At 69.6% G+C, this 56,232-nt stretch carries 53 protein-coding genes and 3 pseudogenes (2 of these 56 cut by a window edge); 28 read left to right on the forward strand and 28 right to left on the reverse strand.

What is annotated here, in order from left to right:
* A protein-coding gene (locus tag L2X99_RS14565; protein ID WP_236135312.1) for a beta-galactosidase crosses the window boundary here: on the forward strand, positions 1-3,052 show its 3' portion. The gene continues 797 nt to the left of window position 1, outside the view; the window shows 3,052 of its 3,849 coding nt (coding positions 798-3,849); the start codon falls outside the window, past its left edge; it ends in the stop codon at positions 3,050-3,052.
* A 44-nt stretch (positions 3,053-3,096) separates the two neighbouring features.
* On the opposite strand, the gene L2X99_RS14570 is transcribed toward L2X99_RS14565, so the two are convergent.
* Entirely contained in the window at positions 3,097-3,861 is a 765-nt protein-coding gene (locus tag L2X99_RS14570; protein ID WP_236126119.1) for an SDR family oxidoreductase, read from the reverse strand.
* Positions 3,862-3,961: 100 nt separating this feature from the next.
* Between L2X99_RS14570 and L2X99_RS14575 the strand changes: the two genes are divergently transcribed.
* Positions 3,962-4,828 carry a helix-turn-helix transcriptional regulator gene (locus tag L2X99_RS14575; protein ID WP_236126118.1) on the forward strand — a complete coding sequence of 289 codons (867 nt, stop codon included), beginning with the start codon at positions 3,962-3,964 and terminating at the stop codon, positions 4,826-4,828.
* A gap of 3 nt (positions 4,829-4,831) precedes the next feature.
* Here the strand turns inward: L2X99_RS14575 and L2X99_RS14580 are convergent, their stop codons facing one another.
* The 3 genes from L2X99_RS14580 to L2X99_RS14590 are packed head-to-tail and all read right to left on the reverse strand — an operon-like array spanning position 4,832 to position 6,540.
* Positions 4,832-5,491: a histidine phosphatase family protein gene (locus L2X99_RS14580; RefSeq protein WP_329608038.1), complete on the reverse strand. Its 660-nt coding sequence runs from the start codon at positions 5,489-5,491 to the stop codon at positions 4,832-4,834.
* A gap of 25 nt (positions 5,492-5,516) precedes the next feature.
* Positions 5,517-6,290, reverse strand: a complete 774-nt coding sequence (locus L2X99_RS14585; RefSeq protein WP_236126117.1) for an alpha/beta fold hydrolase — start codon at positions 6,288-6,290, stop codon at positions 5,517-5,519.
* Positions 6,291-6,345: 55 nt separating this feature from the next.
* A complete protein-coding gene (locus L2X99_RS14590; protein WP_236126116.1) occupies positions 6,346-6,540 on the reverse strand; it encodes a DUF6767 domain-containing protein in 195 nt (64 codons plus the stop codon).
* Positions 6,541-6,614: 74 nt separating this feature from the next.
* On the opposite strand from L2X99_RS14590, the gene L2X99_RS14595 reads away from it, so the two are divergent.
* Positions 6,615-6,806 carry a hypothetical protein gene (locus L2X99_RS14595; RefSeq protein WP_236126115.1) on the forward strand — a complete coding sequence of 64 codons (192 nt, stop codon included), beginning with the start codon at positions 6,615-6,617 and terminating at the stop codon, positions 6,804-6,806.
* A 2-nt stretch (positions 6,807-6,808) separates the two neighbouring features.
* On the opposite strand, the gene L2X99_RS14600 is transcribed toward L2X99_RS14595, so the two are convergent.
* Positions 6,809-7,705 (reverse strand): J domain-containing protein, encoded by an 897-nt coding sequence (locus L2X99_RS14600; protein WP_236126114.1) that lies wholly within the window; start codon positions 7,703-7,705, stop codon positions 6,809-6,811.
* A 60-nt stretch (positions 7,706-7,765) separates the two neighbouring features.
* Between L2X99_RS14600 and L2X99_RS14605 the strand changes: the two genes are divergently transcribed.
* Entirely contained in the window at positions 7,766-7,945 is a 180-nt protein-coding gene (locus tag L2X99_RS14605) for a hypothetical protein (RefSeq protein WP_236126113.1), read from the forward strand.
* 105 nt (positions 7,946-8,050) lie between these two features.
* Positions 8,051-9,142 carry a DUF998 domain-containing protein gene (locus L2X99_RS14610; RefSeq protein WP_236126112.1) on the forward strand — a complete coding sequence of 364 codons (1,092 nt, stop codon included), beginning with the start codon at positions 8,051-8,053 and terminating at the stop codon, positions 9,140-9,142.
* 12 nt (positions 9,143-9,154) lie between these two features.
* Here L2X99_RS14610 and L2X99_RS14615 read toward each other — a convergent pair whose 3' ends face one another.
* A complete protein-coding gene (locus L2X99_RS14615) occupies positions 9,155-9,409 on the reverse strand; it encodes a hypothetical protein (protein ID WP_236135313.1) in 255 nt (84 codons plus the stop codon).
* Positions 9,348-10,448: a baeRF2 domain-containing protein gene (locus tag L2X99_RS14620; protein ID WP_236135314.1), complete on the reverse strand. Its 1,101-nt coding sequence runs from the start codon at positions 10,446-10,448 to the stop codon at positions 9,348-9,350. The genes L2X99_RS14615 and L2X99_RS14620 overlap by 62 nt, the downstream gene beginning before the upstream one ends.
* A gap of 221 nt (positions 10,449-10,669) precedes the next feature.
* On the opposite strand from L2X99_RS14620, the gene L2X99_RS14625 reads away from it, so the two are divergent.
* The 3 genes from L2X99_RS14625 to L2X99_RS14635 all read left to right on the forward strand — a co-directional run bounded on the left by L2X99_RS14625 (position 10,670) and on the right by L2X99_RS14635 (position 13,424).
* Positions 10,670-12,148 carry an MATE family efflux transporter gene (locus tag L2X99_RS14625; protein ID WP_236126109.1) on the forward strand — a complete coding sequence of 493 codons (1,479 nt, stop codon included), beginning with the start codon at positions 10,670-10,672 and terminating at the stop codon, positions 12,146-12,148.
* A 172-nt stretch (positions 12,149-12,320) separates the two neighbouring features.
* On the forward strand, positions 12,321-12,671 hold the full coding sequence (locus L2X99_RS14630; RefSeq protein ID WP_236126108.1) for a hypothetical protein: 351 nt from the start codon (positions 12,321-12,323) through the stop codon (positions 12,669-12,671).
* A gap of 171 nt (positions 12,672-12,842) precedes the next feature.
* Positions 12,843-13,424, forward strand: coding sequence for a Dps family protein (locus L2X99_RS14635; RefSeq protein ID WP_236126107.1), 582 nt, complete (start codon positions 12,843-12,845; stop codon positions 13,422-13,424).
* Positions 13,425-13,449: 25 nt separating this feature from the next.
* Here the strand turns inward: L2X99_RS14635 and L2X99_RS14640 are convergent.
* A pseudogene (locus tag L2X99_RS14640) lies at positions 13,450-15,161 on the reverse strand (AMP-binding protein).
* Between the two features lie 238 nt (positions 15,162-15,399).
* Here L2X99_RS14640 and L2X99_RS14645 point away from each other — a divergent pair.
* The 4 genes from L2X99_RS14645 to L2X99_RS14660 all read left to right on the forward strand — a co-directional run bounded on the left by L2X99_RS14645 (position 15,400) and on the right by L2X99_RS14660 (position 18,908).
* Positions 15,400-16,275 carry a hypothetical protein gene (locus tag L2X99_RS14645; protein ID WP_236135315.1) on the forward strand — a complete coding sequence of 292 codons (876 nt, stop codon included), beginning with the start codon at positions 15,400-15,402 and terminating at the stop codon, positions 16,273-16,275.
* A 407-nt stretch (positions 16,276-16,682) separates the two neighbouring features.
* The gene (locus L2X99_RS14650) at positions 16,683-17,543 is read left to right on the forward strand and encodes a hypothetical protein (protein ID WP_236135933.1); all 861 of its coding nucleotides are present in this window, start codon (positions 16,683-16,685) and stop codon (positions 17,541-17,543) included.
* Positions 17,544-17,703: 160 nt separating this feature from the next.
* The gene (locus L2X99_RS14655; protein WP_236126105.1) at positions 17,704-18,324 is read left to right on the forward strand and encodes a ClpP family protease; all 621 of its coding nucleotides are present in this window, start codon (positions 17,704-17,706) and stop codon (positions 18,322-18,324) included.
* Positions 18,321-18,908, forward strand: a complete 588-nt coding sequence (locus L2X99_RS14660; RefSeq protein WP_236126104.1) for a ClpP family protease — start codon at positions 18,321-18,323, stop codon at positions 18,906-18,908. The genes L2X99_RS14655 and L2X99_RS14660 overlap by 4 nt, the downstream gene beginning before the upstream one ends.
* 177 nt (positions 18,909-19,085) lie before the next feature.
* Here L2X99_RS14660 and L2X99_RS14665 read toward each other — a convergent pair whose 3' ends face one another.
* The 4 genes from L2X99_RS14665 to L2X99_RS14680 all read right to left on the reverse strand — a co-directional run bounded on the left by L2X99_RS14665 (position 19,086) and on the right by L2X99_RS14680 (position 21,209).
* Positions 19,086-19,412: a helix-turn-helix domain-containing protein gene (locus L2X99_RS14665; RefSeq protein ID WP_236135316.1), complete on the reverse strand. Its 327-nt coding sequence runs from the start codon at positions 19,410-19,412 to the stop codon at positions 19,086-19,088.
* 90 nt (positions 19,413-19,502) lie between these two features.
* On the reverse strand, positions 19,503-19,865 hold the full coding sequence (locus tag L2X99_RS14670) for an ACT domain-containing protein (protein WP_236126103.1): 363 nt from the start codon (positions 19,863-19,865) through the stop codon (positions 19,503-19,505).
* Between the two features lie 26 nt (positions 19,866-19,891).
* On the reverse strand, positions 19,892-20,896 hold the full coding sequence (locus tag L2X99_RS14675) for an HAAS signaling domain-containing protein (protein ID WP_236135317.1): 1,005 nt from the start codon (positions 20,894-20,896) through the stop codon (positions 19,892-19,894).
* Positions 20,871-21,209, reverse strand: coding sequence for a PadR family transcriptional regulator (locus L2X99_RS14680; protein WP_236126100.1), 339 nt, complete (start codon positions 21,207-21,209; stop codon positions 20,871-20,873). Before L2X99_RS14680 ends, L2X99_RS14675 begins: the two co-directional genes overlap by 26 nt.
* Before the next feature lie 124 nt (positions 21,210-21,333).
* Here L2X99_RS14680 and L2X99_RS14685 point away from each other — a divergent pair, with 124 nt between their 5' ends.
* Together L2X99_RS14685 and L2X99_RS14690 are read left to right on the forward strand one after the other, a co-directional pair.
* On the forward strand, positions 21,334-21,963 hold the full coding sequence (locus tag L2X99_RS14685; RefSeq protein WP_236126099.1) for an acyl-CoA synthetase: 630 nt from the start codon (positions 21,334-21,336) through the stop codon (positions 21,961-21,963).
* A complete protein-coding gene (locus L2X99_RS14690) occupies positions 21,960-22,397 on the forward strand; it encodes a hypothetical protein (protein ID WP_236126098.1) in 438 nt (145 codons plus the stop codon). Before L2X99_RS14685 ends, L2X99_RS14690 begins: the two co-directional genes overlap by 4 nt.
* Positions 22,398-22,476: 79 nt before the next feature.
* Here the strand turns inward: L2X99_RS14690 and L2X99_RS14695 are convergent, their stop codons facing one another.
* From L2X99_RS14695 to L2X99_RS14720, 7 genes are all read right to left on the reverse strand, one after another.
* Positions 22,477-23,529 (reverse strand): PQQ-dependent sugar dehydrogenase, encoded by a 1,053-nt coding sequence (locus L2X99_RS14695; RefSeq protein ID WP_236135318.1) that lies wholly within the window; start codon positions 23,527-23,529, stop codon positions 22,477-22,479.
* A 95-nt stretch (positions 23,530-23,624) separates the two neighbouring features.
* Positions 23,625-23,891: an alpha-N-acetylglucosaminidase C-terminal domain-containing protein gene (locus L2X99_RS17980; RefSeq protein ID WP_268928524.1), complete on the reverse strand. Its 267-nt coding sequence runs from the start codon at positions 23,889-23,891 to the stop codon at positions 23,625-23,627.
* Positions 23,834-25,777: an alpha-N-acetylglucosaminidase gene (locus tag L2X99_RS14700; protein WP_268928525.1), complete on the reverse strand. Its 1,944-nt coding sequence runs from the start codon at positions 25,775-25,777 to the stop codon at positions 23,834-23,836. The genes L2X99_RS17980 and L2X99_RS14700 overlap by 58 nt, the downstream gene beginning before the upstream one ends.
* Positions 25,774-27,159 carry a Gfo/Idh/MocA family protein gene (locus L2X99_RS14705; RefSeq protein WP_236135319.1) on the reverse strand — a complete coding sequence of 462 codons (1,386 nt, stop codon included), beginning with the start codon at positions 27,157-27,159 and terminating at the stop codon, positions 25,774-25,776. Before L2X99_RS14705 ends, L2X99_RS14700 begins: the two co-directional genes overlap by 4 nt.
* A complete protein-coding gene (locus L2X99_RS14710; protein WP_236135320.1) occupies positions 27,156-28,025 on the reverse strand; it encodes a carbohydrate ABC transporter permease in 870 nt (289 codons plus the stop codon). The genes L2X99_RS14705 and L2X99_RS14710 overlap by 4 nt, the downstream gene beginning before the upstream one ends.
* A complete protein-coding gene (locus L2X99_RS14715; RefSeq protein WP_236126093.1) occupies positions 28,022-28,981 on the reverse strand; it encodes a carbohydrate ABC transporter permease in 960 nt (319 codons plus the stop codon). Before L2X99_RS14715 ends, L2X99_RS14710 begins: the two co-directional genes overlap by 4 nt.
* Positions 28,978-30,363: an ABC transporter substrate-binding protein gene (locus L2X99_RS14720; protein WP_236126092.1), complete on the reverse strand. Its 1,386-nt coding sequence runs from the start codon at positions 30,361-30,363 to the stop codon at positions 28,978-28,980. The genes L2X99_RS14715 and L2X99_RS14720 overlap by 4 nt, the downstream gene beginning before the upstream one ends.
* 175 nt (positions 30,364-30,538) lie before the next feature.
* On the opposite strand from L2X99_RS14720, the gene L2X99_RS14725 reads away from it, so the two are divergent.
* Complete coding sequence (locus L2X99_RS14725; RefSeq protein ID WP_236135321.1) at positions 30,539-31,519, forward strand: Lrp/AsnC family transcriptional regulator; 981 nt, start codon at positions 30,539-30,541, stop codon at positions 31,517-31,519.
* Positions 31,520-31,540: 21 nt separating this feature from the next.
* On the opposite strand, the gene L2X99_RS14730 is transcribed toward L2X99_RS14725, so the two are convergent.
* Entirely contained in the window at positions 31,541-33,757 is a 2,217-nt protein-coding gene (locus L2X99_RS14730; protein WP_236135322.1) for an outer membrane protein assembly factor BamB family protein, read from the reverse strand.
* 285 nt (positions 33,758-34,042) lie between these two features.
* On the opposite strand from L2X99_RS14730, the gene L2X99_RS14735 reads away from it, so the two are divergent.
* Together L2X99_RS14735 and L2X99_RS14740 are read left to right on the forward strand one after the other, a co-directional pair.
* The gene (locus tag L2X99_RS14735; protein WP_236126088.1) at positions 34,043-35,380 is read left to right on the forward strand and encodes an alkaline phosphatase family protein; all 1,338 of its coding nucleotides are present in this window, start codon (positions 34,043-34,045) and stop codon (positions 35,378-35,380) included.
* 137 nt (positions 35,381-35,517) lie between these two features.
* A complete protein-coding gene (locus L2X99_RS14740) occupies positions 35,518-36,879 on the forward strand; it encodes an MFS transporter (RefSeq protein WP_236135323.1) in 1,362 nt (453 codons plus the stop codon).
* Between the two features lie 140 nt (positions 36,880-37,019).
* Here the strand turns inward: L2X99_RS14740 and L2X99_RS14745 are convergent, their stop codons facing one another.
* The 3 genes from L2X99_RS14745 to L2X99_RS14755 are packed head-to-tail and all read right to left on the reverse strand — an operon-like array spanning position 37,020 to position 39,212.
* Positions 37,020-37,313, reverse strand: coding sequence for a DivIVA domain-containing protein (locus L2X99_RS14745; protein WP_236126086.1), 294 nt, complete (start codon positions 37,311-37,313; stop codon positions 37,020-37,022).
* On the reverse strand, positions 37,310-38,686 hold the full coding sequence (gene purB / locus L2X99_RS14750) for an adenylosuccinate lyase (protein WP_236126814.1): 1,377 nt from the start codon (positions 38,684-38,686) through the stop codon (positions 37,310-37,312). Before purB ends, L2X99_RS14745 begins: the two co-directional genes overlap by 4 nt.
* Positions 38,687-38,702: 16 nt before the next feature.
* Positions 38,703-39,212: a low molecular weight protein-tyrosine-phosphatase gene (locus L2X99_RS14755; RefSeq protein WP_236126085.1), complete on the reverse strand. Its 510-nt coding sequence runs from the start codon at positions 39,210-39,212 to the stop codon at positions 38,703-38,705.
* Positions 39,213-39,344: 132 nt separating this feature from the next.
* Between L2X99_RS14755 and L2X99_RS14760 the strand changes: the two genes are divergently transcribed.
* Positions 39,345-39,605, forward strand: a complete 261-nt coding sequence (locus L2X99_RS14760; RefSeq protein WP_236126084.1) for a hypothetical protein — start codon at positions 39,345-39,347, stop codon at positions 39,603-39,605.
* Positions 39,606-39,664: 59 nt separating this feature from the next.
* The gene (locus L2X99_RS14765; protein WP_236135324.1) at positions 39,665-41,041 is read left to right on the forward strand and encodes an ESX-1 secretion-associated protein; all 1,377 of its coding nucleotides are present in this window, start codon (positions 39,665-39,667) and stop codon (positions 41,039-41,041) included.
* A gap of 4 nt (positions 41,042-41,045) precedes the next feature.
* On the opposite strand, the gene L2X99_RS14770 is transcribed toward L2X99_RS14765, so the two are convergent.
* The gene (locus L2X99_RS14770) at positions 41,046-41,450 is read right to left on the reverse strand and encodes a phage holin family protein (protein ID WP_236126082.1); all 405 of its coding nucleotides are present in this window, start codon (positions 41,448-41,450) and stop codon (positions 41,046-41,048) included.
* A 512-nt stretch (positions 41,451-41,962) separates the two neighbouring features.
* Here L2X99_RS14770 and L2X99_RS14775 point away from each other — a divergent pair.
* A complete protein-coding gene (locus L2X99_RS14775) occupies positions 41,963-42,733 on the forward strand; it encodes a MalY/PatB family protein (protein ID WP_236135325.1) in 771 nt (256 codons plus the stop codon).
* A gap of 174 nt (positions 42,734-42,907) precedes the next feature.
* Here the strand turns inward: L2X99_RS14775 and L2X99_RS14780 are convergent, their stop codons facing one another.
* The 3 genes from L2X99_RS14780 to L2X99_RS14790 form a co-directional block, all read right to left on the reverse strand.
* Positions 42,908-44,299 carry an IS1380 family transposase gene (locus L2X99_RS14780; RefSeq protein ID WP_236135326.1) on the reverse strand — a complete coding sequence of 464 codons (1,392 nt, stop codon included), beginning with the start codon at positions 44,297-44,299 and terminating at the stop codon, positions 42,908-42,910.
* A gap of 194 nt (positions 44,300-44,493) precedes the next feature.
* Positions 44,494-44,868 (reverse strand): type II toxin-antitoxin system death-on-curing family toxin, encoded by a 375-nt coding sequence (locus tag L2X99_RS14785; protein ID WP_236126080.1) that lies wholly within the window; start codon positions 44,866-44,868, stop codon positions 44,494-44,496.
* Positions 44,865-45,095, reverse strand: coding sequence for a CopG family ribbon-helix-helix protein (locus L2X99_RS14790; protein WP_236126079.1), 231 nt, complete (start codon positions 45,093-45,095; stop codon positions 44,865-44,867). The genes L2X99_RS14785 and L2X99_RS14790 overlap by 4 nt, the downstream gene beginning before the upstream one ends.
* 25 nt (positions 45,096-45,120) lie before the next feature.
* On the opposite strand from L2X99_RS14790, the gene L2X99_RS14795 reads away from it, so the two are divergent.
* From L2X99_RS14795 to L2X99_RS14810, 4 genes and pseudogenes are all read left to right on the forward strand, one after another.
* The gene (locus tag L2X99_RS14795; protein ID WP_236135327.1) at positions 45,121-46,188 is read left to right on the forward strand and encodes a histidinol-phosphate transaminase; all 1,068 of its coding nucleotides are present in this window, start codon (positions 45,121-45,123) and stop codon (positions 46,186-46,188) included.
* A 262-nt stretch (positions 46,189-46,450) separates the two neighbouring features.
* Positions 46,451-47,555 (forward strand): annotated as a pseudogene (locus L2X99_RS14800) (thiamine pyrophosphate-dependent enzyme).
* 11 nt (positions 47,556-47,566) lie between these two features.
* Positions 47,567-48,532 carry an alpha-ketoacid dehydrogenase subunit beta gene (locus L2X99_RS14805; protein WP_236126813.1) on the forward strand — a complete coding sequence of 322 codons (966 nt, stop codon included), beginning with the start codon at positions 47,567-47,569 and terminating at the stop codon, positions 48,530-48,532.
* 111 nt (positions 48,533-48,643) lie between these two features.
* Entirely contained in the window at positions 48,644-49,993 is a 1,350-nt protein-coding gene (locus L2X99_RS14810) for a dihydrolipoamide acetyltransferase family protein (RefSeq protein ID WP_236126078.1), read from the forward strand.
* Between the two features lie 507 nt (positions 49,994-50,500).
* On the opposite strand, the gene L2X99_RS14815 is transcribed toward L2X99_RS14810, so the two are convergent.
* Entirely contained in the window at positions 50,501-51,706 is a 1,206-nt protein-coding gene (locus L2X99_RS14815; RefSeq protein ID WP_236135328.1) for an ROK family protein, read from the reverse strand.
* Positions 51,707-51,824: 118 nt separating this feature from the next.
* Here L2X99_RS14815 and L2X99_RS14820 point away from each other — a divergent pair, with 118 nt between their 5' ends.
* The 4 genes and pseudogenes from L2X99_RS14820 to L2X99_RS14835 form a co-directional block, all read left to right on the forward strand.
* Positions 51,825-53,108: an ABC transporter substrate-binding protein gene (locus tag L2X99_RS14820; RefSeq protein WP_236126075.1), complete on the forward strand. Its 1,284-nt coding sequence runs from the start codon at positions 51,825-51,827 to the stop codon at positions 53,106-53,108.
* Positions 53,105-54,017 (forward strand): annotated as a pseudogene (locus tag L2X99_RS17985) (carbohydrate ABC transporter permease). The gene L2X99_RS14820 and the pseudogene L2X99_RS17985 overlap by 4 nt, the downstream one beginning before the upstream one ends.
* A complete protein-coding gene (locus L2X99_RS14830; RefSeq protein ID WP_442923452.1) occupies positions 54,017-54,925 on the forward strand; it encodes a carbohydrate ABC transporter permease in 909 nt (302 codons plus the stop codon). Before L2X99_RS17985 ends, L2X99_RS14830 begins: the two are co-directional and overlap by 1 nt.
* Before the next feature lie 64 nt (positions 54,926-54,989).
* A protein-coding gene (locus tag L2X99_RS14835) for a glycoside hydrolase family 13 protein (RefSeq protein WP_236126073.1) crosses the window boundary here: on the forward strand, positions 54,990-56,232 show its 5' portion. The gene runs 431 nt beyond the window's last position; 1,243 of the gene's 1,674 nt are visible here — the first part of the coding sequence; the start codon lies at positions 54,990-54,992; its stop codon lies off the right edge, out of view.

Below are 56,232 nucleotides of genomic sequence, written 5' to 3' on the forward strand. Positions count from 1 at the left end.
CTTCTACGCGTACGACAACTACCCGCTGGGCTTCAACTGCGGCGCCCAGCGCAATCGCATCGGCGAATCCGAGACCGCGTTCCGCGCGATCGCACCCGACACCCCGCAGTTCATCACCGAGTCGCAGGGTGGTGCCTTCACCCCGTGGGGTGCGGCGTTCGACACCGAGCAGTGCTACTCGTACACCGACGAGGGCTTCACCCGGCAGTGGGGCGCGCGCAACGTCGGCAACGGCGTCACCGCGTACAACTCGTACATGGCTTTCGGTGGCACCAACTGGGGCTGGACCGGATCGCCGTCGTCGGGGTTCACGAGCTACGACTACGGGGCGGCGCTGAACGAGGACCGCACGATCACGCCGAAGTTCGCGGCGCAGAAAGAGGTCGGCGCGTATCTGCAGGCGGTACCCGACCTGGCATCCATGCGGCCGCTGGCCGCGCCGAGCGCGACGGTCGAGAGCGGCAGCGCCGTGCAGGCGTACCAGCGCATCGCGACGGATCAGGATGCGGCATCCGCCACCGACGACGGCAGCACGCGTTTCCTCGGCTTCCGGCTCGCCGACTCGAACGACACCACCACCACCCGGTTCACGTTCCCGCTGATCCTCGGTGCTGCCGGCGACGACAGCGGATCCGGCGTCGTCAGCACTGACGACCGTGACGCCGGCATCGCCTACACAGGTTCGTGGAAGCAGGTGGCCGACGGCGGTGCGCACGACGGCACGCTGACCACCTCGACGGCGGCGGGCGCGAAGGCCTCGTTCACGTTCAGTGGCACCTCGGTGCAGCTGGTGACCTCCACGGGAACCGACCACGGCACCGCACGCGTCACCATCGACGGCGTCGACAAGGGCACCTTCAGCTCGCACGTCGACACCGACCAGAACAAGCCGGTGCAGCAGGTCTCGTTCGAGGCGACCGATCTCGCCCCCGGCGTGCACACCATCGTCGTCGAGAACCTCGGCACGCCCATCGATGGCGGCACCGGCACCGTCGTCGCGATCGATGCCTTCCAGGTGCCCGACGACTCCAAGGTGCAGTGGAACGACGACGTCGACGACCTCGTGTTCACCGGATCGTGGGAGCACGCGACCGGGAAGAACTGGACCTCCGGAGACATCGGCGGTGACGAGACCTTCTCATCGAAGGCCGGCGACGCGTACGAGTTCACCTTCACCGGCGCGGGCTTCGAACTGATCGGGCCGCACTCCGAGAACCACGGACCGGCAGACGTGTACATCGACGGTGAGAAGGCCGGGCGGACTTCCGAGCAGGTCACTTCGTCGGCGCAGCCGCAGAAGGTGCTGTTCTCGCAGCGCGACCTCGCCTACGGCGAGCACACCGTGAAGGTGGTGGTCACCGGCGAGCGGTTCGAGGGCTCGAGCGGGTCGTTCCACTCGCTCGACGCGGTGAACATCTACCGCGATGCCGACAGCGGCAGCGTCATCCCGGACGGCCGGATCGGCTGGGAGCGCGTCCCGCAGAAGGCGGGCACCTCGCTCACGCTGCACGGGCGGGACGCGCTCATGCTCACCGCCGACACCCGCATCGGCGACCACGCGCTGTACTACACCACCAGCCAACTGTTCGGCGCCCCACTGCAGCGCCGCGGTGGCGTGGTGCAGTATGCCATCGGCTACGCCGGCGACGATGGCGAGACCGTGCTGCACTACGACTCCGAGCCGAAGGTCACGCTGCCGCCGGGCGTCGAGCGAACCTGGAACGCCGAGCGAGGCGAGCTGCGGCTGAACTACGTGCACGGAGCTCCCGCCGACATCGTCGTCGACGACGGCGAGCAGCCCCTGACACTGCGCATCATGGATCGTGAGCATGCAGCAGATGTGTGGTTCATCGACGGCGGCAGCAAGGGGACGGTCGTCGTCGAGGGTGCCTACCTTCCGAGGGACGTCCGGTTCCACGGCGCGGTCGCGACGCTGACGGGCTCGATGGCAGAATCCGGCAGCCTGCGCATCGATGTGCCGGACGGCATCAAGCAGGTGCGCTGGAACTCCACGAAGGCGAAGGCCTCCCACGGCATCGCCACGCTGCGGGCGCCCGGGCCGAAGGCGGTCACCGTCCCGAAGCTGACCTGGGTCACGGCATCCGACGACGCCGAGGCCGAACCGCGCTTCGACGATTCGCGCTGGACGGTCGCGGACGACACCGCCGGGACGCGCTGGCAGGGGCCGGGTGCGAACCAGAAGGTCGTGCTCGACTCGAACCACTACGGGTTCTACGAGGGGTCGGTCTGGTACCGCGCGCACTACACCGCAGCGCAGGACGGCGGAACCCTGAGACTCCAGGGCAACGGCGGCAGCGGGCAGCCGGGCCACGGCAAGGCACCCGCGTTCATGCAGGTCTGGGTGAACGGGGTCTACGCCGGTTCGCCGCGCGCAGCGGGCGGGTGGCAGGATGTCGCGGTGCCCGACGGCGCGGTGAAGGCGGGTGACGACGTCGTGGTCTCGGTGCTCGTCAATAACCTCGGTCAGAACCTGGACTGGTCCGACGACGGACTGTCCCGGCAGAACCGCGGACTGTACGACGCGGTGCTCACCGACGGCGGTAGCGGCGTGACCTGGCGGATCGAGGGTGCGACGGCCGCCGACGCCGATCCGGTGCGCACGATCTACAACAACGGCGGACTGTCCGGCGAGCGGAAGGGGTGGCATCTGCCGAACTTCAACGACCGGAAGTGGAAGCGCGCCTCGTCACTGGTGGCCGACGGCCCCGGCGTCGACTGGTACCGCTCGTCGTTCCGGCTGAACGTGCCCAGGGGGCAGGACACGGCCTTCCGTCTCACCGTGAACTCGCCGAAGTTCGACGTCGGCCGCACCGACGGGTCGCAGGCGACGATCTTCGTCAACGGATGGAACACCGGCGTCTACATCGGCGACATCGGACCCCAGAAGCAGTTCACGATCCCGAGCGCGTTCCTGAACATGCGCGGCAAGAACGAGATCTCGATCGCGGTGGCGGCGAAGGCCGCCGGGATGGGGCCGGAGTCGGTGACGCTCGAGGCGGTGCACTCCACGACCGGAGGCCTCGGGGGCTGATCGGTACGACAGGCGCCGGCAGGCGCGGCCCTGCCGGCGCCGGGTCACACGGCGCTGGCGACGTCGATCGCGTTGAGCGTGCGCACCACTTCGGCGTAGTCACCGCGGGCCTCGCCGTAGCGCAGGAGCTTCACCCGCTCCACTTGCAGCTCGGTCGCTTCGGGCTGCTCGCGGAGGATCGTCATCACCTCGTCGGCGAAGTCGTCCAGCGGCATGGCGAACGAGCTCTCGCGCTGGCCGGGCATCAGGTCGGTCGCGACAGACGGCGGGACCAGCTCGAGCACCCGCACGGACGTGTCGGAGAGCTGCAGCCGGAGCGACTCGCTGAGCATGTGGATCGCGGCCTTCGTGGCGTTGTACGTGGGCGTGGTGCGCAGCGGAGTGAACGCCAACCCCGACGACACGGTCATGATCGTGGCATCCGGCCGGGTCTGCAGGTGCGCGACGAAGGCGTCTATGAGACGGATCGGGCCGAGCAGATTGGTCGTCACGATCTGCTCAGCTGAGCCGGCGAAACCGGGGGTCCGCCAGTCCTCGGAGCGCATGATCCCGGCCATGGCCACGAGCACGTTCAGGTCGGGGTGCCGCGCGATCACCCGCTTCGCGGCGGCGTCGATGGAAGAGACGTCCGTCGTGTCGATCCGCACCGCGTGCATGCCCGGATGCCGCGCGACGATCTCGTCGAGCAGCTCCTGTCTGCGTCCGCCCACTATGACCGTGCTGCCTGCGGCGTGCAGGCGTTCGGCGAGGGCGAGTCCGATGCCGCTGGTCGCCCCGGGGATGAAGATCGTGTTTCCGTTGATTCGCATGTTCAGAGTCTCGGCGGGGAATCCACGGCGTGGCAGAGAGCGCTCATCGGGGGATCGACGGTCCCTGGATCGGATGCCGCCGCGCCTGCAGGATGGAGGCATGGATCGTGCCGCCCTCGCCGAGTTCCTCCGCCGCAGGCGCGAGGACCTGCAGCCCGCCGATGTGGGCCTCGCCCCGGGCGTGCGACGACGCGCGCCGGGTCTGCGCCGCGAGGAGGTCGCGCAGCTCGCGCTCATGTCGACGGACTACTACACCCGCCTCGAGCAGCAGCGCGGGCCGCAGCCCAGCACGCAGGTGCTCGCCTCGCTGTCCCGTGCCCTCCGGCTGACGGCCGACGAGCGCGACTACCTGTACCGGATGGCCGGTCATGCGGTGCCGTGTCGGCTGAGCGCCTCCCCGCATGTCTCACCGGCGCTGCAGCGGGTGCTCGATCGGCTCTCCGACACCCCGGCGCTGATCATCTCGAACCTCGGTGAGACGCTGCTGCAGAACCGGCTCGCCGTCGCGCTGATGGGCGACCAGACGGGGCGCACGGGCTGGGAGCGCTTCGAGGCGCATCGCTGGTTCCTGCGTCCTGAGGAGCGGGAGCGGTATCCCGAGCACGACCGCGATCGGCAGAGCCGTGCGATCGTCGCCGGCATGCGGGCGGCGTACGGCGCGATGGGTGCCCCATCCGTCGCGGCGGAGCTCGTCGCCGAACTGCTGCGCAGCAGCGATGAGTTCCGCGAACTGTGGGAGCGGCAGGAGGTCGCGCAGCGATTCGCCGACCACAAGGTGCTCATCCATCCCGAGATCGGGCCGATCGAGGTCGACTGCCAGGTGCTGTTCACCGAGGACCTCTCTCAGGCCCTCCTGGTCCTCACCGCCGAGCCGCGCAGCGCCGACGAGGAGAAGCTGCGTCTGCTGGGCGTGCTCGGCACTCAGCAGTTCGGTGCGCGGCAGGCGACGCGGGACGCGCCCCGCTAGAGATCAGGACTCGGACGGATGCAGCGGCAGCTGGGGACCGTGGTTCCAGGCCAGGATGGCCGGCTGCTCGCGGTAGAAGCCGAGCACCGACACCGACCCGGCGTCCAGAGTGATCCTGGCGCCGAATCGGGGCGCCTCGCGCAGGAAGACCGCGGTGAGGATGCGCAGGTAGTGTCCGTGCGCGATGAGTGCGACATCCCCTTCATCCATCGCCGGCAGCACCCGCGTGAGCACGCGAGAGGCGCGGGCGGCGACCTCTTCGACGGTCTCTCCCGGCGTCTCGCCGCGGATGACACCGTGCGTGAAGGCCGACCAGTTGTACCCCAGTTCGGCGCGGATCTCCGCGCTCGTGCGCCCCTCGTACCCGCCGTAGTCCCACTCCACCAGCAGGGGATCGACCTGGGCGTCGAGCCCGGCGAGACGTGCGGTGCGCCGAGCGCGCTGCAGTGGGGAGGTCAGCACGAGCCGGAAGTCGTAGCCGTGCACCAGCTCGCCGGCCGCGCGGGCGAGGTCCTCACCTCGCGGAGTGAGCGGGATGTCGGTCAGGCCGGTGTGCCGTCCTTCGCGCGACCACCGCGTCTCGCCGTGCCGCAGGAGCACGAGCTTGCCCTGCGGATTGTCGGGTGCGGGGCGGTCGGGCAGCGGGTCGGAGATGGCGTCCACAGCGCCACCGTATCTCCGCCGGGGTTCAGATTCGTGCTGCGATGACCCGTGCCGTCGCGGCGGGATCGGGGCGGTGCATGACCGATTCGGGGACGATCACCAGCTCGGCACCGGAGAGCTCGGCGGCGAGCCGGTCGGATGCCCCGATCAGGAACGGGAACGTCTGCGCACCGCGCAGCACCGTCGCCGGCTGGGTGATGGTGAGCAGGTCGCGGCCGGGTTGACGCACGCGCAGCGTCAGGCGCGCGTCGTAGACCGTGGACTGACCGAGCGGTGCGAGGGCGTCGAGCATGCCGCTCGCACGGCCTCCCTCGACCATCTCGCGGGGCAGGCCGACGGCGTCGAGCTGGAACGTGGCGACCGCCTCGGCCGGCTGCCCGGCGTCGACGAGCGTCTGCAGGCGATCGGCCAGTTCGGGCCCGAACCCGGAGCCGTCGAAGTCGATCGGCGGCTCGGAGAGGAACAGTGCACCGGTCGGCACGCCGCGGGATGCCGCGTACAGAGCGAGCACCGCGCCCGAGGAGTGCCCGAGCACCGCATCGGTCCCGCCGGCGGCCTCGATCACCGCAGCGAGGTCGGCCGCCTCGTCGTCGGGCGTCGAGTCCTGCCGATCGCCGCTGCCTCCGCGGGCACGACGATCCCAGGTGACGGCGCGGAATCCGGCATCCGCCAGCGCCTGCGCCAGTGGCGCGGCGTCGGCCGCCGTCGACAGCGCCCCGTTCACGATCACGATGGTGCGGCCGTCGCCGGTCGCGGAGAACTCGATGGGGGTGCCGTCTGCCGAGGTCGCGATGCTCATGCGGTCATACAAGCACGGGGGTGCGACACCGGGAAGACGGTCTTGGGCGCAGACGTCAGCCCTGGCGCCTCCGTGCGGCCCGCCGCAGCTCGTGCGCGCGTTCGCGCAGCTCGGGGTCGTCCATCACCAGCTGCACGATCGGACAGTCCTGCGGACCGCTCGCGCCGGGAATGCACAGCGAGCACGGGTCGCCCGCGCGCACCGGGCACATCGGCTGCGGGAACCGTCGCGTCCTCTCCTCTGCGCTCACAGTCCCATGATCCGCCGCTCGTCCGGACGCCGGAGGGCCTCGCGCCGGACAAAACGCCCGAACTTCGGCGTAGGGTGCGGGCATGGCCACCGAGACCGATCACGCGAAGCTGGCGGAGGAGCTGCGACGCCGCGTCGCCGAGTCCGGCGGCGTCGCCGAGGGAGGGCCCCGAGTACCTCGACCTGATCGAGGCCCGCACCTTCGACGACCGCAGCCAGCTGCTGGAGTACGTGCCCACGGTGCTCGATGCCTCGCCGCTGGGCTGAGATCAGGACAGACGCACGGTCTGCTGCAGTCGCGTGCGCACGTCGAACAGTTCGTTGCCGCCGATCACCCGCGTGCCGTGGACGCCGCTCCGCAGAATGGTGCGCAGCACACTGCGTCGCACGACCACGACGGGCATGCCCCGCACCGACCCGAGCGGCACGGCGGCCTCGGCGAGGTCGTCGTCGGGGAACACGAAGATCGCCGCGCTGAACCGCACCCGTGCGGCGCGCGAGAGCAGCCGGATGCGGCTGAGCAGATCCGCCACCGGGGCATCGGGGCCGGCGATCTCGCCGCTGCGGAACCGCACGTCCGTGCCGAGGTCGGCCGACATCACGCCGAACAGGCCGGACGGGCCGAGCACGACGTGATCGATCTTGCCGTCATCCTCCGGGTAGCGCGGGACCGCGACGTCGTGCCAGACCGTGAAACCCATGCCCAGGTCGGCGAGGATGCGCGAGGTCGCCTCCTCGGCGAGGGCGCCTGCGAGCAGCATCCGCAGCTCGACCGGAACGGTGCGCACGAAAGCCGGGTCGTAGGGGTCGACGGCATCCGGTGCGAAATCGCGCACCCGCGCGACGTACTGCCGGCGCAGCCATCCGCCCGCCTCGCCGTGGAACTTCGCGCGAGGCCGGGTGTCCGTGCGCACCGGTTCGCGCCATCCGCTCCACTCCGACTCTCCCGCGAAGCCGTGTCCGCGGTCGTAGGCGGCGCGGTCCTCGGGAGTGCCGACCTGCTCCCAGGCCCGCTGCACCCGGATGAACACCGCGGCGTCGCCGCCGGTGTCGGGATGCGTGCGGCGCAGCTGCAGCCGGAACGCGCGACGCAGGTCGTCGTCGGAGGCATCCGGCGCGACGCCGAGCACCTCGTACGCCGAGGCCGAGAGCGGGCTGTCGAACATGCGGCTCCTCGGGTCGGCGGACACATCAGGTTAACGGCGACCGCCGGTTAACCTGGAACCGTGAACAAGAGCAGCGTCTGGACCGTCCTCGGCGTGATCGCCGCCGTCGTGATCGCGTGGTGGATCGTGAGCGCGCTGTTCTCACTGATCTGGTTCGTCGCCAAGCTCGCGGTTGTGGCCGTCGTCGCGGTGATCGTGTTCCTCGTGCTGCGCAGCCTCACCCGCTCGCGCCAGAACTGATCCCCGAGATCGAGCGCAACCGGGAGCGCTACGACACCCGCGTCTGAGCGGAGCGTCCGGAATGCGGTACACCTGAGTGGACAGGATCGCTCAGGGAGGTCACCCGTGCACACCACGTTCCGTGACAGGGTGCGGATGGAGTCCGTCGCCACGCGCTGGGCCGTCTCGGCGTTCGTGATCGCCGCCGTCCTGACCTTCGCCGTGATGTGGGGCGATCACTGGCCACTCGCCGTGGAGACGCGGTCGGTCGGCAATCTCGGGGCCTGGACCGCCTCCGCCTTCGCCGGGGTCGCCTTCGCGACCTCCTTCATCATCGAGGCGCGCCGAGGCTACGACTCCTGGCGGCAGCGGATGCCGCTGATCAAGCGCATCGCCGACGTGGGCGCCATGACAGCCGCCATGGCGATGCTCTCGTACCTCGCCGTGCTGGCGGTGGCGAACCTCTTCCAGCTCGGCTTCCGCGGCATGTACATCGACCCGATCGGGGGCGGAGCGCTCGTCGGCGCGGCCACGGCGGCGTTCACCTATGCGGCGTTCCTGTCCGGCTCGCGCGTCACGGCCGACGGCCTGGCCATGCTCGCCGCACTCGTGCTCTTCACCGGCACCATGGCGAGCATGCTCAGCACGCCGGACGCCTCCTGGTGGCAGCTGCACTTCTCCCAACTCGGCAACATCAGCCAGAGCTCCGGGTACAAGTTCAACCTCGCCCTCATCCTCACCGGACTCGTGGTGACGGTTCTCGCGAACTACGTCGGACGCGACGTCGAACTCGGGCTCACCGCTCGCGGGAGCGAGTCGGCCTCGCTCACACGACTGTTCTCGTGGCTGTTCGCCGGCATCGGTCTCTGCCTGACGATCGCCGGCCTGGTGCCCGACGCGGTGAGCTTCCCCATCCACGTCGGCGCGGCATCGGGCATGGTCGTGCTGTTCGCGGTGTTCGTGTTCTGCGCGCTGCGCTTCCTCCCCGGACTGCCGAAGGAGGTCTCGGGCTTCTCGCTCCTGGTGATCATCGGCATCGTCGTGGCCATCGCGCTGTGGATCCCCATCGGCTACTACAACCTCACCGGGATGGAGTTCATCGCAGCAGGACTGCTCTTCGCCTGGCTGCTCTACTTCGTGCGGGCGATCGACGTGTACGCCAAGGCTGACGCCCCGGTCGCGATCCGGAGCGGTGCGGGGAGCACGGCCGAGGGCTGACCGCGTGTCGGCTCACCGGCCGTCGTCGGGGTCCTCGCCCTCGGCCTGGGACGGATGGCCCTCGATCAGCGGGTCGTGGCCGGTGTCGGCTTCGGGATCCTCGCCCTCGGCCTGGGACGGATGGCCCTGCTCGGCGCTCGCCGCCGCGGCCTCCTCCTCGTTCCTCGGCCAGCGCAGCACGGCGACCGGCGGCGCGGCGGGACGCTCAGATCGCTCCTCCGCATCCTCCAGGTACTCCTCGTCGAAGAGCACCTGCGCGCCGGTCATGACCGGCGGCGCGGGCGATCGCCTCGATCGCCGCGACGCGGGTGCCGTCGACGTCGAAGTCCTCCGCGTGCGACAGCGCGATCCACGGCTCCTCCGTGAGCGCGAAGAGCTCGGTCGGGGCCTCCGACATCCGGGGGTCCAGCACCACCACGTCCGCACGCGCCTGCTGCAGCGCCTCGACGACCGCGGCGACACCGGCGGCGCCGTCCCTGCCCCCGCCCTCGGCGCTGCGGTTGCGTGCGTCCTCGAGCAGCTCCTGCTGCGCGCGGGTCGCCGTCTGCTCGATCGCCCGGTCCAATGCGTCGTCGGCCGAGCCCGCGGCCAGCGTGTCGGCGTCGACCTCGACGATTCGTCCGGAATCGGGTACACGGAGGTCTTCGATCAGCAGCCTGCGCGCCCGCACGTCGCCCGTGACGAAGATGTGGTCGGGTCGTACCTCGTCGATCAGGTGGTTCGCGGCCGACGCGACCTCGGACTGGTTGCGGCGCCACACCTCCTCGGCATGCCGCTGATAGTTGGCGTGCGACCAGCCTCCGGCCTGCACCTTCGTGATCTGGTCCTCCAGCCCGTCGACGACCTCGGCCGTGCGGCGATCGGCGCGTCCGACCTGCTCGGTGCTCAGCCGGGCGCCGGCACGTTCGGTCTCGATGACGAGGATGCGCTGTTCGGCCGAGAGATGCCGCAGCAGCGGGACGACTTCGGGGAAGGCGCCGTGCGTCACCCGCTCGGAGCCGAGACGTGCACCGGCGAACGAGGCATCCGCCTCCACGCGTCCGTCCCTGGCGGCCAGCCAGCGCGACGAAGGGAAGGCGGGGGAGCCGCTCTCGGCGCCGAGAGCCGACGCGATGGCGTTGCGGTCGGGCTCCGGGGCACCCGCGTCGTCGAGACCCCGCTGCAGCGCATCGAGCCTGCGCTGCACGGTGCCCGGTGGCTCTCCGGCGCGACCGTCGGTGTACACCGTGGTCCAGGTGTCGGGGCGGTGGAGCAGGAACTCCAGGTCATCGATCCGCAGCATCGTCATCATCTCCGCTTCGGTCACTCGTGTGCGTCTCGCCGGCGACGCTAGAAGAGCGGCTCAAGCGAGCACACCCGGTTGACCATCCGGCATCCGTTCGCTACGGCTCGCACGCAGGAAACCCTGGAGTTTCTCCGAATCGATTCGATACAATCGACACACCGGCGCCGTGTCCTCTCACGGTGCCGGTGTCGCGTTCCCGCATCCGTTCCTCCGCCACCCCCGCTCCTCTCCCTGGATCCCGCATGTCCACCACCCTCACCACGGGACGCCCCTGGCGCGTCATCCTGGCCTTCTCCGTGCCCCTGCTCATCGGCAACGTCGTGCAGCAGCTCTATCAGTTCACCGACGCCGTCGTCGTCGGGCGGCACCTCGGCGTCAACTCGCTCGCCGCCGTGGGCGCGACCGGCAGCCTGATCTTCCTGCTGATGGGCTTCGCCTGGGGCATGTCGAGCGGCTTCGCGATCCCGACCGCGCAGGCGTTCGGCGCGAAGGATCATGCCGGTGTCCGCCGGTCCGTGGCGACGGGCACCCTGCTCACGGCTGCGGCGAGCATCCTGCTCACGATCGCCGGGCCCCTGATCGCCGAGCCGCTGCTCGTGCTGATGCAGACGCCGCCCGAGCTGCTCGCCGAGGCGACGGTGTTCACCCAGGTCACGCTGGTGACCGGCAGCGCGATCATGTTCTTCAACTACCTGGCGGCCATCATCCGCGCCATCGGTGATTCCCGGACCCCGCTGATCTTCCTCATCGTCTCGTGCGCGCTGAACGTGGGTCTGGTCATCGTCATGGTCGGCTCGCTGGGCTGGGGCGTCGCCGGCGCAGCCTGGGCGACGGCCGTCGCCCAGGCGATCTCCGTGCTCGCCTGCCTCGAGTACGCGCGACGCCGGCTGCCGGTGCTGCACGTACGGCGGGCGGACTGGCGGATCAGGCGTGCGGAAGTCCGGGAGCATCTGCGCCTCGGGCTGCCGATGGGCTTCCAGGCGTCGATCATCGCGATCGGCCTCCTCATCGTGCAGGTCGCCCTGAACACCATCGGGCCGGATGCCGTCGCCGCCTACACCGTCTTCGCCCGGATCGGCAGCCTGGCCAGCGCCCTGCTGGCATCGCTGGGTCTCGCCACCTCGATGTTCGTCGCGCAGAACCTCGGTGCCCGTCGCCCGGACCGCATCCGGCGCGGAGTGACCCAGGCGATCTGGATCGCGATCGGCTCCTCGATCTTCCTCGGCGCGATCATGATCGCGTTCGGCGAGCCCGTCGTGCGGGTGTTCGTCGGGGACGCGTCCGATGAGGTGGTTCGGATGGCGCATCTCATGCTGATCGTCAACGGTCTCACCTACACGCTGCTCGGCGTGCTGTTCGTGCTGCGCGGTGCGCTGCAGGGGCTCGGGCAGGCGCTCGTGCCCACCGTCACCGGAGTGATCGAGCTGGTCATGCGGGTCGTCGCCGCGATCGCCCTTGGAGCGCTGTGGGGCTTCCCCGGTGTGGCGCTGAGCGACCCGCTCGCCTGGTTCGGCGCGATCGTGATCCTCGTGCCGGCGTACATCAGCGCGCACCGGCGTCTGAAGGCGCTGCCGGTGAACCCCGAGTTTGCCACCGAGACATCCGCGATCGCCGTGATGGGCCCGATCGAGGGATCGAACACCGTGGATGCCGTGGTCACGGCGCCGATCCCTGTGATCTCGGCGAAGACGAAGCGCAGGAGGGCGCGCGCCGGTCGCTGAACGGACGCGCATCGTCCCCGGGACTGATATCGAATCGTTCTGAAGGTGGATGTCGGATGCGCCGCCGAATGCGTACCCTCGATATCAGAGGCGCACGGGGGGTGCGCCCGAGGACACGGGGGGTCGTGTTATGTCGTCGTTGGCCGTATCGAACACGCTGGCATCGATTTTCGTGCCGATCGGGATCGGTGGAGCTGTTCTCGCCGTGCTCTGCGCACTCGTCGCGGGCATCGCGCTCGCACTCGGAGCGGCCGGCCTGTTCGGCGGCGCTGCGGGAGTCTGGATCGTCGGCACGGTGCTCAGCATCGCGTCCTCGTTCGCCGGAGCCTGGATGCCGGTCATGATCTCCCTCGCGGCGCTTGCCGTCGCCTGCGTGCTGGGCGGGATCACCCGCGCGGTCGTCGCCTCGATTCCTTCGCGTGCACCCGCGGCGGAGCTCGTCGCAGAGCAGGGTCCGGCGGCTGCTCAGAAGCAGAAGAAGGTCGGCGTGCAGACCGCCGCGGTCCGCGCTGTCGCCTCCTGACGCACGTCGTCGTCTCCTGCGCACGTCTTCGTCTCCACAGCGACGGCGCCCCACGCTGCCGGCCGGACCATACTCCGCGACCGACGTGCTGGCAAGCCCGCTGTCTCCTGCCGTCGTCGTGCCTAACGTGAGTCCTGTCCGCCGAACGGCGCGGGCAGGAGAGGAGACGTCATGAGCACGGACACTCGCGGTCGGACCACGGCGAAGACCAAGCGCAGCACCGGACGGAGTTCTGGGCGCAGCACGGCATCCGGCGCACAGCGCACCGCCGAGGAGGGCGCCGAGAGCGGGTTCGCGGCATCGTCAGGCCTGAGCGAGAACCTTCAGGCGGTGCTCGTCGATCTCATCGAACTCGCCCTGCAGGGCAAGCAGGTGCACTGGAACGTCGTCGGGACCAACTTCCGCGACACGCACCTGCAGCTGGACGAGATCGTCGAGGCGGCGCGCCGTTTCGCCGACACGGTGGCCGAGCGGATGCGTGCACTTCACGCTCTTCCCGACGGACGCACCGCAGTGGTCGCGGAGTCGACCACCCTGGCCAAGCCGTCGCAGGGAGAGATCGCCACGACCGACGCGATCGACCTGATGACGGAGCGCCTCGACGCTGTCGCGGCGACCTGCCGAAGGGTGCACGACGACGTCGACGAAGAGGATCCCACCAGCGCCGACATCCTGCACGAGATCCTGGAGCGGATCGAGCAGCTGTCGTGGATGGTGAGCGCCGAGAACCGCACGCCGAAGCGCGCCGGCTGAGGCGACCCACAGCCATCCGGGCGGGTCAGCGGTGGTCGCGGTCGAGGTGCTGGCCGGCGGGGTCGCCTCCGGCGACCCGCTCCGCCTCGCGGGCACGCAGTTCGACCCGGCGGATCTTGCCCGAGATCGTCTTCGGCAGCTCGGGCACGAACTCGATGATGCGCACCCAGAGGTGCGACGACAGCCGCTCACGGGAGTAAGCGAAGATCGCGGATGCCGCGGCCTTCTCATCCTGCGCGGCGGCGGCCGTCAGGCACACGTAGGCCTTCGGCACCGCCAGACGCGTCTCGTCGGGGCTCGGCACCACGGCGGCCTCGACGACGTCGGCGTGCTCGAGCAGCACCGACTCCAGCTCGAACGGCGAGACCTTGTAGTCCGACGCCTTGAAGACGTCGTCGGCGCGCCCGATGTACGTCAGGTAGCCGTCGTCGTCGCGCACGGCGATGTCGCCGGTGTGGTGGTAGCCGCCCTCGCGCGACTCGGCGGTCTTCTCCGGGTCCTCGTAGTACCCGGTCATCAGCCCGAGCGGGGCATCCGACAGATCGAGGCAGATCTCGCCCTCACGGTCGGCCGGACGGCCGGTGGCCGGGTCGACGAGCACCACGGGGTAGCCGGGCAGGGGTCGGCCCATCGAGCCGTCCTTCACCGGCTGGCCGGGGAGTTGCCCACGCAGCAGGTCATCTCGGTCTGTCCGTAGCCGTCGCGGATGGTTCCGCCCCAGGCATCCCGCACCCGGCCGATCACCTCGGGGTTCAGCGGTTCGCCGGCGCCGACGAGCTCGCGCGGCGGGTGCGTCAGTCGTGAGAGGTCGGCCTGGATCAGCATGCGCCACACGGTCGGCGGCGCGCAGAACGAACTCACGTGATGCGTGTCCATCACCTGCATCAGGGTGTCGGCGTCGAACCGGTCGTAGTTGAACACGAACACGGTCGCCTCGGCCAGGAACGGCGAGTAGAAGTTCGACCAGGCGTGCTTCGCCCAGCCCGGCGACGAGATGTTCAGGTGCACGTCGTCCGGCCGCACACCCAGCCACCACATGGTCGAGAGGTGCCCGATCGGATACGACGCGTGCGTGTGCTGCACGAGCTTGGGCCGGTTGGTCGTGCCCGAGGTGAAGTACAGCAGGCAGGTGTCGGATGCCGGAGTCGGCGCATCCGGTTCGAAGTCCTGCTCCGCGTCGTACGAGTCCGAGAACACGCGCCATCCGTCCGGCACGGCCTCGCCGATGCCGATCCGCAGCACGTCGCCTGGGATGCCGGAAAGCCGGGGCTCGAGGTCGGGCGTGGTGACCACGGCCTGGGCGCGGCCGTGGTCCGCGCGGTAGGCGAGGTCGTCGGCGCTGAGCAGCGTGGAGGTGGGGATGGCGACGGCGCCGATCTTCGTGATCGCGAGCATCGTCTCCCACAGCTCGATCGTGTTGCCGAGCATCACGATCAGATGGTCACCGCGGCGGATGCCGGCGCCGCGCAGCCAGTTCGCGACCTGGTCGGAGCGGCGCGACAGCTCGCCGTAGGTCCAGCTGGTGCTCCTGAGGTCGGCGGAGACGATCTGCACGGCCGGGCGATCGGGATTCTCCGCGGCGATCACGTCGAACCACTCCAGTGCGAAGTTGAACTCCGCCGGATCCGGCCAGCGGAACCCGGCACGTGCCCCGGTGTAGTCCGTGCCGTGCTCGAACAGGAAGCCGCGCATCTCGCGGACGGCGGCGGTGGCGCTGGTGGCGGGGCGTGTGCTCATCGATGGACTCCTTCGTCAGGATTCCATCTTCCTCCCGAAAGCTTGTTGACTCACCGTCAACAGCTATTGTGGCAAGCCCACAAGGAACCGAGGTCCACTTGCTCTGGAACTTGGTTCCAGGCGCAAAGCTGTGCGGTTCCTGAGAGGAGCGCCCATACGATCGCCCGAGGCAACGATGCCCCTACCCTTCCAGGAGTTCTCAATGACGAGTGCACAGCCCCACGCGCATGGACTAGGCATGCGCATCGCCGTGATCGTGCTCAGCATCCTGCTGGCCGCGATGGTGATCCTGTTCTTCCTCACCACCACGAAGATCGCCGCCGGTGCATCCGAACTGGCCGACGGCACGACCACCGCCAAGGACGGATCCACCCGGCTCGCCGAGGGAGCGACGACTCTCTCGGACGGGACCGGCGACCTCGCGGCGGGCGCCGGCGACCTCGCCCACGGCGCGGCATCGGCGGAGGCCGGTGCGTCGCAGCTCGCAGCCGGCGCGACGAAGGCCGCAGCCGGCGCGACCACACTGTCGGAAGGTGCCGGCACCCTCGCCGCGGGCGCCTCGAGCGCCGCGGACGGCGCGAGCCGGCTCGACGCGGGCGCGCAGTCCGCACTCGGCGGAGCACAGGACCTGCAGGCGGGCGCCGCGAAGGCGGATGCCGGTGCGGAACTGCTGGTCGCAGGTGCGCAGACCCTGCGCGGAGGAACCGCCGACGCGGACGCCGGCGCGGAGAAGGCGCTCGCCGGCTCCCAGACGTTGCGCATCGGTGCGTTCACCGTGCATGCCGGAACCGAGGCCGCACGGTCGGGCGCCCTGGTCATAGCCGAGAAGATGTCGCTGGCGGATGCCGGGCGCGGAAGGCCCTGTCCGGCGCGCAGCAGCTGTCCGCGGGTGCGCGGACCGCCGCGTCCGGGGCGACCGCGCTCGACGACGGCGTGCAGCAGGTCGCCGCGGGCGCGAGGTCGGTCGACCTCGGAGCTCAGCAGGCCATCGCCGGGGCCGCCGAGCTGGCCTCCGGCGCCACGACGCTCGACGGTGGTGCAGCGCAGCTCGTCGCCGGGGCGAAGTCTCTGGCCGCGGGAGTCGACGGCGCGCACCAGATCGCGGGGAAGGTGAAGTCGGGCGCCGAGGCTCTCAGCGCCGCCATCGGCGCAGCGGTCACGCCGCAGCTGGAGGCCCTCGCCGCCAACCGGGACGCCATCTCGGGTGCCGCCCAGGGAGCGCCGGCCAACTCGCAGAAGCTCGCCGACGCGCTCGCGCAGCTCGCCGACGCCGACCCGTCCAACGCGCAGTTGCAGAGCCTGAAGGCGCTGGCATTCGGACTCGACCAGCAGGTCGACGGCATCGCCGGTGCCGCAGCAGCAGCGCCGCAGCTGGCCCAGGGCACGCTCGAGGCCGCTGCCGGCGCACAGTCCGTCGCCGCGGGCGCGAACGCGCTCGTGAACGGCGACGCCGCCCAGGGCTGGCCGGGCACTATCGCCCTTGCCGACGCGGAGACCGGCGCATCCGCCTTCGCCGCAGGCGTGCAGACGCTCAAGGACGGCACGGCCCAGGTCGCCGACGGTGCTTCGAAGGTGACCGCGGGTCTGCAGCAGCTGCGCACCGAGGGCACCGCGAAGGTGTCGGCGGGCGCGGCGATGCTCGCAGAGAAGGCTCCGCTGCTGGCCGACGGCGCGGCGCAGGTCTTCGCGGGTGCGCAGGAGCTCTCCGCGGGGCTCGTCCCGCTCGCCGAGGGAACCGCACTGCTGTCGGCCGGCGCGACCGATCTCGCCGGTGGTCTGACCGAGCTGGGAGCCGGTACGACCCGTCTCTCCGGCGGTGCGGCGACGCTGGCCGGTGGTCTGACCGAGTTGGAGGCCGGTACGACCCGCCTATCCGGCGGTGCGGCGACCCTGGCCGGCAAGCTGTACGAACTCGAAGCCGGCACCACCCGCCTGAAGGACGGCTCGACGAAACTCGCCGGCGGTCTGCAGACGCTGTCCACCGGTGCCACGTCGCTGCACGACGGTACTGTACGCCTCGACGAGGGGGCCACACGCCTCGACGCGGGCGCCACCTCGCTGGCCGAGGGAACCGCGACGTTGCAGTCCGGGGCATCCGATCTGTCCACCGGTCTGGGCGACCTCTCCGAGGGCGCGACCGCCCTCTCCGACGGCACCCAGCAGCTGGCCACCGGCGGCGACGAGCTGAAGACCGGTGCCGCGGCGCTCGCAGAGGGCAACGGCAGGATCGCAGACGGGTCCGGCACGCTGGCGTCGGCGACGGCCGGGGCCGCGCCCTCGATGCTGCCGTGGATGCTGGGAATCGGTCTGGCCGGCCTCATCGCGATCGGCTTCTGGGTCGGGCATCGCGTCAGCCACCGGCGCGCGCTCGCCGCGGCCTGACCGGGAGCGATTCGAATCGCGCAATCGGCTCGATCTCGAACTCGCATTCAGCCGGTTGCGCGATTCGAACGCGGTGCGCGACGCCGGAATCCGCTCTGGGCAGACCCGCCCAGAGCGGATTCCCGCGCGTGGGGCGCGCATCGCGACGCATCCTGAACGCATGACCGATGAGAAAGCCGTACCGCAGTTCGGGCCCGACGCCCGCCGGGCGCTGTATCACGAGCGCGTCCTCGTGCTCGATGGCGTGCTCGACGACGACAACGGCGCCCTGCTGATGACCCAGCTCCTCGCGCTCGCCGCAGAGGACCCGATGACCGACATCGCTCTGTGGATCCATTCCCCGGGCGGTTCGGTGCCATCGATGCTCGCGATCCGCGACATCATGCGCACCATTCCCAACGACGTCGCGACCGTCGCCCTCGGGCTCGCGTGCAGCGCCGGGCAGTTCCTGCTCTCCGCCGGGACCAGGGGCAAGCGCAAGGCACTGCCGCACGCCCGCATCCTGCTGCACCAGGGGTCCTCCGGCATCGGCGGATCTGCCGTCGAGATCGAGGTGCAGGCCGACGACCTGCGGCACATGCGCGACACCGTGCTCGGCATCATCTCGGACGACACCGCTCAGCCGGTGGAGAAGGTGTTCGAGGACTCGCTGCACGACCACTGGTACACCGTCGGCGAAGCCCTGGAATACGGGTTCATCGACGCTGTCGTGGCATCCATCGCCGACGTCTATCCGCGCAGGCGATCGCGGATCGGGCTCGGGGCGGAGGCGGCGGCATGAGCGGCTACACGATCCCCAACGTCATCTCGCAGAACCCGCGCGGCGACCGGATCATGGACGTCTACTCGAACCTGCTCGCCGAGCGGATCGTCTACCTCGGCACCGAGATCGACGCGGGCGTCGCGAACACGATCATCGCCCAGCTGCTGCACCTCGACTCGGCCTCGCCCGACACCGACGTGCAGTTCACCATCAACTGCGCCGGCGGCGATCCGAGTGCGGCACTGGCGATCTACGACACGATGCAGCACATCCGGCCGCGGGTCTCGACGACCTGCGTCGGGCAGGCGATCGGCCCGGGCGCGATCCTGCTCGCCGCCGGCGCGCCCGGCATGCGCTCGGCGCTGCCGCACGCTCGGATGGTGCTGCACCAGCCCGCCGCGCAGACTCGCGGCACCGTGCCCGACCTGATCCTCGCCGCCGACGAGGTGGTACGGGTGCGCAGCGAGATGGAGAACGTGCTCGCGCAGCACACCGACCGCACCGTCGAGGTGCTGCGCGCCGACACCGACCGCGACCGCGTGCTCACCGCTGCAGCCGCCGTGGAGTACGGCCTGATCGATCAGGTGCTCGGCCCGCGGTAGCCGCCCGCGAGATTCCGCCCCGTTGCCGAGACCCCGCCTGAATGACGTCGCTCAGGCGGGTTCTCGGCACACAGCGGGGGTGTCGACGTTCCCCGGTCGTTGAGCGAGCGGAGCGAGACGAAACGTCGTGACCCTCTTGCCGGAGGTGAGAGCGTTCGTCTCGGTCGCTGGGGTGTCTCAGGCCGCGAGAGCGAAGGCGCCCGGAGCCTGACGGACCGGTGCGGCGGCGGGGGAGAGTCCCTCGGCCACCGCGGTGGTCAGATCGAGCAGACTGAGGTCGAGCGCGCCGGCGACGGCCGCCATCATCTCGCTGGACGGATCCTTCATCCCGCGCTCGATCTCGGACAGGTACTGCGGAGAGATGCCGGCGGCATCCGCCGTCTCGGTGAGCGTGTCTCCGCGCTCGTGCCGTCGCCGGCGCAGCTCCGCGCCGATGAGCTGCCGCCAGAGCGGTTCCGGATCGCGCGGTGCGCGGGGCTGGGGGAACGGGACGATCTCGGCCATGCTTCACGGTAAGCCGCCCGGATTCGCGGCATCCACTCTTTCCGCTCTGAGCAGAAGCCGGTGAGGAACGCCTCCCAGGCGGATGCCGGGTCAGCTGACCGTGTGCCCCGCGGCGGCCAGTGCGACCGCCGCGTCGTCGATGCGATCGCTCGGCACGAGGACGAGATCGGCGTTGAACGTCGATGCGACGAACACGGGGACACCCGCATCTGCGAGCGGGGCGAGCAGGCTCGCCAGCATGCCCGGCACGTCGAGCCCGTGCTGCTCGTCGCCGCTGTAGAGCGCCGTCCAGCGCTCCTGCTCTGCGGCGTCTGCCTCGACGACGGCGGTCAGGCCCTCGGGGGCGCGGACGAGCGCCAGCCACGGACTGCTCAGCGCCTCCTGCTCGGTCAGCCTTCGGATCGCGTAGTCGGACGGAAGCGCGCGAAGCGACTGATGGGCGGTGGTGGGCATCGGCCGAGAGTAGCGCATCGCCGAGGTCAGCGCTCCTCGAGCGGTGAGCCCTGCCGTGATCGGCGACGCGTCGGCGACGTGACCGCGTGCGCGAGGCCGATCGTCAGCCACCAGCCGCCCAGCCACACGAACGCGAGCATGAGGATGCCCCCGGCGGTCAGACCGGCGACCAGCACCGCCAGGCCGATGGCCGCGAGCACCCAGCCGGCAGCGCGGCGACCGAGCGCGACCAGCACGCCGAGGGCGACGATGCCCGCGAGCATCACCCATCCCCAGAACTCGACCCCGATGCTCGGGCCGCTGCCGACTTCGGTGTACGTGGAGTAGCGGTAGGGCACCCCGAAGCGGAACGGCAGGCCGAGGGCGGCGACGGCGAGCGACGGTGCAGCCGCGAGCACGCCGCCGCCGATGCGCCAACCGAGTCCGAAGCCCTTTCCGCGCAGACGCATCCACACGAGGAGAGCGGCCCAGGCGAGCATCGTCGACGGGGCGAAGAAGCCGCCGATGGTGGAGAAGGTGATGGCGGCGATCGCGGTGAGCGCCACGGCGACGATCGCGGTCACGGCCGTGCGCGCGGAGCGTGGCGTGAGGAGGGGGATCGCGCAGGCGACGGCGGGGACGAGCGCCAGCAGCGCGTCGCCGAGCCCGCCGCCGTCGGCGAACGTCGTGCCGTCCGCGAAGCGCATGCCGAACATGCTGCTGGGCATGAGGAAGGCCACCACCACGCCGGTCACGACCGCAGCGCCGACGGCGGTGCCCTGCAGCGCCCGCCAGGCGGCGTCCGCCCGGGCGCGCGCGGCGCCCTCGCCGGCGCCGAACTCCTCCCGGGCCCGCTCTGCGATCTCGGCGGGCGATCCCAGCCCGGCGACCGTCTCGTCGATGGGCCTGCCGAGGTCCGCGGCATCCGCGAAGTGTCCGCGCAGGTCGTCGAGAACGGTCTGCCGGTGTGAGGGGCGATGCCGCGCAGCATCCGCGCGACATCCTGCAGGTACTTCTCCTCGGTGGTCATGGTGCTCCCTCCAGCACGGCATCGACCTCGGCGCCGATGGTGCGCCAGACGTCGGCGAACACGCGCAGCTGCGCGGATCCCGCGGGTGTGATCGTGTAGTAGCGGCGTGGTCGTCCGCCGCCGACGGCCTCGGTGCGGGTGTCGACCAGACCGCCGTCGCGCATCCGCGCCAGCAGGGGGTAGAGGCTTCCCTCGCTCGCGATCAGCCCGCGGCCCTGCAGGTCGGTGGCGAGCTCGAGCCCGTACCGCTCCGAAGTCGCGAGCAGGGCGAGCACGCAGTACTCCAGCACCCCCTTGCGGAGGTTCGTGGCGATGCGCTCGGCGTTCGCGGACATGTCCAGAACGATAACCTTGTGAAGCAAGTATTGCAATACAAGGATGCGACGGGGGTCGACATCCGGCCCGAGCTTTCCCATAGGGTTCGCGGCGTAGACTGGTGTGGACTTCCGGAGGACCGTCATGCCCGCCCCTACGCGCACGCTCGGAGTGCGTCACCTGCAGCTGTTCCGCGCCGCGCTCGCGGCGATCGCGGCGCTCATGGTGACGTTCTCGAACGACCACTCCGCGCAGGTCGGGCTCGCGATCTTCTCAGGCTACGCGATCGCCTCGTCGCTCGTGCTCGTGCTGTCGGCCTGGCTGGTGTACCCCGAGGGCAAGCGCTGGTGGGTGCTCGTCGTCGGTTCGTTCGACTTCATCGCGGGCATGGTCGCCGGCGTCCCGTCGCTGCGCACCGATGACATGTTCTTCGCGCTCGTCATCTCGTGGGCTCTGGTCACGGGCGTCTTCGAGCTCGCCGCCGGATTCCGGCTCAAGGGGTACGACGGCGCCCGCGACCAGATCATCACCGGTGCGCTGGGCATCCTGCTCGGCATCCTGCTGCTGGTGATCCCGGCCGGGTTCCTGCAGACCTACACCATCGAAGAGGCGGGGACGTTCGAGCTCACCGGCATCATCCTCGGGGTGGGGATGTTCGGCGGCTACGCCGCCATCGTCGCGGTGCTGCTCGGCATCGCCGGGCTCACGCCGCGCCCCGCGGATGCCGAGACCACGGCCTCCGTCGCCGAGGCCGATCGTGGAGGAGTGTCATGACCGACCACAAGCCGACCCGTCGCGAGATCATGAAGCCGATGCAGCTGGTGGGCATCGCGCTCGTCGCCGGTGTGTTCGCCGGCATCGTCACGATGGTCTCGACCGGCGCGTTCACCGATCGCGTCAACAGCGCGATCGCGCACGGCACCTACGAGGGCATGCCGCCGATCACCCTCGGCCTGGTGGTCGCCGGCGGTGCGTTCATCGTGACGCTGCTCGGCATCGCGCTGCTCATGCTCGCGGTCGACCCGTCCGACGTCGTCAAGCGTCACGACACCCCGGTGCTGTACGACCCCGAGACGCCCGACGCGCCGGCATCCGGTCCGCTCCTCAACGCCGACGGCACCCAGGCCGACCCGGCGGCCGACCCGCAGGTCGACCCGGCGGCCGATCCCCAGGCCGACCCGGCGAAGCCGGACGCCCCCACGGCCTGACGCTCTTCCCGCTCCGGTCTCGACGGATGCGGGTGCTGCGGCCGAAGACCCGCAACGAGCGAGACCGGAGCGGTCGGGCTCACCCCTCGGGGAACCGCAGCTGCAGGAGCCTGTCGTCGCCGTCGTGAGGCGTACCTCGTCCGTCGGTGTTGTTGGTGAGCAGCCAGATCGTGCCGTCGGGGCCGGGAAGCACATCTCGCAGGCGGCCGTACTCACCGGTGAAGAGCGACCAGCTTTCCGCTGACCGCACCGCCCAGAGCCGCTCGCCGCGCAGCCCCGCGACGACCACAATGCCGTCGATCACGGCGACTCCGCTCGGGCTCGCCTCCTCGGGTGGCCACTGCGCGACAGGGTCGACGAACCCGTCGGCGCCCGCGATGCCCTCGTGCAGCGGCCAGCCGTAGTTGCCGCCCGGCTTGACGCGGTTCAGCTCGTCCCAGGTGTCCTGCCCGAACTCGCTCGCCCACATCGTGCCGTCGGCCTTCCAGGCGAGGCCCTGCACGTTGCGGTGTCCCAGGGAGTACACCGGCGTGCCGAAGGGGTTGCCCGGCGCCGGATCCCCCTCGGGTGTGACGCGCAGGATCTTGCCGCCCAGATAGTCGGGATCCTGTGCCCGCTCGCGCTGACCGGCGTCGCCGGTGCCGATGTACAGCATCCCGTCCGGGCCGAACGCGATCCGTCCGCCATCGTGGTTGGCGGCTCTGGGGATCCCGTCGATCACCGTCTCCGGTGCGCCGAGGCCGCGTGAACCCGGTTCGCCGGTGATCGGCATCCGCACGACCCGGTTGTCGTCCGCGGTCGCGTGATACGCGTAGAGCATTCCGTCCCGCACGGCCAGGCCGTTCAGTCCGGCCTCACCGCCCGAGACCACGTCGGGCACGGTGCCCGCGGTGCGCTGCTGTCCCATCGGCGTGATCTCGATGATCTTCCCGTCGTCGCGCTGCGAGATCAGGGCGCCCCCGTCGTCGAGGCGCACGACCGACCACGGGGCGTCCAGCCCCTGGGCGAGCGTCCTCACCGTCGCCGTCGGAGTGCCCACGTCAGAAGGCGGGGCAGGATCCGTCGCCGTGCACCCGGTGAGGACGAGCGCGGCCAGCGCCATTCCGGCGGCGGCGCAGCGGATGCTTCTCATGTCGGCCTCCCGGCCTCCAGCATCCCTCGGCCGGCGTGCCCGCGGACGAATAGGTACCCAGTCGTGACCTGGAGCGGGTCCCTACGGGATGCCGCTCACATGCCGAGGCGATCCAGCGCCCGCGCGGCCGACTCGAGCGGGTCCTGGTCCGAGGCGTCGTCACTTCCGCGCGCATCCCGCCACGCCTCCTCGATCTGCACGATCGTGCGTCGCAGAGCGTCCTCGTCCGGCTCGTCGCCGCGTTCCACCGCCGCGGCGAGCCATTCGGTCCACGCCGCCCAGCGCGGCAGGTAGAGATCACGGATCAGCCCCGACCAGTGCCTCCCGAGTAGTCGTGCAGGCCGCTGGTCTGGTGGCCCCACACCGAGACCAGACTGCGCGCGTCGCGCTCCATCGCATCGCGTTCCACCTCGGTGTCGCCCCATGACCGTGCCGCGTCGATCCATGTCGAGACGCGGGTTTCGGGTCGCGTCGCCGCGAGGCCGTCGAGCGTGAGCAGCTCGGCGCGCAGCATCGCGCCCTGTGCCCGTAGCGCAGGAGCGTCCGCCGCGGCGAACGCGGCCAGCACACCCCTGATGCGGCGGCGCGTGTTCTGCGCGAGTACGTGGCCGGCGAGCTCGGTGACGTCCTGTTCCAGTGCCGCCCGCTGCGTCGCGCTGCGGCTCAGCCCGATCAGCAGCCGTGCCGCCGCCGCGATCGCGGGCAGGTCGTCGAACACGGCCGGGTCGTTCTCGGCATCGATGTTCGCCGACATCCGCGCCGGCGCGGGCGGCAGCGCCTCGCCGGCGAGGCGCTGACCGGCGAACGGCGCAGTCGCGCTCCAGGGGCGGGCGATGACCGGCGAAGGGATCGACCGGGTGCGTCCGGGCGCGTACAGGGTGTCACCGAGCAGCCGCCAGGCCTCGGCCGCCGCAGCATCGTCCGTGCCGTACCGCTGACGGGCGAACTGCGGCAGCCAGGAGTCGACGTCGAGAGGCCCCCACGTGAGATCGGCGGCCGCCTCGTAGAACACGGTGTTGTTCTCGATCGCCTCCGGTGCGACTCCGACCCCCTCCAGCCCGTCGGGTCGCAGTGTCGCGAGTTCGTCGATGTCGCGCGCCAGGCCGCGGAGATCACCGAACAGGGCGAACCTGCCGCCGAAGTTGTGCACGGCGGTCCAGATCCACCGTCGACCGTGCATGCCGTCTCGCCACATCGGAGCATGCTCGCCCCACAGGTCGACGAGCAGCAGGCGGTCGTGCGGAACCCCGGACAGGTAGGCGGCGACCCGCTCGTGCGTCCAGAAGCGCCGGTGGTAGTGGAACGGCCAGCCCTGCAGCAGCCAGGTCGCTCGCGGATGCACCGCGGCGATCGCGCGGTGCACGCCGGCGCCCGCTGCCGCGAGGTCCGCAGGGTCATCCGACGGCGGGAGCGACTCGATGTACGGGTCGACGGCGAACACCGGCTCGGGGCCGGGGTCGCCGAGCAGTTCGTGCTGCACCTCGAGGAACTGGCCGAGGAATTGCGCGTAACCGTCGGATGCCGGGTCGAGCATCGGTGTCCGCCAGCCCTGCCACTCGATCTCCTCGGCGTCATCGCCGGCGAGCGAGCGCGGCACGTGGCCGCCGGTCAGCGGCAGCACCGGTGTCATGCCGAAGGCGCGGGCGCGGTCGAGGATGCGACGCGCCAACTCGAGTCGCCGGCGCTCCCAGCTCGCCGGCAGCGGGCCGCCGAAATCGTGCATCCCGCCCATCGACATCCACGGCACATGCGCAGCGCTTCCGATCCAGGCGCGGACCTCGGCGCCGTTGACGCCGGCGCGGCGCAGTGTCTCGGCGAGCACCGCCTCGTAACCGGTGAGCACGAGCGGATGCGTCACGCCGTGCAGCGCCATCCAGTCGAGCTCGCGCTCCCACCGCTCCCAGTTCCAGAAGGGCGTCGAGTAGCCGTGGGTGACGACGTTCAGGTGGTAGCGGATGGCGAAGGGCGTCCGCATCCGCGTCTGGGCGGCATCCGGCCAGGGACCCGGTTCGATGACCGGCGATTCCCAGGTGATGCGCCGTCCCTGCGCCTGCAGATACCGGGCCAGTGCGCTCGCCGCGGCGACGGGGTCGGAGCCGGTGATGGTGAGCACGCCGGCATCCGCCTCATAGGACGCGGATGCGGCACCGCCCCCGGCATGCTCGATCCGCACCCGCAGCTGATCGGCGTCCCCGCCGATCCGGCGCACGAGTCCGTGCAGCGCGGTGCCCGAGCCGGGGCCGGTCATGCGCTCGGCTCCACGGCGGGGACGTCGATCCGCGCCGACCATTCGGCGAAGTCGATCGGCCGGCCGGACAGGCGCGACTCCTCGGCGCTGAACGCCATCAGGTGACTGTCCAGGGCGGTCTCGAAGGACAGCTCGCCCGTGCCCACCGTGCCCAGGCGCACCGCGTCGACGAACTCCGACATCAGGCCGGCGTCGCCGCCGCCGTGTCCGGCGTGATCGCCGAGATCGGGGTTCGGTATGGCCACCCGGAGCGTGTGCCGTGCATGGTCCATGGGTGCCTTGCGGCCGACCTCGTGGGACACCAGAGGCAGTCCGTCGGGCAGGACAGCCGCGGGGAGAACAGGTCGACGACGATCTCGCCGCTCTCCATGTGCCCGGACAGCTGGCCGGCGGAGCCGGTGATCGTGACATTGCGGGTGTTCTCGGCGGTGAACGCGGATGCGGTCAGGGTCGCCGTCAGGCCGTCGGGGAACATCATGGTGGTCTGCTGGTGATCGGCGACATCGTTGTCGCCGCCGGTAGACGCAGCGTCCGTAGTCGCCGGTTCTCAGCGCGGCCATCCGGCCGGCAGGGGTCGTGTCCGTGCCGAGCAGATGCACGGGATGCCCGGTGACATCGGCGAGGGCGTCGACGTAGTAGCGAGGAGCGAAGAACGGGCAGCTGTCGGCCACCGGGCACCCCTGCACGCAGAACTCGGGAGCACCGGCGGGGGCGTTCTCCGGCCGGAACCACGTCAGCTCGCCGATGCTGTACACGGACTCCGGGGCGCTGCCTGCCAGCCAGCGGATCAGGTCGAGGTCGTGCGAGGTCTTCGTCAGCACCATGGCGCCCGAGGCCTCGCTGCGATGCCAGTTGCCGCGCACGTAGGAGTGCGCGAAGTGCCAGAATCCGATGTTCTCGCGGATCTCGATCGTGATGCTCCGTCCGATGGCACCGGAGTCGACGATCTGCTTCACCGTGCGCCAGAACGGGGTGAAGCGCAGCACGTGACCGACCGCGAGTGCCGAGGACGTGCGCCGGGCGTGACGCGCCAGCCGCCGCAGCTCGGCGATCGTCGGAGCCGCGGGCTTCTCCAGCAGGAAGGGGATCCCCGCATCCGCGACCGCGATCGCCACGTCGACGTGCAGCGCATCCGGAACGGCGATGACGACCGCGTCCGCCCCCAGAACTCCGAGATCGGCGACCGCGCCTCGCCAGTCTTCGTACTCGGCCGCGCCGCCTGCGGCGGCCGCGAGCGCGCCGCGGCGGTCGTCCGCCGGGTCGGCCACGGCCACGATCCGCGCGCGGTCGGGGTGCTCGATGGCCCACCGGCCGTAGGCGTCGCGGCCGCGGCCGCCTGCGCCGATCACGACGATGCGCTGCGGACGTTCTGATGCGCTCACTTCTCGGCTCCTGCCGTCAGTCCCTCGACGAGATAGCGCTGCGCGAGGAAGAAGAGGATGACGATCGGGACGGTCACGGCGATCGCGCCCGACAGCAGCACGGTCACCGGCACGTTGAAGTCGGACAGCTGCGAGATGCCGAGTGGCGCCGTCCACAGTGCGCGGTCCTGCACGAGGAACAGCAGCGCGTAGAAATACTCGTTCCAGGCGATCATGAAGACGTAGATGGCCGTCGCGACGACACCGGGGAGGGCGATCGGCAGCACGACGCTGCGCAGCATCTGGGGCAGCGAGGCGCCGTCGACGATCGCGGCCTCCTCGACGCTCTCCGGCAGTGCCTGGAAGTAGTTCCGCAGCATGTAGATCGACACCGGCACGGTGGCTGCCACATAGACCAGGAACAGGCCGACCAATGATCCGGTCAGTCCCGCTTTCGCGAGCAGTACGAACAGCGGCACCGAGAGAACGATTCCGGGGAACAGGTAGACACCGAGGATGATCGCGTTCACTCCGCCGCGGCCGCGATAGCGCAGCCGGGCGGCGGCGTACGCGCCCAGGATGGACACCAGGATCGACAGCGCCACGGTGCCGAGGCCGACCAGGAGGGAATTGATCACGAACCGGCCGAGGCCGAAGCCGCCCTGAGCGGGGTCGAGCATCGCCGTCGTGTAGCCGGAGAAGTCCAGCTCGCCCAGCGAGGGGATGAGATTCAGCGGTTCGCGCACGATCGCCGAGTACGGACGGACGGAGAGGACGAAGCCGTACAGCACCGGTCCGATCGCGAAGAACAGCGCGAGTGCGATGAAGACGACCCGTCCTGCGGTCGCAGCCGGCCGGGGACGGAGGGGGGAGCGGCGGCGGGTCATTCGGTCTCCACCTTTCTGCGCGAGAGTACGACGTAGACGGCGAGCAGCACGATGAGGACGACAGACATGAGCAGGCCGTAGGCGGCCGCACTGCCGATGTCGGCGCGGGTGACGAGCTCGGTGTACACCTTCAGAGCCATGAGCTGGGTACCGCCGGCGCCCTCGGTGAGCAGGTACACCTCGCTGAAGCTCTGGAAGGTCCAGATGAACCGCAGCAGGCAGAGCAGCAGGATGACGCCCTTCAGCTGGGGCATCACGATGCGCCACAGGATCTGCCTTCCGTTCGCGCCGTCGAGGGCTGCTGCCTCTTCGATGCTCGGCGACACGCCCTGCAACCGGGCGGTGATGAACAGGAACGACAGCGGCGCCGACGTCCAGATCTCGAATGCGACGACGACGAGGAGCGAGAGCGGGATGCTGACGCCGAACACCTCGGCCGATGCCGTGTTCAGGAATCCGATCGAGCGCTCCCAGCCGAGCACCTCCCGGCCGAACGCGTTCACGATGCCGTACTGGGGGTTGAGCATCGTCTGCCAGATGGTGACCGCGGCGATCAGCGGAAGCACGTACGGGACCAGCAGCAGCGCCCGCACGATGCCCCGCCCGGGGAACGGGCGACGCAGAGCGAGAGCCAGCGCGAGCCCCAGACCGACCGAGCCGACCATGGTCAGCACGGAGTACAGCAGCGTCGTGCCGAGCGCCCGCCAGAACGCCGGGTTGTCGAGCGCTCGCCGGAAGTTGTCCAGCGACCATTCGATCGGCTCGGTGCCGAGACGGGGGATGTCGACGAGCCTGATCTCGCTGAACGCGAAGACGATCACCATGATCAGCGGAACGATCGAGGCGAGCAGGATGACGAGGAAGGTCGGCGCCGTCAGCAGGAGGCCGTTGCGGTTGTCCCGCCGGGAGCGGCTGCTGGGCCGCCCCCGGCGAAGACGAGGGAATGCGATGCTCACAGGCCGGCCTGGACCTCCTCGACAGCCTTCTTCATGGCGTCGGTGACCTCCTCGGGCGACGAGCCGTTGTAGAGCTGCTCGATCTGGTTCGACAGCACGCCCTGCGTGAACACGAGACCTGCGAGCGTGGCGTCATCGGTGCCCATGCCCCACAGGTAGACGGCGTTGATGCCTTCGGCCATGCCCGTGACGAAATCGTCGCCGTAGATCTCGGCGGAGGTCTTCTCCTGCGCGGGGCCGATGCCCAGGCCACCCCAGGCATCGAGGAACTTCGTCCGATCGTCGGCGGTGCCGTTGCGCAGCGGGATGCGGCCCTCGGTCGCGACGGCGAGCGTGTCCTCGTACCCCTCGCCCAGCACGTACTCGATGTACTGCTGAGCGGCTTCGGCGTGCGCACCGGTGGGGATGCCGTAGCCGAGGATCGCGCCGTACTGGCGGGGTTCGTCCTCGTCGAGCACGGTGATGAACTTCGTGTTGTCGGAGAGGAACGTCGGGGTCGCCGTGCACTCCGGGCACGTGGCCGGAGTGGCCGGATCGAGGCCGGCCAGTTCGTCGAGGATGTGGGTGGAGAACAGCAGCATCGCCGCGTCGCCGTTCATGTAGGCGGCGCGGGCGCTGGTGACGTCGAAGTCGCCCGCGGTCGAGGAATCGCGCAGGCGCAGGAACTGCGCGGCCGCGTCGTCGCAGGCGTCCGAGTCGATCGTCACTTCGCCGTCCGTGACCAGTTCGCAGCCGGCGCTCTGGAACAGCGACTGGATGCCCTCGGTCGCCGATGCTGTGCCGGCCTGCGTGCCGAACGCGAGACCGGTGATGCCGAGCTTCTCCTTGATCGTCGTCGCGGCGTCAGCGAGCTCCGTGACGTCGGACGGCACATCGACACCCGCCTTCTCGAGCAGATCGGCGCGATAGGCGACCACGTGCGTCCAGCCATCGCTGGGAACCGCAGAGATCTTGTCGTCGATCGTCACGGCCTTCACCGCGTTCTCGTTGAAGGTGTCCGCGCCGAGCGACTTCACGGTGGCTGCTGCGGCATCCGTGTCGAGCAGGCCCTGCGACGTCCAGGCGCCGGTCTGCGTCGACGCGTGCAGGATGACGTCGGGCACGTCACCGCTGGCCGCGCCCGTGACGAGAGCCTGATCCTGATCGGCTCCGGCCATCGGCACGACATCCACCTTGATGCCGGTCTTCTCGGTGAAGCCCGCCGCGACCTTCTCCTGCGCGGCGAGCCGCTCCGGAGTGGTCTGCGGGGTCCAGAAGACGATCTTGTCGGGCTTCTCTGCCGTGCTGTCGTCGCTGCCGCCGGCAGTACAGCCGGCCAGCAGGGTCAGCGCGGCGAGTGCGGCGATCGGGGCCGCGATGCGCTGCGCGGAGGGTCGGGTCATGGTGCGTCACTCCTCTTGTCATGGCGCCCGGGCGCCGGGGTGGGAGATCCGATGAGGCGTCGGTGCCCATCGGTGGTGCGATCCTCCCGCGAAACGAGCGATCATAATGAGATCGATCGTCCGAATGCAAGAAACCATCCTTGCGCATGCTCGTGATGAGGGTATGGTGCAAGCTGTGGATGATCTCGATCGACGCATCACCGGTGCGCTGCTGGCGAGTCCCCGAGCCACGAACGCACAGATCGCTGAAGCGGTGTTCACGTCCGAAGCGACGGCGTCCCGCCGGGTGGCGCGTCTGATCCGCGACGGCGTCGTGCGCGTGATCGGTGTGCTCGACAGAGAGGCCACAGGGCGGGAGCGGTCGCTGTTCGTGCGGCTGCGCTGCCGGCCCGGCGATGCGATCCGCTCCGCGCAGCGCCTCGCGACCTGGCCGGAATGCGGTTCGGTGAAACTCGTCACCGGCAGCGTGGACTGCGTAGCGGAGATCAGCTACACCTCGAACGACCACCTGCTGGCCATCACTCTCGAGCAGCTCCCTGGGCTGGACGGCGTGCTCGCGGTGTGGAGCAATCAGGTGATGCGACGGTTCGCCACGCCGCACAGCTGGCTGCCCCATCTGCTTCCCGATGATGTCGTCGAGCAGTTGCGCGCGCAGCGGCTCGATCCGTGGGACGATCCCCTTCCCGACGAGAGGGTGCGCATCGATCCGCTCGACCAGCGCATCGCCGCGGCGATGGCCGTCGACGGTCGGCTCGGCTGGCAGCAGCTCGCGGATACGTGTGAGGTCAGCCCGGTCACGGTGCGACGTCGGGCCGAGGCCATGATGTCGGCGGGCGCGCTGCGGATGCGCACTGTCGTCGAGCCGGAGCGCATCGGTCTGCCGGTGAACGCGTTCGTGTCGCTGAGCGTGAACCCCACTCAACTCGGGAGAGCGGGGGAGATGCTCGCCGAACATCCCTCGATGCTCATGATCGCCGCGACGACGGGGGATCGGAATCTGTGCGGCGAGGTCGCGCTGTCATCCGATCGCGAGCTGTACGAGTTCATCTCCGCGACGATCGGCGGGCTGCCGGGACTGCAGCACGCGGATGTGGCTGTCGCGCTGCATTCGATGAAGCGCGCGGGCAGAGCCCGCGACCTCGCGCCGGCGGTCTGACCGCCGGCGCGAGGTCGCGGGTCAGACCTTCAGCCCGCGCAGGACACCGTCCTGCGCGGCGACGATCAATTGTCCGTCCACCACGACAGGCGTGGAGAACGTGTTCGCCGTGAACAGCTGCCGATCGACGGTGACGGCGCCGTCGGCGGTGTCGATCGCGGCGAGCAGGCCGCCCACGGAAACCAGCCAGGCCGTCCCGGACCGCGGATCGATCACCGGCCCGGCGTTCACGACTCGCGGCACGGCCTGGGAGCTCCAGCGAGCGGTGCCCGTCGCAGGGTCCAGCACCGTCGCGACGCCCCATTCCGACACCATCAGCAGTCCGCCGTCGTCGAGGACGACACTCGGTGCGAAGATGTAGCTGCCTGCAGCGCGCCACACCTCACGTCCGGTCGCCGGGTCGACGGCGATGCCGTCCGTGACTGTGCTGAACAGCACAGCGCCGCCGGGCAGCACTTCGATCCAGTCATCCCAGGGGCCGTAGATCAGCTGCCGGTACTTGTCCGGCCGGTCGGTGGTGAGCACGGACCACAGCGTCCTCCCCGTGCGCAGGTCGTACGCGTAGCCGCGTCCGTCGCCCGCGCCGACGTAGACGCGCTCTCCGTCGGATGCCGCGCGCCCGGCCGTCCTGATCGGCACCGCTGCTTCCCAGAGGGTCGTCCCCGCCACATCGAGACAGCGCAGCCGGTCCTCGGCGGACACCAGGATGCGGTCGCCGGCCCGCGTGGAGCGCACTAGCGGAGTCGTCAGCACCGGTTTGTCGAAGCGGCTGGTCCACCGGATGCGTCCGGTCCTGGCATCCAGCGCGTACAACCGATGATCCGCACTGGGTACGAGCACGAGATGGCCGTCCGAGGTGAAGGCCGCACCGCGGTGGACCGGGCCGAGCTGCGCGCGCCACAGGGTCTTCGGCCGCCGGCCGTGCGAGCCTGCGTCGACCGCGATGACCCGGCCGGAGGTCGATCCTGTCACGACGATCGATCCGTGCGAGGCGAGTGAGCCCTGCAGCTGGCCGCCGACCTCGATCTCCCACGCCGGTCGCGAGAGGGTGCGGCCGGATCTCTCGATGAGCGCGGTCTCGTAACGGTGGCCGCCCGCGGCATCCGTCGCCCGCACCTGAACCCGGTGCCGACCGGGTGCGAGCGGGCTCGTGTCCACGGCTCCGTGCCAGGAGTTCCCGCGTCGAGCGAGCGGAGTCCATGCAGAGTCGTCGGTGAGGCCGAACACGCTCTGCGGGTAGATTCTCGCCTCCGCCGCCGTGGTCTTCCCGTGGGGGACAGCCGTCAGCGCAACGGCAGCCGACGACGGCCTGGCCGCCACCGCCATGCGCTCCGCACCGGACGACGCAGTCCCCAGCGGGATCACCGCCAGCTGCTGCACCGTCGGCTCCTCGGCATCCGTCGGGCCCAGAGTCACCTGCTCGACGACCAGTGCCCGACTCCGGCCGGCACCGCTCTGCGTGACGCGCAGGTAGTACGGGCCGAGTCGTGAGGCGATCGCCGCCACCTGGGTGAGACCGTTGAAGGCTGTCACCTCGTTGCGGTGGATGTGCCCCGCGAAGATGCCGCGCACCGGGTACGGGTCGATCGTGTGCAGGAGATCCTCGGTGTCGTTCGCGTAGTAATTGATCCCGCCGAGGGGGTAATGCAGGAACATGATGGACGGGGTGTCACCCGCACCGTCCAGATCGTCGCGGATCGTCTTCAGATCTTCGGCGAAGAGTGCCGGCTCCTGCAGCAGCTGAGTGGGATCGAGCGCCATGAAGTGCACGCCTCCCGCGTCGAAGCTGTAGCTGGTCGGTCCGAACCAGCGCTGGAAGCGCTCGCGAGCGCTGGTGTCCCAGCGGATCTCGTGGTTGCCCGGTGCATGCCGGATGCGATCCCACAGCGCGTCGGGGATCAGCCCCCGGTAGGTCTCGAAGCCGGCGTCGCTGCCGTAGTCGGTGATGTCTCCGCAGTGCAGCACGAACTGCGGATCCTCCGCCTCGATCGCCGCGAAGACGCGTCGCAGATTCGCGAGGCGCTCGGCCTCCTCCTCGTTCGCATGGGTGTCGGTGAGCACCGCGAACCGCAGTCCGCCCTCCGACGCATTCGCGCTCTCGACAGCTGCTCCTGGCCACGGGCCCCAGGCTGCACCGGAGAGGCCGACACCCAGCCCGACCGCCGACAGTCCGAGGAAGCCCCGTCTGCTCAGAGGGGTGTGCATCGGGGTCCGTGCTGCAGGTGTTCCATCCGTCATGTCTGCTCCTTCGCTCATGAGAACCTGCTTCGCACCCAACCGGTGTCGCCCGCAGCGAGCAAAGCGCGCCCGTACGGAATGCGAGGGAACGACATGCGCGTCGCCGGTTGCGCAAGAAATCCGCCACAGCCGGGATGGATGCTCGATTCCCTCAGCTCCATCGATGTGAGGGCCGATTCCTTGCACATGCGCCGGGCGGAGTTGTCCTGCTCGTCGCCGCGCGGCCACCGTCGTTCGAGGCCGGCTGATGACGATCGGCCGTCGGGCAGACCCCTGGAGGGATCAATGACCATGAATCCGTCGAACCTCTTCCGCCGCGCCTCCGTGATCGCGGGCTGCGCCCTGGTCGCGCTGGGCGTCGCCGCCCCGGCGGCATCCTCGGCATCCGGAGCCCCACCGCAGGCGACTCGGACCGCACAGTCGAAGCACACCCATCCGGCGCCCGCCGAGCACGTCGTGCTGATCGCGCTCGACGGCCTCGACGTCGACTACCTCGACGGCGGCGCGATGCCCCACCTGCGAGCGCTCGCCAGGCACGGCAGCCTGAGCACTTCGACCGGCGTGATGACCTCCATCACCAATCCGTCCTGGTCATCGATCGCGACCGGCGCCTGGCCGGAGACGCACGGCAACACCGCCTACTGGTACGACCCCGTCGCCGGCGCGGCGGTCGGGCAGCAGCGCGATCTGGCGGTGCCGACGATCGCGGAGGCGATCCGTGATCAGGGCGGCACCGTGCTGTCGTCGCAGTGGTTCATCGTGCAGAATCACGGCGCGGCCTTCGGCGATCCGAGCGGCCTGTACACCCAACCAGGCGGTGACTGCGCGCGGCGCACCGACGACGCCGTCGCCGTGCTCGAGGGGCGGCCGGTGCAGAGTGCGGGGCAGTCCGTGCAGATGGACGGCATCCCCGACCTGATCGCGGTGTACTGCGACCGGCTCGACGCGCTCGGTCATGCCGACGGCGACCGTGCGCCTGACATGCCGGAGGCGGTCGCCGAGGTGGACGCACAGATCGGAAGGCTCGTGCAGGCCACGAAGGACGCCGGGATCTTCGGACGGACGGCGTTCATCGTGACCGGCGACCACGGCATGGAGACGTTCACGAGGGGTATGCGCGACGAGTTCCTCGGGGCGATCTCGGATGCCGGGTATCGGGCCGAGATGCTGAACGCGGGCCAGTCCCCGCAGCCGGACACAGACGTGGTGGTCGTGGTGGGCGGTGTGGGCTCGCTGCATCTGGTCGGCAACGCGGCCGACGATCCGGCTGCGGCTCGGCGGATCGATAGGGCAGTCTCCGCTCTGCCGCACGTCTCGGCGGTCTATGACAAGGCCGAGCAGAAGGCGATGCACATGTCGCCGAAGTACGGCGAGCTGATCGTCGAGCCGGAGGAGGGGTGGAGCCTCGGCGACGACCCGTCCGACGGCGTCTCCGGTCTGCACGGCACGACGCGCGAGGCGCGCACCGCCCTGGTGATCGCCGGATCAGGCGTGCGTCCGCACGCCGCGCCGAGGCATCCGCGGCACATCGACCTGGCGCCGACGATCGCCGCGCTGCTCGGCATGGACGGGCCATCCACGGCAGACGGCAGGGTTCTGCGCGAGGTGCTGCGCAGGCACTGAGAGGCCGTGGCCGCCACGCGAGAGGATGCTCGGGGAATACCGCTCCCCGGCATCCTCTTGTGGTGAGTGTGACAGTCTCCTCAGCGCGCGCTTCGGTTGGCTTCCGCTCCGAACGCGGGCCCATCCTCGGCGCCCTGATGCTGTCGACCGGGCTCATCGCGATCGACGCGACCATCCTCGCCACCGCGGTGCCCAGCATCGTGCGCGATCTCGGGAGCTATCAACAGTTCCCCTGGCTCTTCTCGGTCTACCTGCTCGCCCAGGCGGTGAGCGTGCCGATCTACTCGCGGTTCGCCGACACGGTCGGCCGCAAGCCCATCATCATGCTCGGCATCGGGCTGTTCCTGCTGGGGTCGGTGCTCTGCGGATTCGCATGGAGCATGACCGCGCTGATCGTGTTCCGTGTCGTGCAGGGCATCGGCGCCGGAGCGGTCGCCCCGATGTCGATGACGATCGTCGGCGACATCTACACGGTCGCCGAGCGCGCGAAGGTGCAGGGCTACATCGCGAGCGTCTGGGCCGTGTCCTCCGTCGTCGGGCCGGCGCTGGGCGGCCTGTTCGCCCAGCTGGACGCCTGGCGGTGGATCTTCTTCGTGAACATCCCGTTGTGCGCGCTCGCCGGGTGGATGCTGCTGCGCCGTTACCACGAGCAGACGCAGAAGCGACGGCACCGCATCGATGTCGGCGGTGCCGTGCTGCTCACGGTCGGGCTGACAGGCATCATCCTCGGACTGCTCGAGGGCGGCAACGCGTGGGCGTGGTTCTCTGCGCCCAGTCTGCTGTGCTTCGGTCTCGGCATCGTCGCGCTGGTCGCGTTCGCTCTGGTGGAGCGCCGCGCGGCCGAGCCGATCATCGACTTCACGCTGTTCTCGCGCCGGCTGATCCTCACGACCACCGTGGTCTCGCTCGGCGTCGGCGCCCTGATGATCGGCGTGACGAGCTTCGCGCCGGCCTACCTCGAGGGCTCCATCGGCATCGCGCCGCTGCTGTCGGGTCTGGCGGTGGCCGCGCTGACGCTCGGCTGGCCGATCGCCGCCGCCAACGTCGGCCGGCTGTACCTGCGGATCGGGTTCCGCCGCACGGCGATCATCGGGCTCTCCATCGCCTCGGTCGCCGCGATCGCGCTCGCTCTCGTGGCGCGCTGGCCGAATCCGTTCTCGGTCGCCGCGATCGCGTTCGTGCTCGGCTTCGGCCTGGGGTGGAGCGCCGCTCCGACGCTGATCGCTGCGCAGGCATCCGTGGCGTGGGGCGAGCGCGGTGCCGTGACCGGCATGAACGCCTTCGCCCGCTCGGCGGGCAGCGCCGTCGGCGTGGCCGTCTTCGGCGCGATCTCGAACGCGATGATCGCTCGCGGTGCGGGGCCGCAGGATCCTGCGACCATCGTCTCGGCCTCCACGGGCGTCTTCATCGCCGCCGCCGTGGTGGCCGTGCTGACGCTCGCTGCGGCGACGCTCATGCCGCGCGACGGCGCGATGGCCGGCGACGAGTTGCCCGACTGAGCGTCGTCCACCCGGCAGACCGTCCGCTCGTTGAGCGAGCGAAGGAGGAGCGAGACGACACGCCCCACGACTTTCGGGGAGGGTCGCGGCGTTTCGTCTGCGGCTCGTTCCTCGCCTCCGCTCAACGACCGACTTACGCGTCAGAAGCTGCGCTCGAACTCCGCCAGCTGTGCGGCGACGCCGTCGAGGAAATCGTCCACGGCGTTCGCGTCATAGCCGGAGGTGAACCCGCGCGTGCGCGGAATCTCGCGCACCACGACGTCCTTCGCGCGCAGAGAGGCCTCTTCGCCGCGCTCCCACGACTCCAGGGCCGCCTGGCATTCGTCGAGTAGCTCGTCGACGCCCTCCGGCGCATAGACCGGCGTGCGGGCCGTGGCGAAGAGGGTGTGCGGCAGCCGGACGGCGGCGACGTCGGTGCTGCGCACCGCCTTCATCGGGCGAGCTGCTCGGCGAGTCCCGTGTACGTCGCCGGAGTCAGCGCCAGCAGGCGCTGCTTCGCGGCATCCCCGATCTCGAGGCCCTCGACGAACGACGCCAGCTCGGATGCCCCGACTCGGTGCCCGCGGGTGAGCTCCTTGAGCAGCGCGTAAGGGTCGGCGATCGTCGATCGACCGGCGACGACCTCGGCGCGGATCACGGTCTGGATCGCCTCGGCCAGCACCTCCCAGTTGGCGTCGAGGTCGGCCAGCAGCACGTCCCGCGCGAGCGATACCTCGTTCAGGCCCCGGCGCAGGTTGTCCAGCGCGAGCAGCGAGTGCCCGAGCGCGACGCCGATGTTGCGCTGCGTGGTCGAGTCGGTCAGATCGCGCTGCATCCGGCTGGTGACCAGCGTCTGCGAGAGCGAGCCGAGCAGAGCGGCCGAGAGCTCGAGGTTCGCCTCGGCGTTCTCGAACCGGATCGGGTTGATCTTGTGCGGCATCGTCGACGAGCCGGTGGCTCCCGCGACCGGGATCTGCGCGAAGTACCCCATCGAGATGTAGGTCCACATGTCGGTGGCGAGGTTGTGCAGGATGCCGCCGGCGTGACGGATGCGGTCGTACAGCTCGACCTGCCAGTCGTGCGACTCGATCTGGGTGGTCAGCACGTTGAATCCGATGCCCATGCCCTCGATGTACTCGCGAGCGACCGTCGGCCAGTCGACGTCGGGCTCGGCCGAGAGGTGCGCAGACCAGGTGCCGGTCGCGCCGGAGAACTTCGCCAGGTGGTCGGATGCCGCGATCTGGCCGCGCACACGTTCCAGGCGCCACGCGAACACCGCGAGCTCCTTGCCCATGGTCGACGGCGTCGCCGGCTGACCGTGGGTGTGCGACAGCATCGGAGCATCCGCGTGCTCGACGGCCAGCTCGCGCAGCTTGGCGATCACGGAGTCGAGGGCCGGCAGCCAGACCTCTTCGACCGCACGCTTCACGGTGAGCGCGTACGAGGCGGAGTTGACGTCCTCGCTGGTGCACGCGAAGTGCGTGAGCTCGGCGATCGCGTCCAGGCCCAGCGTCGAGAGCCGGTCGCGCACCAGGTACTCGACGGCCTTCACATCGTGCCGGGTGACGGCCTCCTTCGCGGCCAGCCAGTCGATCTCGTCCTGGCCGAAGTCGAGGTAGAGCGCGCGCAGCTGCTCCTTCTGCGCGTCAGCCAGCGGCGAGGTGCCGAAGATCGACCGGTCGGTGAGGGCGATGATCCACTCCACCTCGACCTCGACACGGGCGCGGTTCAGGCCCGCCTCGGAGAGGTAGTCGGCGAGGCCGGTCGTGGCGGCGCGGTAGCGTCCGTCGAGCGGGCTGAGCGGCTGGGCGGGAAGCTGCGTGGACAGGGGAGTACCTCCGGTTTCAGACGCGCGTGCGAGAGACTCGCAGTGCCGGTTCGAGCTGTCGGAACAGGCCGCGGGTCGCGACCTCAATCATATCCAGCACCGAATCGAACATCTCGGGCCCCGCGTAGTACGGGTCGGGCACGTCCATGCTCGACGCGTGCGCGTCGAAGGAGCGCAGCAGCGTGACCTTGCCCTCGTCGTCGTCGGTGCGCGCCCACTCGCGCAGGATGCGCTCGTGCGTGCGGTCGAGCGCGATCACGAGGTCGTTCTCGCGCCAGGATGCCGCGGAGAACTGCTTCGCCCTGTGCAGCGACCCGTCGTAGCCGTGTCGCTCGAGCGCATCCAGGGTGCGGGCGTCCGCGCGCTCGCCGAGATGCCAGTCACCGGTGCCGGCGCTCCGGGACACGAGACGCGAGGCCAGGCCGTGCTCCTCGGCGAGGGCGCGCAGGACGATCTCGGCCATCGGCGAGCGGCAGATGTTGCCCGTGCACACGAAGATGACGCGGAAGGGCGCCGGGTCGGTCATTGCTCCATTGTGCTCTCCGCGCGTCACGACCCGCATCCCACAGCGGGAGTTCACTCCGAGTTCTGCACAGCACCGCGCGGATCGCGGGTCGTGCGAAGAGACGGATGCCGCGACCCGAGCATCCTGGTGCACATGATCGACATCACCGCCCTCGACGTGTCCTCGCCCCAGGAGATGTGGGCGTGGGCGGTCACGACTCGGGCGCTGGAGGACGCAGTGGACGCTCTGTACACAGTGGGCCTTCTGCTGGATGCCTTGGCCGACACCACCGACTGGCGGGTGACGGCCGGTCAACTGGTGCGAGCGCGGATCCTTGCGGTGCGTCACGAGGTGCAGGAAGGCATCGTCTCGGTGCGCGAGCTGAACAGCCGGCTCGAGGCGGCGATGGCGTGATGGCGCAGCGGACGGACCCAGACGTGCAGGGCAGCGCAGCCGGGTTCGCGGCGGCGCCGATGGCTGACCGAGAGGGGCCACTGACTGCTCACGAGGTGCTCGCCGAGCGCAGTGAGCTCCAGATCCACTCCGGCGGGGCGATCGCCGTCGACACCGACGACATGCGGTCCGTCGCCGTGCAGCTGGACGCCGTGGCCAGCGGGCTCGGAACGGTGACGGCCGCTCTCTCCCGGGCGTGGCACGCTGTCAGCACCTCACCCGGGATACGGGCCCGGATCGATGTCGGCGGATTCGGCGACCGCGCCACCCATCTCGATCAGGTCCGTGACGATGTCGTGGATCACGCCGATCGCGTCCGGCTCATGGCTGACGCCTTCGAGTACGCGGACCTGCGCGCGAGACGCGTGTCCGCCGGTGTGGACCTCCCGGCGGAGCTGCAGAGCCGGCTGGAGGCCCTGGCCTCCGATCCTCGTGTGATGACGGAGGCGGAGATGTGGCTGCAGATCTGGGAGGACAACAGGTACAGCGGGGCGGATGCGGCGCGCGACGCCGCCGGCTGGACCTCGCTGCTGCCGTGGATCTTCGGGCTGCCACTCGGCGCCCTGTCGGCGATCGGTGTGCCGGCGGCACTGGCTTGGGGGTCCGAGCACGCGAAGAGGCGGAGTCTGGGCACGATCGAGCCCGGTGAGCGGCTCACCGGCGCGGCACCCGCGGTGATGCTGGAGAAGACCGTGACGCTGGACAGGACCGCGGCGCGGATCCGGCCGCCGAGCGGCACGGCGGAGGCCTTCGCGCGGGTTCGAGACGGCGACAGGAACCAGCACGTCCGCATCGACAAGTACACGATGGCGGATGGCACGGCGCAGTACCAGGTGTTCATCGATGGCACCGACGCCATGCTGAACACCGGCGACAGCCCCTGGAACATGCGCTCCAACAGCGACATGTACCTCGATCGCCGCGTGAGCGCGTCTTACGAGGCGGTGCGTCAGGCGGTGGCGGACTCAGGGATCCGTCCTGGAGACACCATCGACATCGTCGGGTACTCCCAGGGCGGCATGATCGGGTCGTTCCTCGCGGCGGACGGAGACTACGACGTCAGGTCTCTCACGACGTTCGGCAGCCCGACGACGGTGGCGCTGGGTGCGCGCACGCTGGTGGCTGAACTGAGGAACACGAACGAGCTTGTCGGCGGCGCGCTCTCGGCAGGCGGGTCCGCGGGCACGACCGGTTCGAAGGACAGCTTCGTCGCGATGCGCGACACCGGGTCGCACACAGTGGTCGGTGCGCACCTGCCCGGTGCATACGAGCGCACAGCCGAACTCGTCGACGGTTCCGGCGATCCTCGTGTCGAAGCGCTGCAGGAATGCTGGAACGAACTGGATGCCGCGACGAACGTCGAGTCCTTCTCGTACCGCGCCCACGAGAAGGAGTGACGACTCAGCGCCCGGCGGCCGCCTTGCGCTGGGGGCGCAGGATGATCGAGAAGATCCAGTTGATGATCGAGATCACGATCGCCGCGACGATGCCCCACCAGAACGAGTTCACCTCGAGTCCCCAGCCGAAGAAGTGCGTGATCCAGGCGGTGAGCCAGAGCAGGAAGCCGTTGATGATCAGGCCGATCAGCCCGAGTGTGAGGATGTACAGCGGGAACGCGATGATCTTGATGACCGTGCCGATGATCGTGTTCACCAGTGCGAAGATCAGGGCGATGCCGAGCAGGGTGATGACCAGCTGGAGGTCCCCACCCGGTGGGAACGGACGCACGCTCACCTCGAGCACCGGCATGAGGGTGACGACCCAGATGGCGAAGGCGTTGACGACGACGCGGACGAGGAATCGCATGCTCCGAGTCTGACAGCCGAAGTCCCGCGGCGCATCAGCCACGCGTGTTGCACCGTGAGTCGGCGGCATCCGTCGCCCGCGGCGGTCATGGAAGACTCGATCCATGGCCTACGACTTCGAGACGGTGATCGACCGCACCGGCACCGGTGCCGCCAAGTGGGAGGAGATGCGCGAGGCGAACCCCGACGTGCCGCCGGGCATCGCGCCGTTCTCGGTCGCCGACCTCGACCTGGCCATCGCTCCCGAGATCATCGACGGCCTGCGCGAGCACCTCCGCACCGCGGTGCTCGGGTACACCGTGGCGACAGACGACTACTGGAACGCGGTGACCGGTTGGTTCCAGCGCCGGCACGGATGGAGCGTCGACCGCGAGCAGATCTCGCTGGCCCCGGGCATCGTCCCGGCCTTCTTCACCGCCATCCGCGCGTTCACCGAGCCCGGCGACGGCGTCATCGTGCAGACTCCGGCGTACTACCCGTTCTACCGGCGGCATCCTCTCCAACGACCGCACCGTGGTCGGCAACCCGCTGGTGCTGCGCGACGGGCGCTGGCGCCTCGACCTCGACGACCTCGAGACCAAGGCGAAGGACCCGCGCAACAAGGTGCTGCTGTTCTGCAGCCCGCACAACCCCACCGGCCGGGTCTGGGAGCGCGACGAGCTCGCGGCCGTCGCGCGCATCGCACTCGAGAACGACCTCATCGTCGTCAGCGACGAGATCCACTTCGACCTCGTGCTGCCCGGCAGCGCGCACACCGTGTTCTCGACCCTGAGCCCCGAGATCGCCGCCCGCACGATCGTGTGCACCGCTCCGAGCAAGACCTTCAACCTCGCCGGCATGCAGACCAGCAACATCGTCATCACCGATCCCGCGCTGCGCGAGACCTACAACGACGAGCGCACGCGCACCGGATTCTTCACTCTGAACGCTCTGGGCTTCGAGGCCTGCCGCCTCGCCTACACCGAGGCGGAGTCGTGGCTCGAGCACCTCATCGAGCTGGTCGCCTCGAACCACGCGTTGGTGCGCGCGTTCATGGCGGAGCGGATGCCGGAGGTCGTGGTGCACGACCTGGAGGGCACCTACCTGCAGTGGATGGACTTCCGCGCGCTCGGCCACGACGCCGAGGAGCTCGAGCGCATCAACACTGCCGAGGCGCTGGTGTTCTTCGATGAGGGCACGATCTTCGGGCCCGAGGGCGCCGGCTTCGAGCGGATGAACCTCGCGGCCCCCGCCCACGCGATCACCGCCGCCCTGGAGCGCCTCGCCGCGGCCTACGGTCGCTGACGGTCACTGTCGTCGACCTCCCCGGTCGTTGAGCCTGGATCCACCGATGGGCCCTTGGCGGGTGGGGTCGGTGTGGTCGGCGTGGGGTGATCCTGTCGCGGGCAGGGGTGGGTTCCGGGCGTCTCATCCCGGTCGTCCACTTCGTTCTCGGTCGTGCCGTCGTCGCGGCGGTGGTCAGCTTGCCGCTGATGGTGGTGGCGCGTGCGTAGTGATGAACAGCCGGTCGAACGCGCTCTGCCAGGGCCAGGCCTCGGGCAGGTGCAGGGTGATCCGGCGCGCGGACCGTGCCAGCCGTGCTGGCACTGAGATGAGGGTGCGGCGGATCGTCGCGGTCGTGGCGGTGGCGAGCCGTCCGGCGTGGTCGGCGATGAGTCCGGCAGCGCGGGTGAGGTTGAATGCGATCGTGGCGAGGACGAGCCAGGCGCTGTTGGCGGCGAAGCGGCCGGAGGGCAGGTGCGCGAGGGGGCCGTTCTTCAGGTCGGCGTGGACGTGCTCGATGATCGCGTGGGCGCGGTGGGCCCGGTCCGCGGCGATGGTGTTCAGGCGGTCGGCGGTGACGGTGGTGAAGAACGCGTGGTAGCGGAACGTGTCGAACAGAGGATCCTGGTCTGGCCTGGGGCGGTGGGCTTTCACGCGGCGCACGATGAGCCGTCCGGTGATGCCGCCGTGTTTGGCGAATGCGGTGAACCGGGTCTCGGCGACCTCCGCGTCGCTGACCATTTCGTCGGTGTCGGGGTCGAAGATCGCGTTCGGGTAGTGGATCGGTGTCCAGTCGTTCTCGGCAATGGTCGCGATCGCGGCGGTCACGGCGGGGTTGCGTTTGACGGTGACCGACACGTCGGCGCCGGCGGCGAGTGCTCGGGAGATGGTGGGGTGGCCGTAGTAGGCGGAGTCCGCGCGCATCAGCACCGGCCCGGCGGTGCCGGTGCGGCGCAGCAGAGTGAGCGCGTCGCTGAGGAGCCGGTCCGCGCCTCTGGGCGAGTTCACCTGCCCGCGGCGCAGCCGCTGGGCCAGGATCACCGGCGCCGACGAGGCTGTCGACGCGGTCACGACCGCCGCGTTCAGGCCCCGCACCCGGGAGTAGCCGATCCCGGCGCCCTGCTTGCGGGCAGAGTGCACCTCGATGACAGTGTCGTCGATATCGACGAACACGAACCCCGCGCCCGCCGACGCGGGGATGATCGGCGCCCGCGTGGCCAGGCCGGCCAGCACGCGAGCGGCGACCGCATCGAGCTGGCGGACATGCCCGAACGTGAACGCACGCAGGAACGAACCCAACGTCGACGGCGCATACACCGAGCCGAACAGCGACCGCATGCCGCCGTGACGGAGCAGATTCATGTCGTCGATCGAGTCCGCCCCGGCAAGCATCCCCGCCACCAGCGCCATGACCTTCGCACCGGCGTTGGCGCCCTTGTCTGTCGGGACTCTCAACCGCGATTGGGTGAGCTCGTCCAGGCCCGCGGAACGCGCGAGGCGGAGCATCGGGACCAGACCCGCAGCCGACACGAGATTCGGATCATCGAACACCGCGGACACAGCGGCCGGAGCATGCTTGAATTGCATCTACGAGATGCCTCTCGCTTCGGGGAACTAGAACCTTAGACCAGCTCTATTTTCCCTGATCCGGGAGGCATTTCCGCGTTACGGCACCCGCTCAACGCCCACGCTCATCGGTGGATCGAGGTTGAGCGAGCGAAGCGAGACGAAACGCTTTCAGGTCAGCTGAACGCGTTCCGTCTCGCTCGTTCCTCGCTCGCTCAACGACCGACGGTGGTCACGTGCGCGGCGAAGCGCGCGGCGATCTCAGGCAGCTCCAGCCTGCTCTGCGCGACGTCCAGCACGAGGTCGAATGCCTCATCCGTCTGCATGTCGATGATGATCCCGTTGAGCTCGAAGAAGGTGAGCGTCAGGATCCATGAGAACCGCTTGTTGCCGTCGAACAGCGGATGGTTCTGCGCCAGCGATGACATCAGAGCCGCGGCCTTGACCTCGATCTCGGGGTAGGCCTCGACTCCGAACATCGAGCTCGCGGGGCGTGCGAGCGCGGACGCGAGCAGCCCGATGTCGCGCACATGCAGACCGAGAGCGTCGAGGATGCCCATTGCCTGGGGAAGCTCGACATACCGGATCATGCGTCTTCGAGCTTCGTCATCAGCTCCGAGTAGCGGTCAGCGACGCCGAGAGCGATGCCCACGGCCTCCTCGGTCGTGACCTCTTCGCGGACGAATCGGTCCGCGGCTTCGATCAGCAGCGCGTGTTTCGACGTGTGGCGTCGCTCGGCAAGCTCGCTCAACTGCGCGTCGAGCTCCGGAGGGATCCGCACCGTCATGGCCATACCAGAATGGTACCACTCGGGCATCCGCCCGGCCTCTTAGACTCATACCGTGACTGAGCCGATCCTGCCCCGCATCCGTCCCGAGATCGCGGCGCTGCCGCCGTATCGCCAGGGCAAGCAGGCGGGCGCCGACGCGTTCAAGCTGTCCAGCAACGAGAACCCGTTCGAGCCGCTGCCGTCGGTCGTCGAGGCCCTGCAGCACACCACCCCGGTGAACCGCTACCCGGATGCCACGGCCGGCGCGCTGCGCGCGCGACTCGGGGAGAAGTACGGCGTCGCCTCTGATGCCGTGCACGTCGCCGCCGGGTCGGTGTCGATCCTGCATCAGCTCGTGCTCGGCACCTCGAGCGTCGGCGACGAGGTCGTCTACGCCTGGCGCTCGTTCGAGGCGTACCCCAGCCTGCCCCTGGTCGCCGGAGCCACCGGCGTGCAGGTGCCGCTCGCCGCGGGCGCTCGGCATGACCTCGACGCGATGGCCGACGCGATCACCGACCGCACCCGCGTCGTCATCGTGTGCACCCCGAACAACCCGACCGGCCCGATCGTCACCACCTCCGAGTTCGCCGCATTCCTCGAGCGCGTCCCTCAGGACGTGCTGGTCATCCTCGACGAGGCCTACGCCGAGTTCGTCACCGCTCCCGACGCCGTGGACGGGCTGAAGGAGCGCATCTTCGAGACGCACCCGAACGTCGTCGTGCTGCGCACGTTCTCCAAGGCGTACGGGCTGGCCGGCCTGCGCGTCGGCTATGCGATCGGGCATCCGCGGGTGCTCGACGCGGCCCGCACGACCGGCATCCCCCTGTCGGTCACCAGTGCGGCCGAGAACGCGGCGATCGCCAGCCTCGATGCCGAGGACGAGCTGATGCAGCGCGTCGCCGTGATCGTCGAGCGACGCGACCGCCTCGTGGCCGGCCTGCGCGAGCTGGGCTGGAAGGTGCCCGACTCGCAGTCCAACTTCGTGTGGCTGCGCACCAAGGAGCGCACCGATGAGATCGCCGAGGCCTTCGTCGCCGCGGGTCTGATCGTCCGTCCGTTCTCGGGCGACGGCATCCGCATCTCGGTGGGCGAGGAGCAGTCGCTCCCGAAGGTGCTCGAGGTCGCCGCTTCTGTTCGTTGAGCGAGCGGTGGTCGTTGAGCGAGCGCCAGCGAGTCGAAACGCAGAGACGAAACGCCCCGAGTGATCTGAGAGCGTTTCGTCACTTCGACTCGCTCCGCTCGCTCAGTACGGCGCTCGGTCGCTGCGCTCCCTCGCTCAACGACCCGGGGAGAACCGGACGATTCTCCGTGATCCGGGCAGAAACAAGGGGCTCCTAGTTATGCGTGACCGGGCATGCGGGCGCGGGTACCGTGGAGCGGGTGACCACTCCTGAGACCCCCTCGTGCGCGTCCTGGACGCAGACGGACGGTTCGCTCCCACGGATGCCGCAGCGCAGTATCTGCCCCTGATCGAAGCGCTCACCGACGCCGAGCTCGAGCAGTTCTACCGCGACATGGTCGTCATCCGCGCGATCGACACCCAGGCCACCAATCTGCAGCGTCAGGGCCAGCTGGCCCTGTGGCCGCCGAGCCGCGGACAGGAGGCCGCGCAGGTCGGCTCGGCCTACGCCGCCCGCCCGCAGGACACGATCTTCCCGTCGTACCGTGAGCACGTCGTCACCCGCATCCGCGGCGTCGACCCGGTCGACATCATCAAGCTGATGCGCGGTGTCTCGCACGGCGGCTGGGACCCGACCGACCCGAAGAACGGCAACACCCGGCTCTACACGCTGGTGCTCGGCTCGCAGACCCTGCACGCCGCCGGGCTTCGGCATGGGTCTGGCCTTCGACGGCAGGTGCGGCACGGGCGATGCAGAAATCGACGAGGCCGTTGTGGTCTACTACGGCGACGGCGCCTCCAGCCAGGGCGATGTGCACGAGGCGATGGTCTTCGCCGCGAGCTACGACGCCCCCGTGCTGTTCTTCCTGCAGAACAACCACTGGGCCATCTCGGTGCCCGTCGCCACGCAGTCGAAGGTTCCGCTGGTCGGCCGCAGCGCCGGCTACGGCATTCCCTCGGTGCGTGTCGACGGCAACGACGTCCTCGCCAGCTACGCCGTTTCACGCAAGCAGCTCGACGAGGCGCGCGCCGGCGGCGGCCCCCGCGCGATCGAGGCGGTGACCTACCGGATGGGCGCGCACACCACGAGCGACGACCCCACGAAGTACCGCGCGAGTGCCGAGGAGCAGGAGTGGTCGCTGCGCGACCCGATCGTCCGCATGCGCGGGTTCCTGGAGGGCAAGGGCGCCCCGGCGGAGTTCTTCGCCGACGTGGATGCCGAGGCGGCGGATGCCGCGGAGGACCTGCGCTCGCGCAGCGTGGCGCTGCCCGACCCCGGCCCCGACGCGATCTTCCGGCACGTCTACAGCGAGCCGCATCCGCTCATGGCCGAACAGTCGACCTGGCTCGCCGACTATGAGGCATCCTTCGAGGGAGGCGCAGCGTGACGATTGAGACGATGCCCCTCGCGAAGGCGCTCAACGCCGGCCTGCGCAAGGCCATGCAGGACGACCCGCGCGTGCTGCTGATGGGTGAGGATATCGGCCCGCTCGGCGGCGTCTTCCGCGTCACCGAGCAGCTGCAGGCCGAGTTCGGCGACCGCCGCGTGCTCGACACCCCGCTCGCCGAGTCCGGCATCGTCGGCTCCGCGATCGGCCTCGCGATGGCCGGGTTCCGCCCGGTGTGTGAGATCCAGTTCGACGGCTTCGTGTTCCCGGCGTTCGACCAGATCACCACGCAGCTCGCGAAGATGACGAACCGGCACGAGGGCGCGCTCTCGATGCCGATCGTCATCCGCATCCCCTACGGCGGGCACATCGGCGCGATCGAGCATCACCAGGAGAGTCCGGAGGCGTACTTCGCGCATACTCCCGGCCTGCGCGTGGTCAGCCCGTCGACGCCGAACGACGCGTACTGGATGATCCAGGAGGCGATCGCCTCGAACGACCCGGTGATCTTCCTGGAGCCGAAGAGCAAGTACTGGCAGAAGGGGGAGGTCGAGCTGGATGCCTCGGCCGCGCCGCTGCACGCGACGCGCATCGTCCGCCGCGGCAGTGACGTCACGCTCGTCGGCCACGGCGCGATGGTCACCACGCTGCTGCAGGCCGCGGCGCTCGCCGAGGCAGAGGGCACCAGCTGTGAGGTCATCGACGTGCGCTCGCTTTCGCCGGTGGACTACGGCCCGATCCTCGACTCGGTGAGATCCACCGGTCGGATGGTCTACGCCCAGGAGGCCCCCCAGCACACCAGTGTCGGCAGCGAGATCGCGGCGACCGTGATGGAGCGCGCCTTCTACGCGCTCGAGGCGCCGGTGCTGCGCGTCTCGGGCTTCGACACCCCGTTCCCGCCGGCCAAGCTCGAGGGCGCCTACCTGCCAGACGCCGATCGCGTCCTCGAAGCCGTCGACCGGTCCCTCGCCTACTGACGCCTCTTCCCTGGTCATTGAGCGACGAACGCAGCGAGGAGAAGAAATGGGTCCGACACGTTTCGTCTCGCTCCGCTCGCTCAACGACCGCGAACGAGTAAGGATCAACTCATGAGCACTCAGACCTTCACCCTCCCCGACGTCGGCGAGGGCCTCACCGAGGCCGAGATCGTCAGCTGGAAGGTCGCCCCCGGCGACACCGTCGCGGTCAACGACGTCATCTGCGAGATCGAGACGGCGAAGTCGCTCGTCGAGCTGCCCTCGCCGCACGCGGGCGTGGTCGGTGAGGTGCTCGTCGCGGAAGGGAAGACGATCGACGTCGGCACCCCGATCATCACCTTCGTCACCGAGACGGCGGATGCTGCGGCTCGTGAGCGAGCGAAGCGAGACGAAGGGCCGGCACCGGCCGCCGAGGGCGGCGGCGCTGTGCTGGTCGGCTACGGCACCGGGGGAGGGGCGACCTCGCGGCGCCGGAAGCCGGCCGAGCGCCCGGTGCGTTCGTCCGTCGGGGTAATCGCGAAGCCGCCGATCCGCAAGCTCGCCCGCGACCTGGGAGTAGATCTGGCATCCGTCACGCCGACCGGCGCCGATGGAGAGGTGACCCGCGACGACGTCATGAAGCACGCCTCGCAGGCCAGCGTCTTCCGCAACATCGAGACCCCGGAGTGGGGCGACGTGCGCGAGGAGGTCCTTCCGGTTCCTGAGCCTGTCGAAGGGCCGGGGGGCCTCGCCCGCGGCATCCAGCCCGGCAGCGACCCGGCACGCACCGAGGCGATCCCGGTGAAGGGCGTCCGCAAGGCGAGCGCCAACGCCATGGTGCAGAGCGCCTACTCGGCCCCGCACGTGACGGTGTGGAAGGAGGTCGACGCCACCCGCACGATGGAGCTCGTCAAGCGGCTGAAGGCCTCGCCCGACTTCGCCGACATCAAGGTGTCGCCGCTGCTGATCATGGCGCGCGCCGTGATCTGGGCGCTGCGCCGCACCCCGATGGTCAACGCCGCCTGGGTGGACACCGCCGACGGCGCCGAGATCGCCGTGCGGCACTACGTGAATCTCGGCATCGCCGCGGCGACGCCGCGCGGGCTGATCGTGCCGAACATCAAGGACGCCCAGACGCTCGGCATGAAGGACCTCGCCCGTGCGCTGAACCGTCTCACACTGACCGCACGCGAGGGCAAGACGGCGCCGGTGGATCAGCAGGGCGGCACGTTCACGATCACGAACATCGGTGTGTTCGGGATGGATGCCGGCACGCCGATCATCAACCCCGGCGAGGCGGGCATCGTCGCGATGGGCACGATCGCGCAGAAGCCCTGGGTCGTCGACGGCGAGGTGCGCCCGCGGTGGGTCACCACGGTCGCCGGCTCGTTCGACCACCGCGTGATCGACGGCGACGGCATGAGCCGCTTCATCGCCGACGTCGCCGCCATCCTCGAGGAGCCCGCGCTGCTCGTCGACTGAGATCCCCGCTCGTTGAGCGAGCGAAGCGAGACGAAGCGCCTTGACGTGACCTGCTCGCTCAACGACCCGGGTGTTCGGCCTTCTGGTCGTTGAGCGAGCGAAGCGAGACGAAACGTCTTGACGTGACCTGGGACCGTTTCGTCTCGCTCGTTCCTCGCTCGCTCAACGTCCCGGGTGTTCGGCCTTCTGGTCGTTGAGCGAGCGGAGCGAGACGAAACGTCTTGACGTGACCTGGGACCGTTTCGTCTCGCTCGTTCCTCGCTCGCTCAACGACCCGGGTGTTCAGCTCCCCGCTCGTTGAGCGAGCGGAGCGAGACGAAACGTCTTGACGTGACCTGGGACCGTTTCGTCTCGCTCGTTCCTCGCTCGCTCAACGACCCGGGTGTTCGGCCTTCTGGTGGTCGAGTGAGCGAAGTGATTCGAGATGCCCCGGGATGGGCCCGGTGTTCGGCCTTCTGGTCGTTGAGCGAGCGCAGCGAGACGAAACGCATTCGGCGATCCGTCAGCTCAACGACCGGCGAGACGCTGCTGCACGAGCGCAGGCACGGCGCGCGTGCGGGCGGCCTCGCGGGCCGTCGCCACGGCGCCGAGGGAAACCACATCGGCGCCGAGCGTCGACGCGATCAGCTCGGGCGCCGGCAGGTGCAGCTGTGACGGCAGGCTGCGCCGAGCTGCGGCCAGAACCGGTTCGATGCTGTCAGCGATCGCGCCGCACACGATGACGCGCGACGGGTCGAACGTGCTGCCGAGCACACCGATGATGATGGCGACGGTCTCGCCGACCCGGTCGGCGATCAGCGCGGCATCCGCATCTCCGGACGCCGCGAACTCGAGCACGGTGCGTGGATCGATGTCCTTGCCGCCCGCGAGGGTGCCGATCGCGCCGGATGCGGGGATCGCGCCAGACGCCACCGCCGCGCGCACCTCCCGCTCGATCGCGTAGCGCAGGCCGTACGCGGTTCCGACGCCGACCACGTGGTCGAACACGACGCCCTCGCCGACGCCGCCGTGTGCGCCGTGCAGCAGGTGGCCGTCGACGACCACGCCGGCACCGAAGCGCTCGCCGGCGAGCAGGGCGACGTAGTCCTGGCATCCGGCCGCTGCGCCGCCCGCTCCCTCCGCCGCGGCGGCGAGGGACGCGTCGTTCTTCACGTCGACGATCGGCGCCCAGCCGGTGAGCAGATCGGCGAGACCAGGGTTCGTCCGGGCCCAGAATCCCTCCGGATGCGGGGGAGAGATGCCGTCGCGATTGACCGGTGCCGCGACACCAGCGCAGACCGCGAGCACACTTGCGCGCTCCGCTCCGGCATCGCGCAGCGCCTCGTCGAGCAGGCCGCTGAGGGTCCGCCGGCGCGCGCCGGACGACGCAGTGCGCGGCACCTCGATGCGCCGATGCGCGAGGACCGTCTCGAACGGGTCCGCGACAGTCACCGCCAGGTGCGAGAGGCCTGAGTCGATGCCGATCACCACGCCCAGGTCGTCCGCGATCTCGAACCGCCGCGCCGGGCGTCCGCCGCGGTACCCGCCGGCTGAGCGGGCGTTCGGCAGTTCGTGCAGGATGCCGATTCCGGCCAGAGTGTCGATCGCCTCGATCACGGTCGACCGGGTCAGGGCGACCTGGGACATCGCCTCGGTCGCAGTGAACACTCCCGCGTTCCAGGCGAAGTCGAGCACAGAACCGACACTCGCGCGGCCGGCGGCGGAAATCGTCATGGGTCTTGACCCTCCTCCCTCTGCGAGGGTACCGTCTTGACAAGTTGATTTGGTGACTAGATTTAATCGAAGGATCTAGCGCGACGGAAGGACGACGGTGTCTCGACGATTGACACGGATGCGGCGCCTGGTCGCTGCCGGGGCGGTGATGGTCCTGGGCGCGGCCCTGCTCGCCGGCTGCTCGGCCGACGGCCGCGAGACGATCCGCTTCACATTCAGCAAGCGCGAGGCGATCGCGTTCATGACCGACCTGGTGGCGAAATACAACTCCTCGCAGGACAAGGTCCGGGTCGTGATCGACACCTCCGGCGTCGACGTGGTCTCCGCCAGTTTCGTGCGCGGGAATCCGCCGGACATCATGCTGGCGAACTACAACATGGAGGTCTCGCGCTTCGTCGAGCGCTGCGCGCTGAGCGACCTCGGCGACACCGATGCGGCATCCGAGATCAAGGACGACTACCAGCCGCTGCTCGACCAGTACGGGGTGTGCGCAGGGCGCACCAGCGCCCTGCCGTACTCGGTGATGGCGGCCTCGGTGATCTATAACAAGCAGATCTTCGCCGACAATGGCATCGACGTGCCGACCACCTGGGACCAGCTGCTCTCCGCATGCGAGACCTTGAAGGCTGCCGGCGTCACGCCCTTCGAGGCCACCCTGAAGGACGACTGGACCGTCGGCCAGGGCTGGTTCGACTACTCCGTGGGCGGCTCGCTCGACGTGATCGACTTCTTCGACGCGCTGAAGGCCGAGGGCGCCGACGTCGGGCCCGATTCCGAGACTTCGTTCTCGAAGGACTTCGCCGAGCCGATGGACCGGATGCAGCAGCTGCTGAAGGCGTACATCAACAAGGATGCTCCGAGCCGTGGCTACAACGACGGCAACCTGGCGTTCGCGCAGGGCAAGGCGGCGATGTACCTGCAGGGCCCCTGGGCCTTCAGCGAGATCGCCAAGACCGCGCCGGATCTCGAGCTCGGCACCTTCCCGCTGCCGATGACCGACAGCGAGGACGACCTCGCGGTCCGCGTGAACCTCGACCTCGCGGCGATGATCCCGGAGGGCTCCCGGCACAAGGAGGCCGCGCGCGACTTCCTGGAGTACCTGTATCAGCCCGAGAACATCGAGGAGTACAACGCCTCGCAGCTCGGCTTCACCCCGACCGAGAGCGCCCCCGCGCCCGACGACCCCCGCATCGAGGGGATGATCCCCTTCGTGGATGAGGGCCGCATCTATCAAGGCCCCTCCGTGCTGGTGCCCAAGACCATCCCGGTCTTCAATTACGCGCAGGCCATGGCGCTCGGCGCAGATCCGGCATCCGTGCTGGCGACGATGGACGCCGACTGGGCGCGCGTGGCGTTCCGCGCACCGGTGCTGAAGAGCGAGACGAAGGAATCCGCGAAATGACCACCACGACGACCATCGTCACCGCGGGTGACCGGACCGTCCGGCGCAGCAGCCGCCGAGTCGAGCCGATCTACTACCTGTTCCTGCTGCCCAGCCTCGTACTGTTCACACTCGCGATCACGGTGCCGGGGGCCATCGGCATCTTCTTCAGCTTCACCGACTCCATCGGCATCGGGGACTGGAGCTTCAACGGGCTCACCAACTACATCGCTCTGTTCAGCGATCCGGCGATCCTGCAGAGCTACCTGTTCACGTTCGGCTTCTCGATCGCGACGGTCATCGTGGTGAACGTGATCGCGTTCCTGCTCGCCGTCGGCCTCACCTCCCGCATCCGGATGAAGACCGGGCTCCGTGCGGTGTTCGTGATCCCGATGGTGATCTCGGGCATCATCATCGCCTACGTCTTCAACTTCCTGTTCTCGAACTCCCTGCCCGCCCTCGGGTCAGCGCTCGGGATCGAGTGGCTGCAGACCAGCCTGCTGGCCAACGCCGACCTGGCCTGGATCGCGATCGTCGCGGTCACCGCCTGGCAGGCGATCCCCGGCACGCTGCTGATCTACATCGCGGGGCTCCTGTCGGTGCCCGGCGACGTCTACGAGGCGGCGGACATCGACGGCGCCTCGAAGGTGCAGCAGCTCACGCGCATCACGCTGCCGCTCGTCGCCGGATACGTGGTGATCAACGTGATCCTCGGGTTCAAGGGCTTCCTGAACGCCTACGACATCATCGTCGGCCTCACGAACGGCGGACCGGGCACCGCCACCCGCAGCATCGCGATGACCATCATCACCGGCTTCAACGGCGGCGACTACGCCTACCAGATGGCCAACGCGACCATCTTCTTCATCGTCGCCATCCTCATCTCCCTCCTTCAGCTCTCGCTGACCCGGCGGAAGGAACGCACTCTGATGTCAACGCAGACACTCATCGCCGTCGAGGCCGAGGCCGCCAGAGAGGGTCGGGGCGGACGCAGGGGCCGCGCGCCCCGCATCCGCATGGAACGGGTGAACTGGTCGGGCACGATCATCCTGATCCTGTGCGCCGTCACCGTGCTCCTCCCGCTGTACGTCACCATCTCGATGGCGTTCAAGACCACGAACCAGGCCGTCGACGGCAACGCCTTCTCGCTGCCCGCGCCGTTCTCGATCGACGGGTTCGTGCAGGCCTGGAACCTCACGAAGTTCCCGGTCGGCGCGGGGATCTCGCTCCTCGTCACGGCGGGCACGGTCGTGGCGACCATCATCCTCGCCGCGTTCGCGTCGTACGCGATCGTGCGCAACTGGGACCGTCGGCTGTTCCGGTACTCGTTCTTCTACCTGCTCGCGGCGATGTTCATCCCGTTCCCCGTGGTGGCGCTGCCGCAGATCCAGCTCACCGGCCGCGTGGGGCTCGACAACCCGTTCGGCGTGATCATCCTCGCGACGATGTTCCAGCTCAGCTTCAGCGTGCTGCTGTTCACCGCGTTCCTGCGGTCGATCCCGCTCGAGCTCGAGGAGAGCGCGCGCATCGACGGGGCGAGCACCTGGCAGACCTTCTGGCGTATCATCTTCCCGCTGCTCGGCCCGATGAGCGCCACGGTCGGCATCTTCGCCTTCCTGTACGCCTGGAACGACTTCATGATGCCGTCGCTGATCATCTCCGACCCGGCGCTGCAGACCCTGCCGGTGCGGCAGAACCTGTTCCAGACCCAGTTCAGCAACAACTACAACGTGTCATTCGCGTCGTACCTGATGGCCATGGCCCCCGCGATCGTCGCCTACCTGTTCACCCAGCGCTGGGTGATGGAGGGCGTCACGCAGGGCGCCGTCAAGGGCTGACCGCCGCAAGGCCACCACAGCGTCGTAAGACCACACAGAGAGAAACGAAGGAGCCTCACCTCTCATGACCGATGCGCTCGTCATCGACACCCCCGAAGACCAGCGGACGCCCGCCTGGTGGCGCCAGGCCGTCGTCTACCAGATCTATCCGCGCAGCTTCGCCGATGCGAACGGCGACGGGATCGGCGACATCCCCGGCATCCTGTCGCGCGCCGACTACCTCGCCGATCTCGGGATCGACGCGGTGTGGCTGAGCCCGTTCTACCCGTCGGCGCTCGCCGACGGCGGGTACGACGTCGCGGACTACCGCGACGTCGATCCGCGGCTGGGCACCCTGGCCGACTTCGACGCGATGATCACGGCTCTGCATCAGCGCGGGATCAAGGTCGTGGTCGACATCGTGCCGAACCACACCTCGAACCTGCACGCCTGGTTCCAGGAGGCGCTCGCCGCGGGACGCGGATCCGCCGCGCGGGAGCGGTACATCTTCCGGGAGGGCAGCGGGCCCGACGGGGCGGAGCCGCCGACGGACTGGCAGTCGACCTTCGGCGGCGGTGCCTGGCAGCGGGTCGAGGACGGGCAGTGGTATTTCCACCACTTCGCGGTCGAGCAGCCCGACCTCAACTGGGCGAACCCCGAGGTGCGCGCCGACTTCGTGAAGACGCTGCGCTTCTGGTCGGATCGCGGCGTGGACGGCTTCCGCATCGACGTCGCCCACATGCTGACGAAGGACCTCACCGAGCCGCTGCCGTCCACGGCCGAACTCGAGGCGATCCCGCGCGACGGCAATCATCCGCTGTTCGACCGGGATGACGTGCACGAGGTGTACGCCGAGTGGCGCGAGGTGTTCAACTCCTACGACCCGCCCCGCACAGCAGTCGCCGAGGCGTGGGTGGAGACGCCGGAGCGCCGGGCGAGGTACGCCTCGGCGGAGGGGCTCGGCCAGGCGTTCAACTTCGACCTGCTCGTGGCCGACTTCGATGCCACGCAGTTCCGGACGATCATCGCCGACAACCTCGCCCAGGCGCATGTCACCGGATCGTCGACGACGTGGGTGCTGTCGAACCACGACGTCACCCGGCATGCCACGCGCTACGGCCTGCCCCCGCTGAACGGCCGAAGGGTCAAGCAGGGCGCCGAATGGGTCGCCGCGGGCGGACCGGAGGAGGAGCTGGACCGCGAGCGCGGCACGCGCAGGGCCCGCGCGGCGACGCTGCTGCTGCTCGGCCTGCCCGGCAGCACCTACGTGTACCAGGGCGAGGAGCTCGGACTGCACGAGGTCGCCTCGATCGGGCCGGAGCAGCGGC

The sequence above is a fragment of the Microbacterium sp. KUDC0406 genome (assembly GCF_021582875.1).
Classification (GTDB): domain Bacteria; phylum Actinomycetota; class Actinomycetes; order Actinomycetales; family Microbacteriaceae; genus Microbacterium.

Bases quoted from the DNA above. Each gene is read 5' to 3' on its own strand.
- L2X99_RS14570 (WP_236126119.1), bottom strand. From the start codon at position 3,861: ATGCGAATCAACGGAAACACGATCTTCATCCCCGGGGCGACCAGCGGC.
- L2X99_RS14575 (WP_236126118.1), top strand. From the start codon at position 3,962: ATGGATCGTGCCGCCCTCGCCGAGTTCCTCCGCCGCAGGCGCGAGGAC.
- L2X99_RS14585 (WP_236126117.1), bottom strand. From the start codon at position 6,290: ATGAGCATCGCGACCTCGGCAGACGGCACCCCCATCGAGTTCTCCGCG.
- L2X99_RS14600 (WP_236126114.1), bottom strand. From the start codon at position 7,705: ATGTTCGACAGCCCGCTCTCGGCCTCGGCGTACGAGGTGCTCGGCGTC.
- L2X99_RS14615 (WP_236135313.1), bottom strand. From the start codon at position 9,409: ATGACCGGCGCGCAGGTGCTCTTCGACGAGGAGTACCTGGAGGATGCG.
- L2X99_RS14625 (WP_236126109.1), top strand. From the start codon at position 10,670: ATGTCCACCACCCTCACCACGGGACGCCCCTGGCGCGTCATCCTGGCC.
- L2X99_RS14635 (WP_236126107.1), top strand. From the start codon at position 12,843: ATGAGCACGGACACTCGCGGTCGGACCACGGCGAAGACCAAGCGCAGC.
- L2X99_RS14645 (WP_236135315.1), top strand. From the start codon at position 15,400: ATGCGCATCGCCGTGATCGTGCTCAGCATCCTGCTGGCCGCGATGGTG.
- L2X99_RS14655 (WP_236126105.1), top strand. From the start codon at position 17,704: ATGACCGATGAGAAAGCCGTACCGCAGTTCGGGCCCGACGCCCGCCGG.
- L2X99_RS14660 (WP_236126104.1), top strand. From the start codon at position 18,321: ATGAGCGGCTACACGATCCCCAACGTCATCTCGCAGAACCCGCGCGGC.
- L2X99_RS14665 (WP_236135316.1), bottom strand. From the start codon at position 19,412: ATGGCCGAGATCGTCCCGTTCCCCCAGCCCCGCGCACCGCGCGATCCG.
- L2X99_RS14670 (WP_236126103.1), bottom strand. From the start codon at position 19,865: ATGCCCACCACCGCCCATCAGTCGCTTCGCGCGCTTCCGTCCGACTAC.
- L2X99_RS14675 (WP_236135317.1), bottom strand. From the start codon at position 20,896: ATGCCGTGCTGGAGGGAGCACCATGACCACCGAGGAGAAGTACCTGCA.
- L2X99_RS14680 (WP_236126100.1), bottom strand. From the start codon at position 21,209: ATGTCCGCGAACGCCGAGCGCATCGCCACGAACCTCCGCAAGGGGGTG.
- L2X99_RS14685 (WP_236126099.1), top strand. From the start codon at position 21,334: ATGCCCGCCCCTACGCGCACGCTCGGAGTGCGTCACCTGCAGCTGTTC.
- L2X99_RS14690 (WP_236126098.1), top strand. From the start codon at position 21,960: ATGACCGACCACAAGCCGACCCGTCGCGAGATCATGAAGCCGATGCAG.
- L2X99_RS14695 (WP_236135318.1), bottom strand. From the start codon at position 23,529: ATGAGAAGCATCCGCTGCGCCGCCGCCGGAATGGCGCTGGCCGCGCTC.
- L2X99_RS14700 (WP_268928525.1), bottom strand. From the start codon at position 25,777: ATGACCGGCCCCGGCTCGGGCACCGCGCTGCACGGACTCGTGCGCCGG.
- L2X99_RS14710 (WP_236135320.1), bottom strand. From the start codon at position 28,025: ATGACCCGCCGCCGCTCCCCCCTCCGTCCCCGGCCGGCTGCGACCGCA.
- L2X99_RS14720 (WP_236126092.1), bottom strand. From the start codon at position 30,363: ATGACCCGACCCTCCGCGCAGCGCATCGCGGCCCCGATCGCCGCACTC.
- L2X99_RS14730 (WP_236135322.1), bottom strand. From the start codon at position 33,757: ATGACGGATGGAACACCTGCAGCACGGACCCCGATGCACACCCCTCTG.
- L2X99_RS14735 (WP_236126088.1), top strand. From the start codon at position 34,043: ATGACCATGAATCCGTCGAACCTCTTCCGCCGCGCCTCCGTGATCGCG.
- L2X99_RS14740 (WP_236135323.1), top strand. From the start codon at position 35,518: ATGCTGTCGACCGGGCTCATCGCGATCGACGCGACCATCCTCGCCACC.
- L2X99_RS14745 (WP_236126086.1), bottom strand. From the start codon at position 37,313: ATGAAGGCGGTGCGCAGCACCGACGTCGCCGCCGTCCGGCTGCCGCAC.
- L2X99_RS14755 (WP_236126085.1), bottom strand. From the start codon at position 39,212: ATGACCGACCCGGCGCCCTTCCGCGTCATCTTCGTGTGCACGGGCAAC.
- L2X99_RS14760 (WP_236126084.1), top strand. From the start codon at position 39,345: ATGATCGACATCACCGCCCTCGACGTGTCCTCGCCCCAGGAGATGTGG.
- L2X99_RS14765 (WP_236135324.1), top strand. From the start codon at position 39,665: ATGGCTGACCGAGAGGGGCCACTGACTGCTCACGAGGTGCTCGCCGAG.
- L2X99_RS14770 (WP_236126082.1), bottom strand. From the start codon at position 41,450: ATGCGATTCCTCGTCCGCGTCGTCGTCAACGCCTTCGCCATCTGGGTC.
- L2X99_RS14780 (WP_236135326.1), bottom strand. From the start codon at position 44,299: ATGCAATTCAAGCATGCTCCGGCCGCTGTGTCCGCGGTGTTCGATGAT.
- L2X99_RS14785 (WP_236126080.1), bottom strand. From the start codon at position 44,868: ATGATCCGGTATGTCGAGCTTCCCCAGGCAATGGGCATCCTCGACGCT.
- L2X99_RS14790 (WP_236126079.1), bottom strand. From the start codon at position 45,095: ATGCCCGAGTGGTACCATTCTGGTATGGCCATGACGGTGCGGATCCCT.
- L2X99_RS14805 (WP_236126813.1), top strand. From the start codon at position 47,567: ATGCCCCTCGCGAAGGCGCTCAACGCCGGCCTGCGCAAGGCCATGCAG.
- L2X99_RS14810 (WP_236126078.1), top strand. From the start codon at position 48,644: ATGAGCACTCAGACCTTCACCCTCCCCGACGTCGGCGAGGGCCTCACC.
- L2X99_RS14815 (WP_236135328.1), bottom strand. From the start codon at position 51,706: ATGACGATTTCCGCCGCCGGCCGCGCGAGTGTCGGTTCTGTGCTCGAC.
- L2X99_RS14820 (WP_236126075.1), top strand. From the start codon at position 51,825: ATGCGGCGCCTGGTCGCTGCCGGGGCGGTGATGGTCCTGGGCGCGGCC.
- L2X99_RS14830 (WP_442923452.1), top strand. From the start codon at position 54,017: ATGTCAACGCAGACACTCATCGCCGTCGAGGCCGAGGCCGCCAGAGAG.